Here is a 55,508-nt window from a genome sequence, read left to right as displayed (position 1 = left end):
GTTATCAGAACGAGCTGTACAGCGTTTACGGCAAAACCATCAGCAAGCGCTATCCGTTCAGCGCCAGCAGCACCAGCGACGTGGCGATCAGCGACTTCCGTGAGTTTTTCCGTGCTCAAGGTACCGTCGACCGCTTCTTCGACAGCTATATGCGTCCATTCGTCAGCGGCGATCCGGGCAGCTACCGCATGCGCAGCGTCGACGGTCACAGCCTGCCGGTATCGAAGGTCTACCTCGATCAGATGGCGGCGGCGCAGACGATTCGCCAGAGCTTCTTCTCGATCAACCCGGCCGAGCCGACCGTGCAGTTCAAACTGGAGCCGTACACCCTCGATCCGGCGGTCAGCCGTTCCGAATTCAAGTTCGGCGACAAGACCATGGAATACCGTCACGGCCCGATCCTGCCAATGACCTTCAAGTGGCCGACCGATGCTGAAGACGGTCGCACCAGTCTGGTCATGGACAAGATGGCCGGGCGTCCGATCGGGATCGAGAAGAACTCCGGCCCATGGTCGCTGTTCCGTCTGTTCGACCTGATGCAGACCGAGTACCTGAACGGTCGTGACGTGCTGGTACTGAAAGCGGACGTGGGCGGCCTGCGCGCCAACTATCTGCTGACCAGCCAGCGCACGCCGAACCCGTTCGACATGGGCGTGCTGCGCACCTTCCGTATGCCGGTGCAGCTCTGATGCTGGTGGCCAGTCCCTGGCGCAGCGCGGCGCGTACCGACCCGGGCAAGGTGCGGGCGCGCAACGAAGATGCCTTCCTCGACTCGCCGCAGCATGGGCTGTGGGTGGTCGCGGACGGCATGGGCGGTCATCAGGGTGGCGACATCGCCAGCCAGTTGATCGTCGCCAGCCTGGCTGAGTTGCCGCAACACGAGGACTTCGACGAACGCCTCAAAGCCATCCGCCAGTGCCTGCACTGGCTGAACCGGCGACTGGGGCAGGAGTTGACCGTCACTGCCGGGCGTCACGACAGCATCATGGGCAGCACCGTCGTCGCGCTGCTGGTGGAAGGCAATCGCGCGGCCTGCATCTGGGCCGGCGACAGCCGATGCTACATGTGGCGCGGGCAGCGGCTGTATCAGCTGTCCAAGGACCATTCGCTGCAACAGCAGCTGATCGACGAGCAGCAAATGAGCGTCGAACAGGCGGCAGCGCACCCGGCGGCTCAGGCACTCACCCGAGCCGTCGGCGCCGCCGACACACTGACCCTGGATGTGCTGGAACTCGAGGTCTATCCGGGCGATGTGTTCTTGCTCTGCAGCGATGGTTTGTATCAGGGCCTGAGCAGCGATGCCCTCGGCAACGCCCTCAGCCTCAGCGCGCCGCACGTGGCGCTGGAACGTTTGTTCGACGGCGCTCTGCGGGGCGCCGCGCGCGACAACCTGACTGCCGTGGTGATCCGCCAATGAGTGAACTCGAATCGCCCATCGATGACCTGCTGATCAGCGAAGAGCAGGCCAGCAACCTGACCTACTTCGCCTTCGCCAAGGGCAACAAGGCCGAACCGTTGCTGGCGCCGACCAAGGCCAGCATCGGTGCGCTGCCGGATGTACTCGCCGGTCGCTACCACCTCGAGCGTCTGCTCGGGGCCGGTGGCATGGGCGCCGTTTACCGGGCGCGGGATCTGCTGCACGAACAGTTCGGCGATCCCGACCCTTACATTGCGCTGAAAATCCTCAGCGAAGAATTTGCCGAATCGCCGGACGCCAGTGCCTTGCTCTACAGCGAGTTCGCCCTGACCCGGCGTCTGCGCCACGACAACGTCGTACGTGCGCACACCTTTGAAGTCGACACCGACTGCCAGCGGGCCTTCATCACCATGGAATACATGCGTGGCCTGACCCTGGACAAATTGCTCTGCGAGCGGCCCCTCGGCCTGCCGTGGCAAGAACTGCGCGACATCGTCCTGCCGCTGCTCGACACGCTGGCCTACGCCCACCGTCGCGGCGTGCTGCACGGTGATCTGAAACCGAGCAACGTCATGCTCAGCGAAGACGGCCTGCGCCTGTTCGACTTCGGTCTGGGTCAGGCAGAGGAGGGCACCTTGCCCGGCCTGCCGCACCTGAGCCGCGAACGCTTCAATGCCTGGACCCCGGGCTACGCCGCCCCCGAACTGCTTGAGGGCCAACCGTTGTCGGCCAGCGCGGACGTGTACGGCGTGGCCTGCGTGATCTATGAACTGGCGGGCGGCAAACACCCGTTCCGCCGCTTGCCCTCGACCCAGGCCCGCGACGAGCATCTGGAGCGCGAACTGCGCGCCCCAGCGAATCTACCCCAGCACGGCTGGCAAGCGCTGCGAACCGCGCTGAGCTTCAACCCGGCAGAACGCACCATCACTGCCCAACAATTGCGTGACGCCTTGGGCGCCACTTCGTCCTGGCTGCAACGTCTGCGACTTCGGGCGTAACGGATGACATTCGAACAGGGAGCACACGATGTTCAACTCAGCTAACGAAACCCACTTCAGCCTCAAGGTCGAAGACTACGTCGGCGACCTGCAAGTGCTGTCGTTCACCGGCACCGAAGGCATCAGCCAGGCGTATCGCTTCGACCTCGAGCTGGTCAGCGAAAACCCCGATCTGGACCTCGAACAACTGCTGCACAAGCAGGCGTTCCTGGCGTTCGATCCACAAGGCTCGGGCATCCACGGGCAGATCTACCGCGTCGCCCAGGGCGATGCCGGCAAGCGCCTGACCCGCTACAAAGTCTCGATCGTGCCGCAACTGCAATACCTGCATCACCGCACCAACCAGCGCATCTACCAGCAGATGTCGGCGCCGAAAATCATCGCGCTGATCCTCGAAGAGCACGGCATCAAGAGCAACGCCTACAGCTTCCAGCTCAGCCAGCCGTGCCCGGATCGCGACTACTGCGTGCAGTACGACGAAACCGACCTGCATTTCGTCCAGCGCCTGTGCGAAGAAGAGGGCATTCACTACCACTTCCAGCACAGCGAAAAAGCCCACTTGCTGGTGTTCGGCGACGACCAGACCGTGTTCCAGCATCTCGGTCAGCCGACTGCGTACGTGCAGGGCAGCGGTATGGTCGCCGACGAGCCGGTGATCAAAGCGTTCAAACTGCGCCTGGAAACCCGCACCACGCGCACCACGCGCCGCGACTACGACTTCGAAAAACCGCGCCTGCGAATGGAAGCCGCATACAAACCGGACGGCGACAGCACTGAGCCGGATCTCGAAGATTACGACTACCCCGGCCGCTTCATCGACCGCGCGCGCGGCAAGTTCCTCAGCCAGCGCGCCCTCGAACGCCACCGCGCCGACTACCGCCAGGCCGAAGGTCGCGGCGACCAGACCAAACTGGTCAGCGGCCACTTCATGGAAATGTCCGACCACCCGCGCAGCGAGTGGAACGACCTGTGGCTGCTCACCGAAATCTTCCATGAAGGCAAACAACCGCAAGTCCTCGAAGAAGGCGTGACCAGCGACACCACCGACAACAAAGACGACTTCCACCAGGGCTACCGCAACCGCTTCCTCGCCACCCCGTGGGACGTGTTCTACCGCCCGGCCCTCGAACACCCGAAACCGCGCGTACTCGGCAGCCAGACCGCCATGGTCACCGGCCCCAAAGGCGAAGAAATCCACTGCGACCAGTACGGCCGCATCAAAGTGCAATTCCACTGGGACCGCGAAGGCCTCGCCGATGACAAAACCAGCTGCTGGCTGCGCGTCTCCAGCTCCTGGGCCGGCGACCGCTACGGCGCCATCAGCATCCCGCGCATCGGCATGGAAGTCCTCGTCACCTTCCTCGAAGGCGACCCCGACCAACCGCTGGTGACCGGCTGCCTGTACCACAAGGAAAACCCGGTGCCGTACGCACTGCCGGCGAACAAGACTCGCAGCGTGTTCAAAACGCTTAGCTCGCCGGGTGGTGGTGGGTACAACGAACTGCGTATTGAAGACAAGAAAGGTGCAGAGCAGATCTACATTCATGCCCAGCGCGATTGGGATGAAAATGTTGAGCATGACCAGAAGATTCGCGTCGGAAATGAACGTCACGACACGGTGGTGAAGAACACTTACACCGAGTTGAAGGCTGAGGAACACCGCACCACGATCGCCGACCGCAAGGTTGAAGCGAAGCTGGATGATCACCTGACGGTGGGGCAGAACCAACACGTCAAACTCGGCACGGCGCAGCTGACCAGTGTGGGGAAAGAGATACACCTCAAGGCTGGGGACAAGATCGTTATTGAGGCGGGGACGGAGCTGACCATTCTTGGGGGTGGGAGCTTTATCAAGCTTGATGGCGGTGGGGTGACGGTGGTTGGGCCGGTGATCAAGATCAATGCCGGTGGCTCGGCGGGATCGGGGACTGGGATTGGGATTAAGCCGCCGGTGCTGCCGGGGGCGGCGGATAGGGATAAGGCGGGGAGTTTGATGGATCAGGCGTTGGGGAATGCGGTGCCTGAGAAGGTTAAGCCGACAGTTGATTACCCTTTTTCGCTTTGAGCGGACGTACGAGCGTCATTATGAACAAGGAATTTTTTGAATGATCATTAGCCCTCCTTTTCTGCCGAAACCGAATGCGGGAGAAACTGACGATGCTTTCCTCTCACGCGCTATGGTCGGAGGTATCCCTGGCGATGGTGGCTATCCGCTAAGCTTTGACCTCAACTGGCATGGCGGCATCCATTTGACTGCACCTCAAGAAAGCGGAAAAGCTTTGCCGGTATGTGCAATCTCAGATGGAATACTGGTTTATTTTCGACAGCCGACCCAGGAAAGTGAGGCGGCGCCTGATCATGCCCTTAGGTATCGCGAAAAGTGGACAGATGATGGTTGTCTTGTAATCAAGCACGAAACGGAGATAGGCGAAGGCGAAAAAGGAAAGATCGTCTTCTATTCAATCTATATGCATCTCGCAAAAATTAGTTTGAGCGCGCCAGCTAAAGGAAAAAAGATATATCGAAAAGATATCATAGGTGAGGCTGGCAAAATTTACGGTGAGGAAAATAGGATTCATTTTGAAATTGTTGCTGACGACAGCAAAATCGAGAATATCGTTGGGCGAAAAGAAAAAGACCTTGCATTCAAAACTAGCGATGGTCGAAAGGACTGCTGTTGGGGGGATATTTTTTTCTTTATTCCTCCAGAAGTTTTTGGTTACGAGAGTCAGCCATCCAGCCACTTATCCGCTCTGAATAACTCGCAGATTATTTATCGCTGCCCTGCTATGCCCGCAGGACCCGCGCCGATTGAGGAGGCGGGGGGCACTCCTGCAACTAATGTGTCAAATACAGTTGATGGTTATGAGTGGGCGCTGGCGACTGAGTTACAAGATGGGCTTTTTGTTAGAATGAGTTTCGTTAAAGGCTCATGTACGCTAACTACATATACCCGGTCTGGATTTGACTTGGGTGGGGTAGACGAGAAAAGTGAGTTTGAGTACTCGCTATTTAAAACTTCCAGCGAGCTATATCCCCAATCTCCCAGTGCGGGATTTGAACTGCTACGCTTTGGAAGAGTTATTGGTGAGGAGCGATTGCAGCCGACTGATGCTGCCCATTGGCGTAAAATAAAATTCCCCGCAAAAGTTGGCGAGGAAAGTAAAGTAGGTTGGGTTAACTTAAACTCTCCTACGGTCGGGAAGTTTAGCGATGCAGATTTTCCTCATTGGCAGGGTTGGCAGTTGGTTGATGACGATAAGGATAAAGATAGCCACTGCCAGTCACCTTTTATTCGAGAACTACTAGCTTTGGATGTTGGAAAAGTAGTTTCCGATAACACCGATGCCATAGGGATAGCTACTTCTCCTGCTTACTCCTCTCTATCGGAAGAGGCAAAGCAGCAGCTTTCTGAACGCTATGTGAAGGAAAGAGATTTAAGTAAGCAAAAGCTTGAAAGTACAGATGCTCAAAATCGAATTAAGCGCTTGGTATGCATGTTTCCCAGCGAGTGGTGTAAAAACGATTTTGATGCTCGCTACGACTGGCTATTAAAAGTGGCTGAAAATGGACCGATGCCGCAAGAGGCTTATGATAAGTTGAAGAGGCATCAGGTTGCATTAGGCTTTTGGGAAGATGCCGCTATTGAAGGAATTGAGAGTAGGCACTGGCATTTTCCACCAAAAGAATTTATTGCGACATTTAGGAAATGTAGTTGGTTAAGCAGAAATGAGCTTGTCCAGTTGCTTCCAACGAACTCGTTGAGGAAGGCATCTACTTGGCAGTGGGAGTCAATCAGCTTACCAAATGCGGGCACCCTGCTTTCTAGTTCAAGTCCAGATGCTTTAACTCGTCGGAATGATCTTAATAAGGCTTTGCGTAAATTTCTGGTAGTTACCCCGGTGCGATTGGCATGTTTCTTTGGTAATGCTACACAAGAAACCCAGTGGTACCAAAAATTTCATGAGGGTAGCCCATATTGGTATAAGCCGTGGGATGGCAGAGGCTTTCTTCAGTTAACACATGCCAGTAACTATATAAAGTACTGGGAGTTTAAGGGTGAAGTTATAAGCTCGCAAGTTAAACAGGTTTTAGCTAGTCATACAACGATGGCGAACAATAACAGACCTGTAGTTAATGGTCACAAAACTATGTACGATCCAACAAACTCATTGAGCGATGCGTCTACTGGCATTCCACAAGCGATCATCACAAAGCGTGACGCGGTAAAAGGTTCGTATGATGCAGCCAATAGTGCTGGCGCCTACTGGGCTTGGTCTGGGGCCTCCAAACAAGCTGATGGCTACTACACCAGTTCAGGCAGTACGTTAAAGACTCTAACAACTAATGCTCAAACAAAACATTATTATGAGAATTCTGCTTTCGGAAATGTTGCCGCTACTGTAAATCTAGGCTCCCCTTCATCTAGCTTCAGCTCTATTTGGGGAGTGCAAGCAAGATTTCTCGCTTTTGCAAACGCACAAATGGTTTTAATGGATACCTTGAGCTTTCCAACGCCATCTGGATCTTCGTCAGGGACGCCGCAGGACTTTGTTTATCGGAGAGTCGATTAATGGAAAAAACATTTGGTTTTTACCTTGCATTGGTGGTGTTTTTGGCTTCAAGCACGGCGGTGTCTGCTGACAAGGAGCAGGCTGACGGAGTTCTAAATATCGGGAACGAGCCTAACGACTCTATATCTGCGTCTGGAATAGCAGTCGTTAATGTGCGCCAAGGTAGTTGTAAATACTCACTTGATATTAGTAAAGATCAATATATTAAGTTCAATACACCTGATGTTGTATTTCTAGAGTCAAAATCTCCTCCTAAGGATCAGGACTGGCCGCATCTTGAACAGGCTGAAATGGCTGTCGGTTATGATTGGAGCTTTAAAAAAGACTCCAATTTAGGAGCCAAGTGGTTTGGCATGATGTGCGATGGTGTGGACAATTTTGACCTAAAACAAACTGGGGAAGACTCTGGGAGCGAGGATGTTAGTCCAGAGCTTCAGGATGTTAGGCAAGCAAATGCTCTTAAGTGTCCTGCAACGTTAAGTGATGAGAGATGGCTGCCAAATAAAAGCGCTGGCAACTCCGAAGACTACATTTTTCAAGAGTTGAGAGGTTCTGGTTGGTCGGGATTCATCTTCGGGTTTAAGGATAAAACGGGCAAAAAAATTGCGCGTGTTAGTTTTTGTATCCTAGAGGGAGAAAACATGCTGGTAGGTGCAGCGGAAAATTATCCTGATACTTTGACTCTGGATGCAGAGACTTTTCAGGGGATAAGAGACGTTTTATCTTCTTTGCGATTCTCTAAATAGTTTCCAGTGGATTCAGAGTGAACCAAAGGAGCGGACTTTTTTCGTCCTCCGTTGGGTAAAGGGAGCGGGTAAGGGGAACGGATTTATTTATCCAACTGATTTTATCGTTGAACTCAAATAAATCTGTTCCCTTCGTTGTCTTGAGGCGGCGGGCTGGTTTTGGACGAAAAACAAACTGCTGGGAATTGCCCACTCTAATGACATACCCAAAATGACTCGAGGTATTAGGGATGACGGTTCTTTAGTCGGAACCGATGCTGCTCATCCTTGGCCGGCTGCCGCGAACTTCTCGGCTCGTGAAATAATGATAAATAAGCTTCAAAGATTTTACTGAGGTCATTTGAATGATTCGCCTAATGGTGTTTTTGTTATCCATTTATGGTGGCGCTGCTTATTCGGCTTCAACTGAGCATAGCCTGATATGTAAAGAAGCTGATCAGAATGCCGATCAAGCTAGCTTGACTCTTTCTTTTGAAGGGGGAGTCTTCTCTCTTGATAATGCTGATCGCGGATGTCGGTCAGATTATGTTGCTAGAGAAGTGGCAGGGACCGAAAATATAGCAGTTATATTTTCTTATCCAACCAGTGATGATATGGGTCTAAACGCTCAGGTTATGATTTTTTCTGCTGTAGCTAAAGGTGGAAAGGCCACATATATCGGAGACATTCCTGCTAGTGCTTCGGAGTTGGAGGATGGTACCTATAAAGATATTCAACTGTCCGGTTATTCAATTTACGAAAACGTTTACCGTATTGAAAGGACAAAAGTTGTGACTTTGATTCCAGGTAAAGAGCTGATCATTTCTGGCGAGCAATGTGTTTATAAGGAAGCGGGTAGCACTGTCTGTCAAAGGATGAAAGGCACCTTCAAAAAACCTGTGTGCGTCCTCCATAATGGTGAGCGCAAGGTCCTCGCGGATGCGAAGGAGTGCATGGACATGAGAGAAAGTCTTTGAGGAAAAGGGGACTGAGGAAAAGGGGCGGATTTATTTATTGCGCTCGACCGCTTTGAATTTGGTTGAGAACTTAAATAGATCTGGCCCGCTTGTCGGTTCTGACTCTATCTTCTGTCGCAGGCCCGTTCAGAATTGAACGGATCACTGATTTTTTTACGGACGCCAAGGAATGCAGTTTTTCAGATTCAGCCTCATTTTTTTATTTTCAATACTGTCGCCTGTGGTCATGGCTGAGGGCACGATGATTGCCACCATCCTTCAGGCCGACTTTTCCAAGGACCCGGAAGTCCGGTTGCTTGTCAGAGTCGTTGATGTGGGTGGTGGGTCGGATACCCCTTCCATGGCGGTTCGTAATCAATGCCTGGAGAGGAAGGCGTCCGCAGAACGTCCTGGGCCGGATCCGTGCTTTTCGATAGAGATCACTGAGAGCAATAAGCAACGGGCCATTGTTCGGCAAACGCTATTGAATGATCCTCAGCGCACAACCGACCCTATCTATTTGGAAATTGTTTATCGCTCGGAGGTCAGCGAGAGCGATCCGACGAATCACCATCAGCGATCCGCCACACTGAAAATCGAAGAAAACGGCCTCTACAACTGGAACAATGAAAGCGAACAGGCATTGGCGGACGTTGAGTGGTTTCCCTCGGGAAATGGTGTTCTTGATCTGATGGTTCCTGACGCGGATGCATTGCTGAACTCTGTATATCGGGATCGTATGAGTCGGCTGGACGAAAGCGGTCAGAAAGCACTGAGGGAAACTCAAAGAGCCTGGATGAAATTTAGAGATGCGGAGTGCCAGGCCGACCCGAAATTGCATAAATCAGTTTTCGGTGAGTGGTCCGATGCCTGCCTAATTCGCGCGACGATAGAGCGTACTCGCCAATTGGCTTTGGCACCGGACAAGAGCAGACGTTGAAAAGGACAAGCCAGAGCATTCGCGCGAAAGCGTCAACTTGGATGAGCATGAACAAGCTTTTCGTTCTCTTTTTTGCGCTATTTCCTTTACGTGTGAAAGGTGACGGATTTATTTGTTGCTCCAAAATTATTTAATTTTTAGGCGAAGCGTAAACGTATCCGTTTCGATGGTGGGAAAATTTCTTTGATGGCTGATTCAATGAAAAATTTACATTCGCTCCCTTGCTTTTTATCGTTAACCTTTTTGCTATTCAGTTCGGTCGCATTTTCTGCGAGTTTCGACTGTGGTAAAGCTTCGACGGACGTAGAGATGAAGATTTGTAGTTCTCCTTCTTTGTCCGCAATGGACGAAAAGCTCAGTGAACTCTTCAAGCCGTTAAAAAATCGGCGAGCTTTACAAGTAATCGAAAGTGATTGGCTTGAGTCAGAGCGTAATTCTTGTGAGTCATTGGAGTGTTTAGAGGAAGCTTATGTTCAGCAGATAAGCTTTCTCACACCGGTTTCTATTGCGCCTAGGCCGACTCAGAAAGATATTAAGTTAATGTTGGGTGATAAGCCCTACACACAGTTTGAACGCTCATGGAAGGTCATTGATTTAGCATGGCTTCCCAATGAAAAAGGGGCTGTCGAACGATTTGTGATCTCAGCTGAAACAATTTCAGGTATGTTGCATGTCATCGTGTTTGAAGGGCATTTTGATGCGGCGATGATTGCGTACCGGGGTAATCTATATGAGTACGTTGATCGCAACGACAGGCCGGTATTGCACACGATTGCGAAAGATATCGGTTTTGATGGTGCTTTGAATTTAGGTTCAAACGACGAAGGGAAAAGATTCGCGGGAATCTTCGATGGGGCGTTTTACTATCGGCAGCAGCTCTCTAAGAATCAGCTGCGGGGGATGGTTTATAAGCTCGGTTCAAAATCTCCGCCATTGGAAAGTAGTTTGCTGTTTCAACAGTGGCCAAATACTGATGAAAATGCTGTTAGTGGTTTGACATTCGGTTGGGGTGGTGAGTATGGAAAATTGCAAGCGTACTACTCGCACACCTCAGGGTATGAAACGATAGCTCAGGCTGGTCGACCCGAGGCCGGTTGGAATATATATGCTCCGATTTGGAGCAAGTCACGGCCGACGTTTTATTTCAAGAATGGTGATGAAACTATTTGGCGTGCCAATGTTGCGGATAAGACGTTAACAAAAATTGCGAAGGCTAGTGATGAAGGAATGATCCAGAATCCTACTCCTGTCGATATTAATGGGCGCGAAGCAGTCGTTTATCTGAATGGATCTACTCTGAAAATGGCTATCTCCCTTGAAGAATAAGCACGACTTAAAAATACACTTTCGCAAAATATTGTTGGAATTTGCCTTGAGTAAATATCTTATTCCGGTGCTGCCCGCCGTGCTGATTGGTGGTTTATCTCTGTTGGGGGGACATGCATTTGCTGACGATGCATGTGCCGATATCACTACGAACTCTCAGAGGGAAAGATGTTCTGTGAGCGCCAAGGTTGCTGCAGATAAGCAGTTGAATACCAGTTATCAAGAACTGATGGTTCGGCTCGAAGGTGGGTATCAAACTGATCCAGTTCTTGCGGCGAGCCAAAAGGCAACGGTTCAGGAGGCTCAGCGCGCCTGGATCAAACTGCGCGATACCGATTGCCAGGTCGATGCGTTGGAGACGGAACCGGGCTCTTCGGCGCATGTGGCAGCGGTGAACAATTGCATCGCCAGTATGAGTCGTGACCGTTCAGTGTTTTTGGACAATATCGCGTCCAATACCGGGAGTGGCCCGACAATTGGACGTGGCTCGTGCCCTACGCAAGACTTTACACAGTTTCTTCCAGCATTCTCCGCTAATGTCGAATCGCAGAAGCGACTCACTGCGCAGGCCGTGAAGCTACTGGTATTAAAGGGGACGTCGGATATAGGGCGGATTGTGACTCACGTTACTGCGGAGGTGGGACGCGATATGGCGTTTCCTTTAATGGTGGCTGTGCCCGATGGGAAAGTGGAAGGAATAGAGATCGAGAAGGTGGATGACCGCCACGTTAACGTTGTGGATAAACGCGCCGGCAACAGCAATATCAAGATTTTCAACTTTTCGCGGAAGTCCTGCTGGACGCTTGATGGGGTTGAGGACTGGTCGATTCCTGATAAAGAGCTTTCTGTAGCCAGTACGCGGAAAATGAGTCGTGCGGAGAATTTCTGTTGGCAGCGCGGACAAGGATTTGCTGGCTTGGGCGGCCTTGAGCAATACCGACTGACAGGAGAACTTTTTGAGGCGACTTTGGAAAATTACCTGTGCGCGGCCGCTTCAGGCGATCCTATATCTAGTTCGGCTGCGGCCGGGCTGAGTCTGTCGGGTATGGCCCCGCAATTGGAATACGACAAAGTTGAGGCTCTTTTCAAAGCAGCAGCCGTTGATTCACCAAGCGGTGCTGAGTCGTTGGCTGGCTTCTATTGTTTTGGGAATGAATTGGCCGGCTCAGGCCCCTGCCAGCGCCCGCTGGACGTTGAAAAAGAGTTGATTCGTGCTACCACCATGGGATCAACCCATGCATTCGTTTCGTTAGGCGACTATTGGAAAAGCGGCGATCTAGGAAAGAAAGATACTCCTCGCGCCTTGGCCTGTTATCAGCTTGCTGCCGACAAAGGTAACGACTCGGGCATCAATGCGATTAAGCGACTTCAGTCCGAAGTGGCCGAACCGATAGTGGCCAGCAGCTGCTTTTAGTACGGTTAAGTGAGGAAGGGCGTTTACAGAGCCCGACGCCTTTTCACCTCGATGTGATCAAACGCGTTCCGCCATCACGGCTAACGCGTTTTCATATGCGCTGAGCCAGAATCCGCGGCGCTTAAACGTTTAATATTTGAGCATATAACGACCTCGATCTTCCTTTAAACTCCCCCCAAGGAACGCGCTCAGGACACGGAATGCCAGCCCCTTCTTCCTCGCTTCGCCCAGCGTTGGTGCTTTGGCTATATGCCGCTGCGATCACGCACATCCTCGCCGGTCTTACCCTGACCTGGGCCGGTGACTCCGGCTTGCTCGATGGCTACCTGCAAGTCCTCGAACTGTCGTTCTGGGGCGCCGATGCGGTACCTGCTGCCGGACACGATCAACAGGGCTGGTGGCTCGCGCTGTTCGGCGCGACGTTGCAAAGTTATTCGCTGTACATGCTCGCGCTGGTGCATCTGGGCAATCGCTTGAAAGCTCCGGCCATCTGGGGCTGGTTGATCGCCGGCATCCTGTTATGGGCGCCGCAGGACATGTGGCTCTCGGCGCAACAGCAGGTCTGGTCGCACGTGTGGCTTGATGGTTTTGCGTTGTTGGTGTTGTTGCCGCCGCTGTTTTGGCTGTACAGACATGACCGTCAAGGGAAGGAGTAACAGCGTGAAAGTATTTTCGATTCTTCTCGGTTGCTTGCTCTCTGCTGCTTCATCCGCATTGTTTGCTGGAGAAGCGTGCAACCCAGACAGTTTGTCCAACCCGGACTTGATCACCTGCGGCCAGCAATCTTTCGAGAAGGTCGATGGTGTCCTGAACGAGCAATACAAAAAAGCGCTGTCGACTCTGGCTCCTGCGGAGCAAAGCCATCTGAGAGATGTGCAAAAGAACTGGGTGCGCTTCAAAGAATCGTTTTGCGAAGAGCTTTATGAAGCCGCGTTGCCGGGCGCTGAAGCGCCAATCGAAAAGCTTGGGTGTCTGGTGCAGACGACCAATGCTCGGCTGGGAGAGTTGGTCGCTCTACAGACGGGTTTACCGCTGGATGGTTTTTACAAAGCGGCATCCGCGATTGAAGGGAAGGATCGTGAGAGAAATTTAGCGGCCTCAATTGAGCTGCTGGGAGGGGAAGAACTCGATGATCCGCTTTGGAAGCAATACGCGGATGGGCACTGCAAAATGAGCGAGCGTTTGTTCCGTGAGGATTTTGCGAATTGCAGGGTGCGGATGCGCTTTCAGTTGCCTATGAATCGTTGAATGAATTTCCGATTTGAAGTTTTCGCGTGCGTTTATCTCTGCTCTGCTGCTAGTACCACTGACTGCCCATAGTGAAGTTTCTACACAGCTAAGGCGGATGCCACTTTCGGTACTTCAACGTGGTCAAGCGTTCCTTCACTAGCCTCTTACGTCCTGCCGATGAGCGACTGCGTCGCCGGTTGAGGCTCGAAAGCTGCGGAATGCTCGAACAAGGTAATCAGTGTCAGGTTATTTCTGTTTATGTTCAGAAGCTTGGAAACGTCGCTACCCTCATGGCCTTTGAAGATTGCCAGTGGTTGTCCATGTCCAGGATTCGAGGTAACGGGTATCGCTATCAGATCTGGCGATCTGAGGCGCGCAAGGCTGCGGAAGATATGGCGCGTGAAAGCCAAAACCTCAAGATCCGAGGTATCGAAACCACTCAAATCCGTTACGAGCCTATTACTCCCGTTGCCATCGAAGCTGCGGATCTTTGGGGTGACGAGGCGACGCTCTACCCGTGGCACGATGTGCATCAATGGAAACAGGCTGACACCCGTGGTTTTGATGTCTCGCTTTGGTTCAACCAAGAATTGTGTGGGTTGTGTTATGCGTCACCGCGCAAGAGCAAGCTATGTATCAAGATCGTGATTCTGGAGGGCAAGCCGGAAAGATCCCATCCGTTGCGGGGCACAGTGGCTGCTTTGGCATTAACCGCGATTGAAAACTACGCTCTCTTGATTGGCTGTACAGAAATTGAAGTTCAAGAGCCGGCAGTCGGCGCTATACCCATATACGAGAGTTTAGGGTTTGGCTTTGATCCGACGGGCCGGCTTGTTATTGCGGTTGAGCGGTAATACTATCCAGTCAAATTTCGAGACCCGAGAGGTTTCCATGAAAAAGTCCAAACATGAACCAAAGCCTATGATGGCTGCCCGGTTCCAGGCTGAAGCTCGTGAAGTTTTGGCTAAACGTTCCGGTAAGCGCAGCCGTTTTCTGGATGTTGCGTTGGCCAAAGGTTCTGATTTCGAGCCAGTCGGTCGACTGGCTGGCTGAAGGTTTTCGGATTCTCAAAAAAGCTGCCGTGATTGGCAGTTTTTTTGTGCCTGGATGTTTACAGGCGGTGCAGAAAGGGGACTTAACGTCCCCTTTTTTTCATCCGCAATTCCCGCTACGGCTTCGCCGCCGCGCTCTTCACCTCAATATGATCAAGCGTCCCTTCCACCATCAATCGCACCCCGTCCGCCATTCTGCTCAGGGCCAGTGCCACCGAGCGGCGGGAGCCGTGGAGGTCGTCAGCCAGGTCGCAGGCGATGACGCTGATTGACAGGAGGTCTTCGGAGGCGTTGGCCATGAGGGCTTCGGCGTCGGTGCCGGAGGAGAGTTTGAAGAGGCCGGTTTCGCGTCTGGCGTGGGGTTCGGTGGGTGGTTTGAAGTGATGGTCGAGGGCGCGTTCGGCGGCTTCGTGGAATTTCTTTGATTCCAGAGATTCGTAGGGCGAAATATCCGGGTTTTCTGGGGGATTTGGTGTTGGTTTGATCATAGGTATTTCCGAGTTATGGAGCCAACACCGTTTCGCTTGCTTCGAAAGGGTGGCAGCTGTGTATAGGTGTGCAAGACCGGACTCGGAACCGGCAGACCCGAAGGCCTCCCATACACAGCCGCCATAACAGTTCGCGAGCATAGGAAAACACTCGGCGAATAGCCATAACTGAATGCATGACGAGTCTGGACTTGCACGTCCGTATCACCGATTTTGCGGCGACCCACAGATCCTATCCCCACCGCACCAACTCGCCTAGTTCATGGACCGCACCGCACTTTGCAGGAAACTTCCCATAGATTCGCGGGCCGGAAGATCAAAAGATCGCAGGCTTCGCCAGCTCCTACAGGGATGTGTTTCAAAAGGTGTAGGAAAGGTGAGTGGTGAGACGCGGAGCGTCTCGGGATGCATTCCCACGCGGAGCGGGGGAACGATCAGTGGGCGAGCGCTGAATCGTGACTTGGTGGTCATCGTGCGGGAAATGGTCTGCATCCTCTTCCAACAGTGTCAGATACTGGCGTTATCGTCCGAATCCCTTACACTGCCCCGGCCGTTCATTTTCCTTTTGAGGCTGTGCGCATGAAATTTCGTTTTCTCCTGTGGATGATGGGTTTGTTGATGGGTAAGGCCAGCCGGACCAATCCTGCGTTCCAGCAGCAGCTGGGTGACAAGGATCTGGTGTTTCAGTTGCAGACGCTGGATGGGAAAGTGGCGCGGCATTTCGTGGTCAAGGATCAGCGCATCACCAGCAAGTCTGGGGTGGTGGCAGAACCGGCGTTTGCGATTGCTTTTAAAGATGCCGGTTATGGCTTTGCGACGATGCAGGCGAAGAACAAGCAGTTGGCGTTTATGCAGGGGATTCAGGACAAGTCGATTCAACTGAAGGGGAATCCGGCGCTGGTGATGTGGTTTCAGGGGTTGATGAAGTATTTGGTGCCGAGGAAGGCTAAGCCTAAGGCTTGAGCCTTTGGTGACGCGGAGCGTCACGGGATGCATTCCCACGCGGAGCGTGGGAACGATCAGGGGCGGTCTGGTAGACCGAGTTGGATTCTTCGCGAGCAGGCTCGCTCCCACAGGGATTTGGTGATCCTTGGGGAGCGGGCCTGTTTCGTTTTAGGCCTGGCTGAACTGCGATGCCAGTTCGCGCAGCAGCACTTCAGCCTCAAGCACTTTGCTGACGACATCGTTGGCCTTGTCGCGGCTCAGGCCGACGCGTTCAAGCAGGGCATCCGGAATATCTTCATCCGGCCCGGAGCCAATCCCGCGGCTACGCAGCAGGCGCACGGCCAGGCAGACGAGGTTAGGGTATTCGGCGTAGGCGCCGTCGTAGCTTGGGTCGTGCTGGAAGCGCAGTGCCGTGGCGAGTTCATCGGGCATGTCCCAGTAGCGCATCAGCCATGAGCCGATCTGCTCGCGGCTGATACCCAGCAGGTGTTGCTCGATATAGCTGTGGCACAGATGCGGATTGACCTCCAGGTGGCGGCAGATCAGCGAGAAGTGCGGCGGGAACACGTGGGCCAACAGCAGATAGCCGAAGTTGTGCAGCAGGCCGGCCAGATAGGTCAGGCCGGCTTCCGGGCGCTGGGCGCGAGGCATGGCGCGGGTCAGGCCTTCGATGACGGCGGCGGTGTAGATCGACTGCTGCCAGTACGGCGTGGTGTGTTGCGGGTGGTCTTTCGGCAGGCTCAGGGTCTTGCCGAGGGCCAGGCCCAGCGCCAAGTTGATTACCAGATCGAAACCCAGCACGCGGACGATCGCGTCTTCCACCGAGCGGATCTTGCCCGGCGAGGCGTAATACGGCGACGCCGCCCAGCTCACCACTTGCGCGGCCAGCGCCGGGTCGGTTTCAACGACGCCGGTGATGTCGTCGATGGTGGCGTTGGGGTCGACGCGCAGCTTGATGATTTTTTGCGCAGTTTCAGCAAGCGGCGGAATCTCGATGGTCGCTTCCAGACGCTGCTGGATGCGCCGCGCGGTGAACGCCTGCACGGCCTGGGTGATTTCCTCGCGGTCATCGTCCGGGCGGTCGAGGTTCGGGCGGATGCTGCTCAGGGCTTCACCGAAGTTGGCGGCGCTGGCTTTGGTCAGCATCGATTTGAAGTCTTCGCTGCTGATTTCCAGCAGCAGGCCCGGCTCGCCGGAGTTGATCAGCAGCTTCGGCTCGCGCAGCAGGCTTTCTTCGTAGAGGCACGGCGAACTGGTCAGCGCCGGCAGGCCCGGGAGCAGGCTCAGATTGTGTTTGCCGAGCATCTTTTCCAGGCGCTCGGTGGACACGGCAGTCAGGCGGCGACCAGTGAGTTCGGCGAGGCGATTGAGATCCAGCAACTGGCTCTGTGGAAACAGCACCATCAACGCGCCGACGGCGTCGTCCAGCAACACGGCTTGCACTTTGCGCGAGGCATTGAGGCCGTGGTGGTCGAGCACTTCTTCGTAGGCAACGCCCAGCTTGTTGAGCAGCAGCCGAATAACAGACGGAGCTTGCGGAGATTCGGGGACGAGAGCAGCTTCGGTCATGGTCTGTATCCGTTTTTGAAACAATGGCAGGAGTATAACCACCTCTGCCGGAACGAGCTGTCGGAAACTGCGACAGTGCTCACACTTGGCCGTATTGCTGCCCATGCCGCAGCCAGCGATCCAGCAACGGGCTGACGTGGGTCGGCCAGCGCTCCAGCAGGGCTTGCGCGGCGTCGCGCACGGCGGGCAGCAGGTCGGCGTCGCGCATCAGATCGGCGACCTTGAATTGCAGCAGGCCGGTCTGACGAGTGCCGAGCATTTCTCCGGGGCCGCGCAGTTCGAGGTCTTTTTCGGCAATGACGAAACCGTCGTTGGTCTCGCGCATGATGCCCAAACGCTGACGACCGATCTGCGACAGCGGCGGATGGTAAAGCAGCACGCAATGACTGGCCGCGCTGCCTCGACCGACGCGACCGCGCAACTGGTGCAGTTGCGCAAGACCCAGGCGTTCGGGGTTTTCGATGATCATCAGGCTGGCGTTGGGCACGTCGACGCCGACTTCGATGACCGTGGTGGCAACCAGCAGTTGCAGGTTGCCGGCCTTGAACTCGGCCATCACTGCGGCTTTCTCGGCCGGCTTCATGCGCCCGTGAATCAGCCCGACTTTCAATTCGCCGAGGGCGGCGGTGAGGTCTTCGAACGTGGTTTCGGCGGCCTGGCAGGTCAGCTCTTCGGATTCTTCAATCAAGGTGCAGACCCAATAGGCCTGACGTCCTTCGGCGCAGGCGCTGCGCACCCGTTCGATGACTTCGACGCGGCGGGTGTCGGTGACCAGCACGGTGTTGACCGGGGTTCGGCCGGGCGGCAATTCATCGAGGATCGAGGTGTCGAGGTCGGCGTAGGCACTCATCGCCAATGTGCGTGGAATCGGCGTGGCGGTCATGATCAGTTGGTGCGGGCACATGCGCCCGCCGACGCCTTTCTGGCGCAGCGCCAAACGCTGCTGCACGCCGAAGCGGTGCTGTTCGTCGATGATCACCAGAGCGAGGTTCTTGAACTGCACTTCGTCCTGAAACAGCGCGTGGGTGCCGACCACCATTGGCGTGCCGCTGGCAATCTGTTCCAGCGCGGCGACGCGATTCTTGCCCTTGAGCTTGCCGGCCAGCCACGCGACTTCAATGCCCAGCGGTTCGAGCCAGCGCTTGAAGGTGATGAAGTGCTGTTCGGCAAGGATCTCGGTCGGTGCCATCAGCGCGACCTGATAACCGGCCTCCAGCGCCTGCAACGCGGCGAGGGCGGCAACCACGGTTTTACCCGCGCCGACGTCACCCTGAATCAGGCGCAACATCGGTTCGTGCTGGCTGAGGTCGTAGGCAATTTCATTGCCGACGCGCTGCTGAGCACCGGTTGGGCTGAAGCCGAGGTTCTTCAGGTATTTCGGCGGCAGCCTGGTGGCTTTCGGCATCGCTGGCGCGCGCAGCGAGCGCATGCTTTCGCGCAGACGCTGCTGCGACAGTTGATGGGTGAGCAGTTCTTCGAAAGCCAGGCGATGCTGCGCCCAGTGATGGCCGAGGGCGAGCTCATCGACATCGGCGTCGGCGGGCGGATTGTGCAAGTAGCGGATCGCATCGGCCAGCGGCGCCAGTTGATAGTCGCGGGCGAGTTCGGTCGGCAGCCAGTCCGGCAGGGTGCTCGGCTTGAGCAGCGTCAGGGTCTGCATGCACAGCTGGCGCAGGCGCTGTTGGGTCAGGCCTTCGGTGAGCGGATAGACCGGGGTCAGGGTTTCGTCCACTGGCGGTGGTTCATCACCGGTGATCGCGCGGTATTCCGGATGATAGATTTCCAGGCCTGAGGCGCCGGGCCGGGCTTCACCGTAGCAGCGAACTCGCGTGCCACGCTTGAGGCCTTCTTTCTGCGCATTGCTGAAATGGTAGAAGCGCAGACTCAGCCCGCCGGTGCCGTCCTGCAAGCGCACGACCAGGCTGCGGCGGCGACCCATGACTACATCGGCGCCGCTGACGGTGCCTTCGACCACGGCGTCCTGTCCCGGCCGCAACGCACCGATCGGCACCACGCGGGTGCGATCCTGATAACGCAGCGGCAGGTGGAACAGCACGTCCTGCAGATTCTCCAGGCCGACCTTGGCCAGTTTCTCGGCCATGGCCTCGCCGACACCCTTGAGTGCCGTCACCGACACTTGCGACAGCTCCGTCATGACGCTCGCTTAACCGGCCGTAACCGGCGCGGCAGGCTTGGCCACCGAGCACAGGCGAATGGAGTCGGCGAGGATCTCGATGGCTTTCGGCCGTGGGAAGCTCGCACGCCATGCGATCGCCACGGTGCGGAACGGCACCGGAGCGGTCAGTGGACGCACTTCGATCACGCCCGGGGCGTAGTGATGGCTGTCCACCGCGGACAGCGGCAGGATCGAGATGCCCAGGCCGGACGCGACCATGTGGCGAATGGTTTCCAGCGAGCTGGATTCCACCGTGGTGTGCTTGGCGCCGTCGTTGCCCTTGGTCAGGGTCGGGCAGGCTTCGAGCACCTGATCGCGGAAGCAGTGGCCTTCACCGAGCAGCAGCAGGCTCTTGTCGTTGAGCAGGCCGGCGTCGATGGACTCTTTCTTGGTCCACGGATGCTGGGCCGGCATCAGGACGTAGAACGGCTCGTCGTAAAGCGGCAGGGTCAGCACGTCGGCTTCATTGAACGGCAGGGCGATGATGATCGCGTCGAGCTCGCCGTTGCGCAGTTTGTCGCGCAGCACGTGGGTGAAGTTTTCTTCGATGTACAACGGCATCTGCGGGGCAACCCGGTGCAGTTGTGGAATCAGATGCGGGAACAGGTACGGGCCGACGGTGTAGATGGCGCCGACTTTCAGCGGCGCGGTCAGCTGATTCTTGCCGGCCTGGGCCAGTTCGCGAATGCCTTGGGCCTGTTCCAGGACTTTTTGCGCCTGGGCGACGATGCCTTCGCCGACCGGGGTCAGGCGCACGGCGCTTTTGCTGCGCTCGAAAATCAGCACACCGAGTTCGTCTTCAAGTTTCTTCACGCCCACCGACAGCGTCGGCTGACTGACGTGGCAACGCTCGGCGGCATGGCCGAAGTGCTGCTCTTGGGCGAGGGTAACGATGTAGCGTAATTCTGTGAGGGTCATAGCAAGCGTCCATGAAGATGCGCGCCAAGCATACCGGCTGCAATCGATAGACGCACGTTATCAGACTGCGGGCTGAGTGCGACACCGGTCGAGGTAGGTTTGCCGCTGGCAGATACGCAAAAGGCACCTTTCGGTGCCTCTTGGCTGGATCGACTGGTTAGCACATCACTTTGTGGGAGCGAGCTTGCTCGCGAATGCGGTATGTCAGACGAAACTGCTCTGACTGACCTGGCGCCTTCGCGAGCAAGCTCGCTCCCACAGGTATTGCGGTGTTGCTTAACGGCGACGTTCCAGCGAATAAACAAACGGCGCAACAATTTCGATCGAGCCGTTGTTGAGCATGTCGGCCGGAGGCTTGGGCAGCGGTTGCGCGCGGCGGATCATGTCCAGGGTGGCCCGGTCCAGATCAGCGTTGCCAGAGCGGCCCACCAGCTCGAACGACAGTACATTACCTTCGCCATCGACCACGAAGCGCAGACGATTCAAGCCCTCCTTGCCCCGCGACTGCGCACTCTGCGGGTACTTCTTGTACTTCTGCAGATGCGCGAGCAGGGCGCCTTGCCAACTGGCCTTGGCCGCCACTTGAGCTGGCGATGGGCCCGGTGCCGGCTGGGCGGATTTCTCCGTCGGTGCCTGTGTCGGTTGCGTATCGGCCGGTTTTTCCTCGGAAGGTTTTTCCTTCGGCGGCTCGGGCAGCTTTTTCTCGACCGGCTTCGGCGGTTTCGGCTTGGGCTTCGGCTTGGGTTTGGGTACCGCGATTTCCGCTTTCGGTGCTTCAGCCAGTTTCGGAATCGGCAATTCTTCCACCGGAGCCGGTGGCTGCGGCGGTGTGACGACTTTCGGCGGAGCCGGCGGTGGCGGGGCAGGCAACGGGGCCAGCTCGACCATCATTGCCTGCGGCGGCAATTCGATGGGCGGGCGGGCAGTCCAGTTCAGCGCCAGCGCGATGGCCAGCGCATGCACGCCCAGCACCACGGCCAGGCTACCGCTGTAACGCGTCAGCTTATGGCGCGTCGTGATCATTTCTTGGCTGCCGTCTCGAGACCTACCAGACCGACCTTCAGGTAACCGGCGGCGCGCAGGCTGTCCATCACGCTCATCAGGTCACCGTAATCCACGCCTTTGTCAGCCTGGAAGAAGATGGTGGTGTCTTTCTTGCCCTGGGTCTTGGCGTCGAGGGTAGCGCCGAGGGTTTCGGCTTTCACTTCGTCGTCACCGAGGAACAGGCGCTGGTCAGCTTTCACACTGAGGAACACCGGTTTCTCCGGCCGCGGCGCCGGTTTGGCGGTCGAGGCGGGCAGGTCGACTTTGATGTCCACAGTGGCCAACGGCGCGGCCACCATGAAGATGATCAACAGCACCAGCATCACGTCGATGAACGGCGTGACGTTGATTTCGTGGTTCTCGGCCAGATCGTCGTCTGCGCCTTCTTTCAAATGCAGGCCCATGGCCGATTACCCCACTTTAACCATGTGCGGCTGCGAGCTGCGCTCAGGCTGGTGGTCGAGATCGCGGCTGACCAGCAGCAGGACCTCTGCCGAGGCATCGGAGACCTGCGCCTTGTAACCGGCGATGGAGCGGGCGAAGACGTTGTAGATCACTACCGCAGGGATCGCCGCAACCAGACCCAGTGCAGTGGCCAGCAGGGCTTCAGCGATACCCGGTGCGACAACGGCGAGGTTGGTGGTCTGGGTTTTGGCGATGCCGATGAACGAGTTCATGATGCCCCACACGGTACCGAACAGACCGACGAACGGTGCGGTCGAACCGATGGTGGCGAGAACGCCGGTGCCGCTGCTCATGTTGCGACCGCAGGCCGCTACGAGGCGCTCAAGGCGGAAGCTGACGCGTTCCTTGATACCCTCTTTCTCGCGGCTGTTGACCGACAGGCGCATCTCTTCGAGCGCGTCGTGCACCAGCAGGTTGGCGAGGGTGCCTTCTTTACCAGCGGTGGCGCTGGCTTCCTTGAGGGTGGTGGCTTTTTTCAGTGCGGCGATTTCGCCACGCAGACGACGCTTGGCGCCCATCAGCTCGAAGCCTTTGGCGATCCAGATAGTCCAGGTGATGATCGATGCGATGGCCAGACCGATCATCACGATTTTCACGATGATGTCGGCGTTCTGATACATGCCCCACGGCGACAGGTCGTGGGCCATGCCCAAGGTGTTGTCGGCTTCGAGGACTTCAGGTGCGTCGGCCGCGTCGACAGCCTGCACCGGATCGGTGGCGGCCGGTGCAGCCGGAGCGGCAGCGGGTGCGCTCTGCTCGGTGGCGGCTGGGGTGGCGGGCGCTTGAGCGTCGGCGAAGGCGGCGGTCGGTGCCAGCATCAGGCTGAGCAACAGAGCCGCGACGGCGCTCCAGGCGCGAGGTCGAGTGGTTGGCGAAGCGGGAGTTTGATTACGTGTCATGCTGGCCGGACCTGAGATAGAAAAACGTTGTTGCTCTTCCAGGCCTCGTGAGGCCGAGAACAAAAGTGGCGTGCATTATTGCAAGTAATTCTTGTTAACAAAAGTAATAGAGTAACTTTTTTTCCTTCATTGCTAGCCGTTCGTCCTGTGCCAGAGCTAGTCTGTGCCTTTCTGATGGGAGTTTTCTGATGTCCGCGCCTTCTGTTTTGATTGCCGGTTGTGGTGATGTCGGCAGTCGTCTGGCCACGCAATTGCTGGCGGCTGGCTGGCAAGTCCATGGCCTGCGCCGCGACGTTTCCAAGCTGCCGGAGGGTGTCATCGGCGTCGCCGGTGATCTGTTCAACGAAGAATGCCCGGCGACCTGGCCGGTGGGTGCCGTGGATTATCTGGTGTATTGCGCTGCGGCCACCGATCACGACGAAGAGGGCTATCGCAAAGCTTATGTGCAGGGTTTGCAGAATGTGCTGAGCTGGCTGGGTGACTATGGGCAAGTGCCCGAGCGGCTGATCTTCGTGTCGAGCAGCAGCGTGTACGGCCAGCAGGATGGAGCATGGGTGGATGAGACCTCCGAGACGGTCGCGGCCGGTTATTCAGGTCGCTTGATGCTCGAGGCCGAGCAGGTCGCGCTCAATAGCGGCATTCCGGCAAGTGTGCTGCGGCTGACCGGCATTTACGGCCCGGGCCGCGAGTGGCTATTAACCCAGGTGCGTCGTGGTTATCGCGTGGCGATTGATCCGCCGCTGTATGGCAATCGGATTCATGCCGATGATGCGGCGGGGCTGCTGGCGTTCTTGCTGGAAAAAGACCGCGAGGGCGTCAAGCTGGACCAGCTCTATATCGGTGTGGATGACGCGCCGGCACCGTTGGCTGAGGTGGTGGGCTGGTTGCGCGAGTATCTGGGCGTGACTGAATGGGCGGACGACGCCAGTGTGCGGCGCACTGGCAGCAAGCGTTGCAGCAATGCGCGGGCGAAAGCGTTGGGCTGGGTGCCGAAGTATTCGAGTTATCGCGAAGGCTATGCAGCGATTCTTGAAGGTAAGTGCTGAATTTTCAGCAACACAAAAACCACTGTGGGAGCGAGCCTGCTCGCGAATGCGGTATGTCAGTCATTATCAGTTGACTGACCCACCGCGTTCGCGAGCAGGCTCGCTCCCACATTTGATCTTCTGAGATTTCGGAGGCAGGTTACTGCTTCTCCAGCAACCACTTGCGCTCACCTGCGGCGAACTGCGGTTGCTCATCCGCCAGCGCAGCGTTCACTGCCTGCAGAATCTCCAGCTCCTTGCCCTTGCGCACAAAGATCCAGTTGTTGCCCTGGCCATTGAGTTGCAGCCACATGCTGTCGTTGCCATTGCTCATGGACGCGCAATCGCCGGCCAGACACAAGGCATAACGATCAACGCCCGGCAGGCCGGTCACCTGGCCGTCGGCCTGGAACTGCACGGTGCCGCCTTCACCCTGGCCGCTGGCGATGGTCCAGTTGCCGCCCAGATACGCTGAATACAGAGCGCGTTCGAAGCTCGCACCGATTGGTGCGCCTTCCGGCACCGGGATCTGTGCGCGATCGAAAAGCTGCTCGGGCTCGTTGTCGCTGGCAGCTTGCTGCAAACGTCCACCGTCGCGTTTCAGTTCGCTGGCGGAGCTGCCATAGAAGTCGACTTTCCAGGCGCCGGACTCTTCGCCCAGCAGCCGTCCTTCGACGTTCTCAAAACCGTTGGTGTAGCGGGCCTGACCGGCCTTGGTGTTGACATCCCATTCCAGATTCGGGCCGTAAGCCTGCAGCGCTTCACGCAGGGGACCGCCCTTGGCGGCGGCATCGATCGCCACCTGGTTGATCCAGGTGCCGCTGATGTCACGGTCGGCAGGGTCGCTGGCGCAGCCGCCGAGAAACAGGGCGAGCAGCGAGAGAGCTAGCGCTTTGCGCATGGTGGAATCCTTTCAAAACCTTTTCTTGCAGCAGTCGGCGCGGCGTGAAGGCCGCGCCGTGCGCATCACTCGATGACCAGAATGGCATCCATTTCAACCTGCGCACCCTTCGGCAGGGCGGCCACGCCAATGGCGGCGCGGGCAGGGTATGGCTGGTCGAAGTACTTGCCCATGATCTCGTTGACCTTGGCGAAGTGGCTCAGGTCGGTGAGGAAGATGTTCAGTTTGACGATGTCCTTGAACGAACCGCCGGCGGCTTCGGCCACGGCTTTGAGGTTCTCGAAGACCTGGACGGTCTGGGCTTCGAAGCCTTCGACCAGTTCCATGGTTTTCGGGTCCAGAGGAATCTGGCCCGACATGTAAACGGTGTTGCCTGCCTTGATCGCCTGGGAGTAAGTGCCGATGGCGGCCGGGGCCTTGTCGCTGGTGATGACGGTTTTGGTCATGTAGGACTCCTTGTAATAGGCAGGTTATGCACGCATGCGGGTGATGCGGATCACCCCGGTCAAAGCGCGCAGTTTCTTGATCACGCGGGCCAGGTGCACACGGTCGTGAACGCTGACCACCAACTGCACGACGCTGATGCGACCATCGCGTTCGTCCATGCTGATTTTCTCGATGTTGCCGTCGGCCGCGTTGACGCTGCTGGCCAGCAGGGCGATCAGGCCACGCTGATGTTCCAGCTCGACCCGCAGCTCGACGTTGAATTCGCCGGTGACATCCTTGGCCCACGAGAGCTGGATGCATTTTTCCGGGTTGTGCCTGATTTCGCTGATGTTGCGGCAGTTGTCCAGGTGCACGACCATGCCTTTGCCCGCCGACAGGTGCCCGACAATCGGGTCGCCCGGGATCGGCGTGCAGCACTTGGCGTAGCTGAGCACCAGGCCTTCGGTACCGCGAATTGCCAGCGGACCTTCCGGGCTCGGCAGCTGCTCGCCTTCGCCAAGCAGGCGGCGGGCGACCACGTAGGCCATGCGGTTGCCCAGGCCAATGTCTTCGAGCAGGTCTTCGATCAGTTCGAGGCGGTACTCGGTAAGCATTGCCTTGACGCGCTCTGCCGGGATCTTCTCCAGCGAGCTGTCGAAACCGTTGAGCACCTTGTTCAGCAGGCGTTCGCCGAGGCTGATGGACTCGGAGCGGCGCTGCAGTTTCAGCGCGTGACGGATATGTGTGCGCGCCTTGCCGGTAACGACGAAGTTGAGCCACGCCGGGTTCGGCCGTGCGCCGGGGGCGCTGACGATTTCGACCGTGGAGCCGCTTTGCAGCGGTTCGGACAGCGGCGCGAGACGACGGTTGATGCGGCAGGCGATGCAGCTGTTGCCGACATCTGTGTGCACTGCGTAGGCAAAGTCGACCGCCGTGGAGCCTTTTGGCAGCTCCATGATCCGGCCTTTGGGCGTGAACACGTAGACCTCGTCCGGGAACAGGTCGATCTTCACGCTTTCGATGAATTCCAGCGAGTTGCCGGCGCGTTGCTGCATTTCCAGCACGCCTTTGACCCACTGGCGGGCGCGTGCGTGCGTGCCTTTCGGCTGCTCGTCGCCGCTGGATTTGTACAGCCAATGGGCGGCGATGCCGTTGTTGGCCATTTCTTCCATTTCGCGGGTGCGGATCTGGATCTCGATCGGTACACCGTGCATGCCGAACAGCGTGGTGTGCAGCGACTGATAGCCGTTGGCCTTGGGGATCGCGATGTAATCCTTGAAACGCCCTGGCAACGGTTTGTACAAATTATGCACAGCACCCAGCACGCGGTAGCAGGTATCGACCTTGTCGACGATGATCCGGAACGCGTAGACGTCCATGATCTCGTTGAAGGCCCGACGCTTGCCGCGCATTTTCTTGTAGATGCCGTAGAGGTGTTTCTGCCGACCGCTGACTTCGCCCTGGATGCCGTCGATGGCGAGGCAATGGCCAAGGGACTCTTCGATCTTGTTGACGATTTCCTTGCGGTTGCCCCGGGCGCGTTTGACCGCCTGGTAGATCCGCGCGGAACGCATCGGGTGCATGGCCTTGAAGCCGAGGTCTTCGAACTCGATGCGGATCGCGTGCATACCCAGGCGGTTGGCAATGGGCGCGTAGATCTCGAGGGTTTCCTTGGCGATGCGCCGGCGTTTTTCGCCGGACAGCACTTCCAGCGTGCGCATGTTGTGCAGGCGGTCGGCGAGCTTGACCAGGATCACGCGAATGTCGCGCGCCATGGCCATGGCCATTTTCTGGAAGTTTTCCGCCTGGGCTTCGGCCTTGGTCTCGAAATTCATCTGGGTCAGTTTGCTGACCCCGTCGACCAGTTCGGCCACGGTTTCACCAAACTGCGCTTGCAGCGCTTCCTTGGCGATACCGGTGTCTTCGATCACGTCATGCAGCATCGCGGCCATCAGGCTCTGATGGTCCATGTGCATGTCGGCAAGAATATTGGCCACGGCAAGAGGATGCGTGACATACGCCTCGCCGCTGCGACGGCGTTGACCGTCATGGGCTTGTTCGGCGTAGAAATACGCTCGGCGGACCAGGTTGACCTGGTCGTTGCCGAGGTAGGTCGATAAGCGATCGGCGAGGGCGTCTATGCTCGGCATGATGATTCCTGCCGAAAGCTGTGACCCCGCGCCGTGCTACGTCGACCAGGCATAGGCTTAGACGGCCTCGTTCGACTCGTCCTCGAACGCTGCGAACAGCGGTTCATCCTGGACGATTTCCTGCTCGGCGATGAACTCGTAGCTCATCAGGCCTTCAGCAATTTCACGCAGCGCGACAACAGTCGGCTTGTCGTTTTCCCACTGCACCAATGGCTCTTTGCCGCCGGTGGCCAGTTGACGGGCACGCTTGGTAGAGAGCATGACCAGCTCAAAGCGGTTTTCCACGTGTTCTAGGCAGTCTTCAACGGTTACGCGGGCCATGGTATTCCTCGGAGCGAATGCAATATGCGCGCTGCCCGGTTGGGCGAGCGGACTGAGCAGTTTAAAAAATCACCAGCGATTAGGGAAGCGCTGATTTTTTGACCAGACCCTTCAACGCGCTGCAAGCACCAATGTAAAGCGCTTGCAGGCATTTTGGGAAGTGCTGTTTCAGCCGAGCAATTCAGCCAGCAATTTGCCGAAACGCACTTGCTGGCGTTTCTGTTGCAGCTGATTGGCGCGGAAAATCGCTTTCAGATCGTCCAGCGCGTGGGCGAAATCGTCGTTGATGATCAGGTAATCGTAATCGACGTAATGGCTCATCTCGCTGACCGCTTCGCGCATGCGGCCGTCGATGATCTCGTCGCTGTCCTGGCCGCGGTTGGTCAGGCGCTGGTGCAGGGCTTGCAGCGATGGCGGCAGGATGAAGATCGAGCGCGCTTGCGGCATCAGCTTGCGCACTTGCTCGGCGCCTTGCCAGTCGATTTCCAGAATCAGGTCGTGACCTTCGTCCAGGGTTTGCTGCAGGCGGCTTTGCGAGGTGCCGTAGAAGTTGCCGAAGACTTCGGCGCGTTCAAGGAAGTCGCCGTGCTCGCCCATCTTCACGAACTCTTCGCGGGTCACGAAATGGTAGTTCACGCCATCCACTTCGCCCGGGCGCATGGCGCGGGTGGTGTGCGAAACGGAAACGCGAATCTCCGGATCGGCGTCGGTCAACGCCTTGACCAGACTGCTCTTGCCCGCGCCCGATGGCGCGGAAATGATGTACAGGGTGCCGGTGTGTTGGGTCATGTCAGGGTAGCCTTACTCAATATTCTGCACTTGTTCGCGCATCTGCTCGATCAACACCTTGAGGTTGACGGCGGCCTGGGTGCTGCGCGGGTCGAAGGCTTTGGAGCCCAGTGTGTTGGCTTCGCGGTTGAGCTCCTGCATCAGGAAGTCCAGACGCCGCCCGGCGGCACCACCGGACTTGAGCACCCGGCGAACTTCGATGATGTGAGTGCTCAGGCGATCCAGTTCTTCGGCCACGTCGCTTTTTTGCGCGAGGATGACCATTTCCTGTTCCAGGCGCTGCGGGTCGAGCTCAGCCTTCATGTCGGCGAAGCGGTCGAGAACCTTCTGGCGCTGGGTGGCGAGCATCTGCGGCACCAGTTCACGCAGGGTCACCACGTCTTCTTCGATGGAAGTCAGGCGGTCGTTGATCAGGCGAGCCAGCTCCGCGCCTTCGCGCTCGCGGCCAGCCTTAAGATCCTTCAAACCCTGATTGAACAGCGCCAGCGCTTCGGCGTTCAGCGCCTGCGGGTCGGTCGCATCGGCGACCAGCACGCCGGGCCAGGCCAGCACTTCCAGCGGATTCAGCGCGGCGGGATTCTTGATCAGCCCGGCAACGGTTTCCGCAGCGGCCACCAGTTGCGCGGCGCGCTCGCGGTCCACTTGCAGCGGTTTGCCGGTGCTTTCTTCGGTGAAGCGCAGCGTGCATTCCAGTTTGCCCCGCGACAGGCCCTGACGCAGTGCTTCACGCACGGCGCCTTCGAGGTCGCGAAACGATTCGGGCAAGCGCAGGTGCGGTTCCAGATAGCGGCTGTTGACCGAGCGCAGTTCCCAGCTCAGGGTGCCCTGAACGCCGGCTTTCTCGACGCGGGCGAAGGCGGTCATGCTGTGCACCATGGCGGTGACCTCGCAATGCAGATCGGCGCGAAACGCTGTTTCGCAGGCGCGATTTCAATGAATTTAAGCCGACTGGCAGCAAAGGCGCAGGATTGTAGCGCAGTGCGGCGAATGCGCCCAAACACACGGTGTGACAAAGCGCTGCAGCCCGTCGGTTATGCGCGCTTGAGGGGCTTCGGTCGTCGGCCGGCGGTTTTAACCAGTGCCCACTCGCGGTGCAGCGCTCTATAATGCTCGGCAGTTTTCCGTCCTCAGTACAGGTATCCCTATGAAACGTCCAAGTGGTCGCGCTGCCGATCAGCTCCGCTCGATCCGCATCACCCGCAACTACACCAAACATGCCGAGGGATCCGTACTGGTCGAATTCGGTGATACCAAAGTCATCTGCACCGTCAGCGTCGAAAATGGCGTGCCGCGTTTCCTCAAAGGTCAGGGCCAGGGCTGGTTGACTGCCGAGTACGGCATGCTGCCGCGCGCCACCGGCGAGCGTAACCAGCGTGAAGCCAGTCGTGGCAAGCAGGGCGGTCGTACTCTGGAAATCCAGCGCCTGATCGGCCGTTCCCTGCGCGCAGCGCTGGACATGTCCAAGCTCGGCGACGTGACCCTGTACGTCGATTGCGACGTGATCCAGGCCGATGGCGGTACTCGCACCGCGTCCATCACCGGCGCCATGGTTGCGCTGGTCGATGCCCTGAAAGTGATCAAGAAGCGCGGCGGCCTGAAAGGCGGCGATCCGCTCAAGCAAATGATCGGCGCGGTCTCGGTGGGCATGTACCAGGGCGAGCCGGTGCTGGATCTGGACTATCTTGAAGATTCTGCAGCTGAAACCGACCTGAACGTGGTGATGACCAGCACCGGCGGCTTCATCGAAGTGCAGGGCACCGCTGAAGGCGCGCCGTTCCAGCCTGATGAGCTCAATGCCATGCTGGAACTGGCCAAGCAGGGCATGAACGAAATCTTCGAATTGCAGAAGGCTGCGCTGGCCGACTGAGATTTTGACCACAAGGAGGACGTGATGAGTGACGAGCAAGAGTTGCTGCCCAAACCGAGCCAGGAGGTTCGCCAGTGGGCGATGTTCTGTCACTTGTCCGCCTTGCTGGGGATCTGGATTCCGTTCGGCAATCTGATCGGGCCGCTGATCCTTTGGCAGATGAAGCGCGAGAAGGACCCGTTCATCGATGCACAGGGCAAAGAAGCACTGAATTTTCAGATCACGGTGGCGATAGCCTCAATGATCTGCTTCCTGCTCATGCTGCTGATCATCGGTTTCTTCCTGTTTGGCTTGCTGGCAATCGCGGCACTGGTCCTGACGATCATTGCAGGGGTCAAAGCCAACGAAGGTTTCCCATACAGATATCCGTTCACTTGGCGACTGATCAAGTAACAGTCTGTTGTATCGCTATATGGAAATGCCCCGGCTTATCGGGGCATTTTTATTTGTGCAACTCAATAATTGTTTTTTGTTGTAGGACTAGTCTGTTGTCGATGTGCGGTTTGGCATTTATTTGCTGATATTTCTCTATTACATCGTTGGTCACAACTGATCGACCGCGTGCTTATTCTCGTTCTTGTTATTGGCGCGAGCTGGTTGTTAAAGTTGCCCGATGTAATGTTTCGGTTGAAACATTCCGATATGTTCAAGCCATCGATGGCGCTTGAATTCCCCAGTAATCAGTGTTGATAAAATCAGCCGGTTCACCCGTCGAGCCCAGGTAAACGCTCGCCTCGTGAATACTTAGCCAAGAATAATCCACATGATTGAGCTCGATTTCTACGGCACGCTCGTGGCCGCTTCTTTAGTACTACTGCTCGGACGCGGGCTTGTTACGCGTGTCGGCTTTCTGCGAAGTTACAATATTCCTGAACCGGTAGCGGGCGGCCTGGTGGTTGCCTTGCTCTTGTTGATATTGCGCACTTTCGATATTGAAGTCCGCTTCGATACATCATTGCAAACACCGTTGATGTTGGCGTTCTTTGCCACGATTGGCTTGAGTGCCGACCTTGCCAGCCTGAAAAAGGGCGGGCGCATCGTCGGCATCTTCCTGTTGGCGGTCATTGGCTTGCTGGTGGTGCAGAACGCCATGGGCATCGGATTGGCAACCTTGCTCGGACTCGATCCTTTGATGGGCTTGCTGACGGGTTCGATCACATTGGCCGGCGGCCACGGTACTGGCGCCGCATGGGGCGCGGTATTCAGCGAGAAATATGGCCTGGCCTCGGCTTCGGAGCTGGCGCTGGCCTCAGCGACGTTCGGTCTGGTGCTTGGTGGTCTGATCGGTGGGCCCGTCGCGCGGTTGCTGATCAAGCGCGTGCAAGTGCCAGGTTGCAATCCGCAACAAGCGCCGCGACTGCCAAGAGGTTTTGAACAGCCGAACAAGGAACGCTCGATCACGCCGTTTTCTTTCGTCGAAACGCTGGCGCTGATTGCCGTCAGCCTGCTCGCTGGCAATCTTTTGAATGGTTTGCTGCAAGGCACTGCTTTCGAGCTGCCGACGTTTGTTTGCGTGCTGTTTGTGGGTGTGGTTTTGCGCAACAGTCTGTCAGCGCTTGGCTTGTATCAGGTATTCGAGCGCGAAGTTTCCGTGCTCGGCAATGTCAGCCTCTCGCTGTTTCTGGCAATCGCGCTGATGTCGCTGAAGTTGTGGGATCTGGCGGCCCTGGCATTGCCGATCTTCATCATTCTGGCCGTGCAGGCTCTGGTCATGGCGCTGTTCGCGATTTTCGTAACGTTCCGGGTGATGGGCGCCAACTACGATGCCGCAGTGCTGGCTGCGGGACATTGCGGCTTCGGTCTGGGCGCCACGCCGACGGCGATTGCCAACATGCAAGCGGTGACGCAGCGCTATGGGCCATCGCAGATCGCGTTTCTGGTGGTGCCGATGGTAGGAGCGTTCTTCATCGATATCGTCAACGTCATTGTGATCAAGCTGTACCTGACCTTGCCATTCTTCGCTGCCGTCTAGAAAGCACGGCGCATAAAAAATGCCCGCATCTCACGATGCGGGCATTTTTTTGGCTGCGAGGACGCTTAGATGGTCAGCGTCCAGTCGTAGTCGACGATCAACGGCGCGTGCTGCGAAAACCGTGGCTGACGCGGCAGGCGTGCACTGCGCACCGAGCGACGCAGGCCCGGGGTCAGGATCTGATAATCGAAACGCCAGCCCAGATTGAGCATCTCGGCCTGTTCGTTATCCGGCCACCAGCTGTACTGATCGCCTTCACGACTGACTTCGCGCAGCGCATCGACATAGCCCATGTTGCCGACAATCTCGTCCATCCAGGCGCGTTCCGGCGCCAGGAAGCCTGGAGATTGCTGGCTGTCGCGCCAGTTCTTGATGTCGAGTTTCTGCTGCGCAACGTACAGCGAGCCACAATAAATGTACTCGCGACGTTTGCGTCGCTGTTTGTCCAGGTACTTGCCGAAATCGTCCATGAGCTTGAACTTCTGGTTCAAGTCCTCATCGCCGTTCATCCCCGAAGGAAACAGCAAGGTGGCAATACTGACTTTGTCGAAATCTGCTTGCAGGTAGCGCCCGTAGCGGTCGGCCGTCTCGAAACCGAGACCGCTGATGACAGCCTTCGGTTGCAACCGCGAATACAAAGCCACGCCGCCTTGGGCAGGGACTTCAGCATCGCAGGCATAAAGGAAGTAGCCATCCAGTTGGAAGGCTGGGTCATCCAGTTCAAAGGCGGAGGCACGGGTGTCCTGCAGGCAGATGACGTCGGCATTCTGGGCTTGCAGCCAACTGAGCAAACCGCGCTCGACTGCCGCCTGAATACCATTGACGTTCACACTGATGATCCGCATAAATGGCCCCAAAAATCGCGTGCGTGTATGATACACGGCGTCAAGCTAATTAGCTAAATCCGTGGTATTTGGGGTTTTTTTCATGCAAGCGTATCAGCGCGATTTCATTCGTTTTGCCATCGATCGCGGCGTTTTGCGCTTCGGTGAGTTCACCCTGAAGTCCGGGCGCACCAGTCCCTACTTCTTCAATGCCGGCCTGTTCAACTCCGGTTCGGCCTTGGCGCAGCTGGGACGTTTTTACGCCGCAGCCATCGCCGAAAGCGGCATCTCCTTCGATGTCCTGTTTGGCCCGGCCTACAAAGGCATCCCGCTGGCAGCAACCACTGCCGTTGCGCTGGCCGAGCATCACGACCGTGACCTGCCGTGGTGCTTCAACCGCAAGGAAGCCAAGGCCCACGGCGAAGGCGGCAGCCTGGTCGGCGCACCGTTGACTGGCGACGTCTTGATCATCGACGACGTGATCACCGCCGGCACCGCCATTCGTGAAGTGATGCAGATTATTGCTTCCCAGGACGGCGCCAAGGCTGCCGGTGTGCTGATCGCACTGAACCGCCAGGAGCGTGGCAACGGCGAGTTGTCGGCCATCCAGGAAGTCGAGCGTGACTTCGGCATTCCGGTGATCAGCATCGTCTCGCTGAATCAGGTGCTGGAGTTCCTTGCCGACGATCCGCAGCTCAAGCAGCATCTGCCAGCCGTGGAGGCGTACCGCGCGCAATTTGGCGTGTGACCAATGTGGGAGCCAGCCTGCTCGCGAATGGCCGCCACACTGAACGATGTGAGGCGAATACCGCTTTCGCGAGCAGGCTCGCTCCCACAATAAGAAGACCCGGTTCAGGCAGGCTGAACCGGGTCTTTTTTTGTTGGCGATCAACGCAGATTTCGCCATTTCATCAGCAGTCTCAGCGCCAATGCAGCGTTCACTAGCGCAAACACCAGCAGCGCTACAACCACCATCACGTACAACGTGCGATCCACATCGAAATCCCAAAGGTCCAGCGTGCTGCTGCGCATGATCCCGACTGCTGCCGGCAAGTTAACGTAAAACAGCGCCACGAAAGCGCACGTCAATGGCAATGCTCGCCAGTAGAAAGCAGCCATCACCTTGTCTCGACTGCGCTTGCGGGCCTGCGAACCTTTTTGAAATTCATCCTCAGCCAGCGCTTCATTGAGCGCCGGCCACGCCAGATTGAACATGAACGTGGTCAGGGTCAGCAGCAGGCCACTGACCGCGACGATGTCACTGAACGGCATTCAGACCCAGCGTTGCACAGAGCAATGCGTGGGAATCTTCGCTGATCTCGAATTGCCCGGCGCTGCCCTTGCGTTTGGTGATGGGTTTGAAGGTCGGCTCGTTCTGGGTGATGAGCATGTTCAATTCATCGCGGATCACGTCCGAGCTGATCACCACCAGAAACACGTTTTGCGCATGCTCGGCGGACTGGATTACGGCGCGCATGCTGTGCTGCAGGATGTCGTCGAGCTGGTTGCGAAAACGCGAAACGGTGTTTTTCAGCAGGGTTTTGCTTTGGCTCTGGGTCAGCTGAAAGATTGTCGAGATCTGCGATTCGGTCGGCAGGGTTTGCCCGAAGTAACTCTGAATCAGATACAGCAGGCGATCCTGCTTGGCTTCGTCGGCCCGGCTGGGCATGCCGCCCTCGACCAGCATTTTCAGGTATTCGGTCAGGCTGGCTTTGGCGATGCGCTCCAGCGCATGGGCGATTTCGTCGTCGCCGATGCGCAAGGTCTTTTTCACCGGTTCCTTCTGTTCCTGCTCGAAAGCGTCAGCGTCGATCGTGAACGAGATCTGCATGAGTCGCCGCTCCGGTTATTTGTCGCTGGCGGCTGGGTAGGGATCCTGGGGTGCATCTCCCTGGCCGGTGAGCACTTTCCAGCCCTTGAGTGGGTGAGAGGCTTCGGTGAAGTCAGGGCAGGGCGGCATCGAAGTCTGCGAAGGGGCTGAATACTCTCGGCCGCAGTCCACACAGGCGTAGGTGCCAGCTGAAATGTCACTGCCGTAAGGAACGCTGTTTTTTTGCATGGGAAGATCTCCGTTGGATGAGGGGAAGATCCTATGGAGATTTATTCTGAAGGGATGTCGGACGTTTCGCTGTGTGGAGTCAGGCTTTTCCTGCGCACAAAAAAAGATCGCAGCCTTCGTCAGTTCCTGCAAAAGCGGATTCTCGCGTGTGCGAAATCCCTGTAGGAGCTGTTGAAGGCCGCGATCTTTTCCTTTCAGCTATTAGCGATCAAGGACGCTTGCGATTGCTGATCAGCGTGCCCACGCCGGTATCAGTGAAGATTTCCAGCAGAATCGCGTTCGGCACACGACCGTCGATGATCAACGAGCTGCCAACCCCACCCTGAACCGCTTCCAGTGCGCAGCGGATCTTCGGCAGCATGCCGCCGTATATCGTGCCGTCGGCAATCAGATCGTCGACCTGCTGCGTGCTCAGGCCGGTCAACACGGTGCCCGACTTGTCCATCAGGCCGGCAATGTTGGTCAGCAGCATCAGCTTTTCAGCTTTCAGTGCTTCGGCAACCTTGCCCGCCACCAGATCGGCGTTGATGTTGTACGACTCACCGTTCTCACCGACGCCAATCGGTGCGATGACCGGGATGAAGTTGCCTTTGACCAGCAGGTTCAGCAGTTCGGTGTTGATGCCGACGACTTCGCCAACGTGGCCGATGTCGATGATTTCCGGCTGGGTCATCGCCGGGTTCTGGCGGGAGACGGTGAGCTTCTTCGCCCGGATCAGCCCGGCATCTTTACCGGTCAGGCCGATGGCGCTGCCGCCATGGCGGTTGATCAGGTTGACGATGCTTTTGTTGACCTGACCGCCAAGGACCATTTCCACCACGTCCATGGTCGCCGCGTCGGTGACGCGCATGCCGTCGACGAAATGGCTTTCGATCGACAGGCGCTTGAGCAGATCACCGATCTGCGGGCCGCCACCGTGCACGACCACCGGGTTGATGCCCACGGCTTTCATCAGCACGATGTCGCGGGCGAAGCCGGTTTTCAGCTCCTCGCTTTCCATCGCGTTGCCGCCGTATTTGATCACCAGGGTCTTGCCGACATAGCGTCGGATGTAAGGCAGCGCTTCGGACAGGACCTTGGCAGTGTTGGCGGCGGCTTCGCGTTCGAGGGTCATTCAGGGCTCCGGGTGGATCAGAACGGTAGTTGGAGATCAGGTGCAACGCGTTTCAGTTGGGCGTGGAACACATCCTTGATGCGCTGCAATTCAGCCTCGTCATCGGCCTCGAAGCGCAGCACCAGCACCGGTGTGGTGTTGGACGCGCGCACCAGGCCCCAGCCTTTGGCGTAATCGACCCGCACGCCGTCGATGGTGGTCAGGCCGGCGCCTTCGCCCCACTGAGCATCGTGCAGTGCATCAATGATGCTGAATTTGCTCTCTTCGGTCACATGGATATTGATTTCCGGCGTGGAAATATCGTTCGGGAAGGTCGCAAACAGCTCTTCCGCAGTGGATTTTTCCTTGCTGAGGATCTCCAGCAGACGTGCGGCGCTGTAGATGCCGTCGTCGAAACCGAACCAGCGCTCCTTGAAGAAAATGTGCCCGCTCATTTCGCCGGCCAACAGCGCGCCGGATTGCTTCATTTTCTTTTTGATCAACGAGTGACCGGTCTTCCACATTAGCGGCCGACCGCCGTATTCCTTGATCAGCGGCACCAAACGGCGAGTGCATTTAACGTCGAAGATGATTTCCGCGTCCGGGTTACGCGCCACTACGTCGCGAGCGAACAGCATCAGCAGACGATCCGGGTAGACGATACTGCCGGTGTTGGTCACCACGCCGACGCGGTCGCCGTCACCGTCGAAGGCCAGGCCGATATCGGCGTTGGTTTCCTTGACCTTGGCGATCAGGTCGACAAGGTTTTCCGGTTTGCCCGGGTCCGGGTGATGGTTAGGGAAGTTGCCGTCGACTTCGCAGAACAGCGGGATGACTTCGCAGTTCAGCGCTTCGATCAGTTGCGGGGCGATCACGCCGGCCGCGCCGTTGCCGCAGTCGACCACGACTTTCAGGCGACGAGCGAGTTTGATGTCCTGGACGATTTCGGTGTTGTAGCGGTCGAGGATTTCGACTTGGGTGACGCTGCCCTGGCCAGTGCTCAGGTCGTTGTTCTTGATGCGCTCGTGGAGCACCTGAATCTGCTCGTTGGCGAGGGTGTCGCCGGCGATGACGATTTTGAAACCGTTGTAGTTCGACGGATTGTGGCTACCGGTGAGCATTACCCCGGACTTGCCGGCCAGCACGTTGGCGGCGTAATACAGCGCTGGCGTTGGCACCAGACCGACATCGCTGACGTGGCAACCGCTCTCGGCGATGCCGCGAATGAGTTCCGCGACCAGCTCCGGGCCGGACAGGCGGCCGTCGCGACCGACCGACACATTCGGTTCGCCCTGGGCCAGGCTCTGCGAGCCGATGGCACGGCCGATCCAGTAGGCGGTTTCGCCGTTGAGGAATTCCGGCACGGTGCCACGAATGTCGTAGGCGCGGAAAATGCTGTCAGGTAGCGTCGGGGCGATCTTGGCGGGGGTGCTCATCTGTGGACATGCTCCATCTCGAAAAGGGCGGGACAGGCCGGCGAAAGATTCGACGGCAGGCTCAAACTGAAGGGTATGACGGCGTTTTCCACAGAGAGTTCGTGCTATGAAAGGGCCATGACGCCCCGGCTGGCGTGGCTTTCGGCCGGCAAAACCTTGATTTATGGTGTTAAAACCTGCTGCCGATGTAGCGCATTTTTTGTGGTGAGGGGATAAACCCCCTCACCACAATATTTTCTATCCGGTTATTTGGTGCCGGTATGGCCAAAACCACCGGTACCGCGCTCGGTCTCGACAAACTCTTCAACCATTTCGAAATGCGCCTGCACCACCGGTACCAGCACCAATTGCGCCAGGCGTTCGCCCACGGTCATGGTGAAGTCGCTCTGGCCGCGGTTCCAGCAGGAAACCATCAGCGGGCCCTGGTAATCGGAGTCGATCAGGCCCACCAGATTGCCCAGCACGATGCCGTGTTTGTGGCCCATGCCCGAGCGCGGCAGGATCAGCGCGGCGAGATTCGGGTCGCCGATATAGACCGACAGGCCGGTGGGAATCAGCACGGTTTCACCCGGTTTGATCACGATGTCCTGTTCCAGCATGGCGCGCAGGTCGAGGCCGGCGGAGCCCGGAGTGGCATATTGCGGCAGCGGGAATTCGGTGCCGATGCGTGGATCGAGGATCTTGGCTTGCAAAGCGTGCATGTAAATTAAACCTGGTTCAGACGTTCGGCGATAAAAGTGACCAGTTGACGAGCGATCTTGCTCTTGCTGGTCTGGGCGAAAACCGTGGCGTGCAGCTCACGGTCGATGACGCTGCAGGCGTTTTCTTCGCTGTTGAAACCGATGCTCGGGTTGGCGACGTCGTTAGCGACGATCAGATCGAGATTCTTGTCCTTCAGCTTGCGTGCAGCGTAGTCGAGCAGGTGTTCGGTTTCGGCAGCGAAGCCGACACTGAACGGACGGTCGGGACGGGTCGCGATGGTGGCAAGGATGTCCGGGTTGCGCACCATTTGCAGGACGAAGCCGTCACCGCTCGTAGGATCTTTCTTGAGTTTATGCGGGGCGACGACTTCCGGGCGGTAGTCCGCCACCGCTGCCGACGAGATGAAAACGTCACAAGGCATGGCCGATTCGCAGGCGGCGAGCATGTCGCGGGCGCTGACCACATCGATCCGCGTCACGCGATCAGGCGTCGGCAAGTGCACCGGGCCGCTGATCAAAGTGACACGGGCGCCGGCTTCCACGGCTGCTTCGGCGAGGGCAAAGCCCATTTTTCCCGAGCTGTGGTTGGTGATGTAGCGCACCGGGTCGATGTTTTCCTGGGTCGGGCCGGCGGTGATCACCACATGCTTGCCGGTCAATGCCTGGCGCTGGAAGCAATCGGCGGCGAGCAGTGCCAGATCGGTGGCTTCCATCATGCGGCCCATGCCGACGTCGCCGCAGGCCTGGCTGCCCGAGGCAGGGCCGAAAGTCTTCAGGCCACGGCTCTCCAACAGTTGCAGGTTGGCCTGGGTCGCCGGGTCGCGCCACATCGCCTGGTTCATCGCTGGCGCGACAGCAACCACGGCGTCGGTGGCCAGCACCAAGGTTGTCAGCAGATCGTTGGCGATGCCTTGGGCCAGACGGGCGATCAGGTCGGCGGTGGCCGGGGCGATCAGTACCAGATCGGCCCATTTCGCCAGCTCGATATGGCCCATGGCGGCTTCGGCGGCAGGGTCGAGCAAGTCGAGGTGAACCGGGTGGCCCGACAGGGCCTGCATGGTCAGCGGGGTAATGAATTCGGCGCCGCCATGGGTCATGACCACGCGCACTTCGGCACCCTGGTCGATCAGGCGGCGAACCAGATCGGCGCTCTTGTAGGCCGCAATGCCGCCGCCGACGCCCAGAACGATGCGTTTCCGATACAGCCGCTGCATAGGTCTGCCTTTCATTTCGTTGATGACGGCGGCGCGATACCCCTCCCCAGGGTTGAATCGACCGCCAAAAAGATGGGCTACGATATCACAGCGACCGCTACGGAACAGCGGCGCCCACAGACAAGGAGGTGCTATGAGTATTCGCGATTGGCCGGCGGCGGAACGGCCGCGGGAAAGGCTGTTGGAACACGGCGCAGGGAGTCTTTCGGACGCTGAGTTGTTGGCGATTTTTCTGCGCACCGGATTGCCCGGAAAAAGCGCTGTCGACCTTGCCAGACATCTGCTGACGCAATTCGGTGGCCTGCGTTTGCTGCTTGAGGCCGATCAGGACGCATTCAGCAAACAAATGGGCCTCGGCCCGGCCAAGTTCGCCCAGCTGCAAGCCGCGCAGGAAATGAGCAAGCGCCATCTGGCCGAGCGCTCACGACAAAAGCCGGCACTGGAGAACCCTCAGGTCGTCCGCGATTACCTCAAGGCGATGCTGCGGCACGAGCCGCACGAGGTGTTCGGCTGCCTGTTTCTCGATTCAAAGCATCAGGTGCTGAATTTCGAGGCGCTGTTTCGCGGCTCGATCGACAATACCAGCGTGCACCCTAGGGAGGTGGTGAAGCGCGCGCTGGCCAATAACGCCGCAGCGGTGATCCTGTGTCACAACCATCCGTCCGGCAACACCGATCCGAGTCAGGCCGATCGGCTGCTGACCAAGCGCCTGCAGAAAGCGCTGGAGCTGATTGACGTGCGAGTGCTCGATCACTTCATCGTCGGAGACGGCGAACCGCTGTCGATGGCGGAGTGTGGCTGGATGTAAAAGAGCAGCGGCAAGCCTCTAGCTGCAAGCGGCAAGCTGGAGCCGCGCGTGGAGTGCTCTAGCTTGCCGCTTGCCGCTTGCCGCTTGCCGCTTAGGGCTTGAGGCTGATCTTGGAATAATCCTGCCGGCCGAACGGGCTGACGGAATAACCCTGAACATCCTTGCGCGTCAAAGCGTAGGCCGTCGGGTGCGCCAGTGGCAGCCACAACGCCTGCTGCTGGATCTGTGCCTGTGCCTGTTCATACAGCTTGGTGCGCACGCCTTGCTCGCTGGTGGTCTTGCCGGCGCTGATCAGCTTGTCCAGATCGGCGTTGCAGTACCGCGCGAAGTTGGTCCCGGACTTCACTGCTGCGCAGGAAAACTGCGGAGTGAGGAAGTTGTCCGGGTCGCCGTTGTCGCCGGCCCAGCCCATGAACAGCAGATCATGTTCGCCGGCCTTGGCGCGGCGAATCAGTTCGCCCCATTCGATCACGCGGATCTCCGCCTGAATGCCGATCTCGGCCAGATCCGACTGCAGCATCTGCGCGCCGAGACTCGGGTTCGGGTTGAGCAGGCTGCCCGATGGCCGCGTCCAGATCGTGGTCTGGAAGCCGTCCTTCAAGCCGGCCTTGGCCAGCAGCGCCTTGGCTTTGGCCACGTCGTGTGGATAGCCCGGCAGGTTCTTCGCGTAGCTCCAGGTGTTCGGCGGGTACGGGCCGTTGGCCGCTTCGGCCGTGTCTTCGAACACGGCTTTGATGTAGTTGGCCTTGTCGAAGGCGAGGTTGATCGCCTGGCGCACTTCCGGCTTGTCCAGTGGCGGATGCTGGCTGTTGATGCCCACGAAAGCGGTCATGAACGCGTCAGTCTTTTCGACTTTCAGCGTCGGCTCCTTCAGCGCAGCCTGTACGTCCAGTGGTTTTGGCGACAGGGCGATCTGGCATTCATTGCGTCGCAGCTTTTGCAGGCGCACGTTGGCGTCCGGCGTGATGGCGAAGATCAACGGGTCGACCGCAGGCTTGCCACGGAAATAGTCCGGATTGGCCTTGTAGCGAATCGCCGCGTCTTTCTGAAAGCGATTGAACACGAACGGGCCGGTGCCGATCGGCTGGCTGTTGAGTTTGTCGGTGGCGCCGGCCTTCATCAGTTTGTCGGCATATTCGGCGGAATAGATCGAGGCGAAACCCATGCTCAGCGTCGCGAGGAAGGTCGAATCCGGATGGTCGAGGGTAAAACGCACGGTCAGCGGGTCGAGGGCGTCGATCTTCTTGATCAGGGTCGGCAGTTGCATCGACTGCGCATGGGGGAAGCCGCTCTGGGCGACCTTGTGCCACGGGTTGGCCGGGTCGAGCATGCGGTCGAAGCTGAATTTGACGTCTTCGGCACTCAGCTCGCGGCTCGGTTTGAAGTAGTCGGTTGTATGAAATTTCACCTGCGGGTGCAGTTTGAACACATAGGTGAGGCCGTCGGTGCTGACTTCCCAGCTGTCGGCCAGGCTCGGGATGACCTTGCCACTGGCGGTGTCGAAATCCACCAAGCGGTTCATCAGTACGTCAGCCGAAGCATTGGTGGTGGTCAGCGAGTTGTACTGCACCACGTCGAACCCTTCGGGACTGGCCTCGGTACACACGCTCAACGCGGCGGCCTGGGCGAGGGGGCTCAGCAACAGCGGAGCGAGTAATAGGGGTAGGGCAGCGAGGCGCATGGTCGGTTTCCTTTACAGATCGAAGGCCCATCTGCAAGTGCAGTCTGGAAAAGTCCTACCCTAGAGCTCTGAATTGCAAATGACTATCCCCTTTTTGCATTTTCAGGCGCACTCTTGCGCGGTTTCGAGCGTGGGCAGCCAGATGAAAAGTCTGAATCGGCTGTAGGGCGGGATTTCTGCGACGAGTGGTCAAAACTGGCCGCAGCCTTTGTCCAAGGCGTCTGCGGCGGAAAAAATCGCCCTTTTGCCGATTGATTGCACACCGATTGTTGTTGCACCCCGGTCTTTCTGGTATAAAGCAGCGCTCTTTTCTAGGGGCCCGGTTCCTTCACTGTAGGTGTAGCCGGTAAGACCTCTAAAGAAACGCGGCGCCTGGCGCCAAATGACTGAGAGATTAAGCGGCCAACCCATGCCGGGTTGGGCATGTGGTTTTAGAGGGCTGAGGCATGTCGAGAGTATGTCAAGTTACCGGTAAGGGTCCGGTGACTGGGAATAACATTTCCCACGCAAACAACAAAACCCGTCGTCGTTTCCTGCCGAACCTGCAGCATCACCGCTTCTGGGTTGAAGAAGAGAAACGTTTTGTGCGTCTGCGCGTATCTGCCAAAGGCATGCGTATCATCGACAAGCGTGGCATCACTGTCGTGCTCGCCGAACTTCGCCGCGATGGCAAGATTTAAGGGAGCTAATCATGCGTGAATTGATTCGTTTGATCTCGAGCGCCGGTACTGGTCACTTCTACACTACCGACAAGAACAAGCGTACTACCCCGGACAAAATCGAGATCAAGAAATATGATCCGGTTGTTCGCAAGCACGTGATGTACAAGGAAGGCAAAATCAAGTAATTGATTTTTCCTGACTGCGAAAAAGGCCCGTATCGTGAGATACGGGCCTTTTTTGTTTGCCGTGGATTTGGTGTTGCCTGTCCTGCGCTCCCACAATGGAATGCGTTCGAATGTGGGAGCGAGCCTGCTCGCGAAGAGGCCGGTGAAATCAGCGCAAAGACTCAAGCCTTCTGTTCAAAGATCACATAAACCTTGCGGCAAGCCTCCAGCACTTCCCAGGTTCCGCGAAACCCCGCCGGAATCACGAAGCGATCACCAACGCGCAAGGTCTTGGCATTGCCATCGCTGTCACGCAATACCGAAACCCCCTGCAGAATCTCGCAGTACTCATGCTCGGTGTAATTCACCGTCCACTGACCCACCGCGCCTTCCCACACACCCACGCCCATTTGCCCACAAGGGCTGTCGTATTGATGAAACACCGCCTGCTCAGGATCGCCCTTTAGCAATTTCGCCGGGTCCGGCCGATAGCGCTCGGCTTCGCTGCTGGCGAGGCTGATGTCGACGACGTTCTGGATGTTCATTGTTGTTTTCTCCGCTAGTGACGGCGCATTGGCTGGAATGGGCCAAAGTCTATGTTTATTAAAATGAACACCGCAAGGCCGTATGGCCAGCTTATGTCAAATATATTGAAACAAACCCGGTCGCTGGTTTAGGGTGGCGGGTGCCTCGGGCCGAAAGTGCAGGCTGGCCGGGCAGAATTCTTGAACAGCGCCGCAGCGCTTGCGGTGCTCGTATTCAATAAGAGGAGGACACCCGAATGACCACCCTGACTCGTGCCGACTGGGAACAACGCGCCCGCGATCTGAAAATCGAAGGCCGCGCCTTCCTGAATGGCGAATACACTGACGCCGTCTCCGGCGAAACCTTCGAATGCATCAGCCCGGTCGATGGCCGCCTGCTCGGCAAGATCGCCAGCTGTGACGCCGCCGACGCCGACCGTGCTGTAGAAAACGCCCGCGCTACTTTCAATTCCGGCGTCTGGTCGCGCCTGGCGCCGACCAAGCGCAAAGCCACCATGATCCGCTTCGCCAGCCTGCTGAAACAGCACGCTGAAGAACTGGCGCTGCTGGAAACCCTCGACATGGGCAAGCCGATCAGCGATTCGCTGTACATCGACGTACCGGGCGCGGCGCAGGCGTTGAGCTGGAGCGGCGAAGCGATCGACAAGATCTACGACGAAGTTGCCGCCACCCCGCATGACCAACTAGGTCTGGTGACCCGTGAGCCGGTGGGCGTGGTCGGCGCTATCGTGCCGTGGAACTTCCCGCTGATGATGGCCTGCTGGAAACTCGGCCCGGCGCTGTCGACCGGTAACTCGGTGATCCTCAAGCCGTCGGAGAAGTCGCCGCTGACCGCCATCCGCATCGCTGCGCTGGCCATTGAAGCCGGGATTCCCAAAGGCGTGCTCAACGTGCTGCCGGGCTACGGCCACACCGTCGGCAAGGCGCTGGGTCTGCACAATGACGTCGACACGCTGGTGTTCACTGGTTCGACCAAGATTGCCAAGCAACTCATGGTCTATGCCGGCGAATCGAACATGAAGCGCGTCTGGCTGGAAGCCGGCGGCAAGAGCCCGAACATCGTCTTCGCCGATGCGCCGGATCTGCAGGCCGCCGCTGAATCCGCCGCCAGCGCCATCGCCTTCAACCAGGGCGAAGTGTGCACCGCCGGTTCGCGCCTGCTGGTCGAGCGTTCGATCAAGGACAAATTCCTGCCAATGGTGATCGAGGCGCTGAAAGCCTGGAAGCCGGGCAATCCGCTGGACCCGGCGACCAACGTCGGTGCGCTGGTCGATACCCAGCAGATGAACACCGTGCTGTCGTACATCGAATCCGGCCATAGCGATGGCGCTAAACTGGTCGCCGGCGGCAAGCGCATCCTCCAGGAGACCGGTGGCACTTACGTCGAGCCAACCATTTTCGATGGTGTGAGCAACGCGATGAAGATTGCCCAGGAAGAGATTTTCGGCCCGGTGTTGTCGGTGATCGCTTTCGACAGCGCCGAAGAAGCCATCCAGATCGCCAACGACACGCCATACGGTCTGGCCGCAGCGGTGTGGACCCAGGACATCTCCAAGGCGCACCTGACCGCCAAAGCCTTGCGCGCCGGTAGCGTGTGGGTCAACCAGTACGATGGCGGCGACATGACCGCGCCGTTCGGTGGCTTCAAACAGTCAGGCAACGGTCGCGACAAATCGCTGCATGCCTTCGACAAGTACACCGAGCTGAAGGCCACGTGGATCAAGCTGTAATTCATTAAGAGAGCCTGAGTTAATCAGGCTCTCGAACCTACAGAGATCCCCTGTGGGAGCGAGCCTCTGTGGTGAGGGGATTTATCCCCGTTCGGCTGCGAAGCAGTCGCTAAACCATTGCACGCGGTGTACCTAGTACATCGTGGTTGCAGGTTTTGGGGCCGCTGCGCGACCCAACGGGGATAAATCCCCTCGCCACAGGGGCTCGCTCCCACAGTGATTTTGTGGTGCATATAAAAATATCCACAGGAGCGTGGAACATGCGGTGGGCGACGTATTTCGCCGTGTTGGCGTCTGTCTTGAGTGTCGGCCTGGCCCTGGGGGTCAGCATGCCGCTGGTGTCGTTGCGTCTGGAGGGCTGGGGCTACGGCTCGTTCGCCATCGGTGTGATGGCGGCGATGCCGGCAATCGGCGTGCTGCTGGGGGCGAAGATTTCCAGCCACCTCGCCGCGTATTTCGGCACGGCGAACCTGATGCGTCTGTGCCTGTGGGCCGGGGCATTGTCGATCGGCCTGCTGGCGCTGTTGCCGAGTTACCCGATCTGGTTGCTGCTGCGGTTGCTGATCGGGGTGATCCTGACCATCGTGTTCATTCTCGGCGAGAGCTGGATCAATCAATTGGTGGTCGAGCAGTGGCGCGGGCGTCTGGTAGCGCTGTATGGCAGCAGCTATGCGCTGAGCCAACTGTCCGGTCCGTTGCTGCTGGGGGCGCTCGGTACCGAGCATGATTACGGTTTCTGGGTCGGGGTCGGCCTGCTCACGCTCTCGCCCCTTCTGCTGCTGGGGCGCAGCGGGGCGCCGAGCAGTGAAGCCAACAGCGTGACCTTTGGTGATCTGTGGGGCTTCGCCCGCGAGTTGCCGGCGATTGCCTGGGCGGTGTCGTTGTTCGCCGCGTTCGAAGCGATGATTCTGACGCTGCTGCCGGTGTACTGCCTGCAACAAGGGTTCACCGCCGAAATCGCGCTGGCCATGGTCAGCACCGTGGTGGTCGGCGATGCGCTGCTGCAATTACCGATCGGCGCGTTGGCCGATTACCTGTCGCGGCGCACGCTGTTCGCCGGATGCGCGGTGGTGTTGATGCTGTCGAGTCTGGCCATTCCGATGTTGCTCGACACGCTGCTGATCTGGCCGTTGTGGGTGCTGTTCGGCGCCAGTGCCGGCGGCTTGTTCACCCTGTCGCTGATTCTGATTGGTGAGCGTTATCGAGACGATGCGCTGGTTCGCGCCAATGCGCATATCGCGCAGTTGTGGGGTGTCGGCTGTCTGGTCGGGCCGTTGGCGGCAGGGGCGGGCAGTCAGTGGATCAATGGTCATGCGTTGCCGCTGTTGATGGCGGCTGGGGCGTTTGGTCTGGTGCTTTTGTTGTTGCGCCAAGGCGCCTTTGGCACAACGGCGGAAGCAGCCTGAGCGCATTCTTGTGGGAGCGAGCCTGCTCGCGAAAGCGGTGCACCAGTCAGCTCATTTGCTGGATGTGAAACCGTTTTCGCGAGCAGGCTCGCTCCCACAAAGGATTACAACATCCGCTCCAGGCCAACGCTGGTGCTGAACCATGAGTTGAAGCGCCGCCACCAGCTCCCCGGTTCCTTGGTCAGGGTATGCATCTGGCCGTTGTCTTCGGTGACCCAGACGACCTTGCCGTCCTCGAGTTTCGCCTGATAACTCAAGGTCGGCGCCATGCCTTGCAGTGCCAGTGCGCGGACGTGTTCGGCCAGTTCCGGGCTGTCCACGAGCACGCCGACTTCGGTGTTCCACAGCACCGAGCGCGGGTCGAAGTTGAACGAGCCGATAAACGATTTGCGCCGGTCGAAGATCATCGCCTTGCTGTGCAAACTCGAATCCGAACCGCGAAACGACTTGCTGTAGAACACCCGCGGCCCGCTGCCATAGTTATCCCCAGGCTGGCGGCGCAGTTCATAGAGTTTCACCCCGTGTTCAAGCAACGCCTTGCGATAAGGCGCGTAACCGCCATGCACCGCCGGCACGTCAGTGGCCTCCAGTGAATTGGTCAGCAGGCTCACGGAGACCCCGGCATCGGCGCGCCCGGTCAGGTAGACCAGCCCCGGCTGGCCGGGCACGAAGTAGGCGGAAATCATGATCAGCTCTTTGCTGACGCCGGTCAGTTCCGGCGCCAGCTGCGTGGTCAGCAGCAGATGCGGATCCGGTTCGCCCTTGGACAGGACCTTGCTCGGCGCGTCCCACAAGGCCTGGTTCCAGGCCCAGATCAGCTCCTTTCGCCAGATGTCCATGCGCGGATCGGTGGTGAACTTCATCAACTGTTGATAGAGCGCGTGGTTCTGCTTGCGGGTTTCTTCCAGCGATTCTTCCAGGCGCGTGCGCGTGTTTTGCAGATCGGCGGCGGTCGGCTGGCTGGAGAGGAATTCGTCGATCGGCTTGCTCAGCGTGCTGTTCCAGTACTGGTCGAAACTGTGTCCGAGCTGTTCGGCCACCGGGCCGATGCTGAGCATGTCGATGTCGGTGAAATTCAGGTTGGGTTCGGCGTCGAAATATTCATCGCCCAGATTGCGCCCGCCGACGATGGCCGCGCTGTTGTCCGCCAGCCACAACTTGTTGTGCATGCGCCGATGCTGCACGGACAGATTGAACAGTCGCCCGGCCGCGCGCGTTACGCCGGTGCTGCGGCCCAGGTGCAACGGATTGAACAAACGAATCTGGATCTGCGGATGTGCCGCCAGCGTCGCGATGATCTGGTCGAGGCCGTCGCTGGTGGTGTCGTCGAGCAGGATGCGCACGCGCACACCACGGTCGGCCGCCTTGAGCACTTCCTCCACCAGCATTCGCGTGCTGATGCCGTCGTGGACGATGTAGTACTGCAAATCGAGGCTGACCTGGGCATGGCGAATCAGCTCGGCGCGGGCGGTAAAGGCCTCACCGCTGTCCGAGAGCAGACGAAACCCCGATTGCCCTTTGTAGGGTGCGGCCTGAGCCTGGATCGAGCGGCCGAAGCTGGAGTCCGACGCCGGCAGGGCCTGGCTTGGTTCGCGCGGCACATCGAGGCTGGCGCAGCCGCTGAGGAACGAGGCGAGTATCAGTAGAGCGAGTAAGGGCTGTCTGAAGCTCACGTAGGGTCGTTCCGGTTGGCGGCTGAGGTCGGCAATTTGGACGCCGGGCGCGCAAAAAAGGTCAGTCGGTCTCAGCGAGTAATTTGATTGCCGCAGCGCCGACTTTACGCACCGCTTCTTCGATCTGCGCTGTTGGTTTGGCAGCGTAGTTCATCCGCAGACAATTGCGGTACTTGCCCGAGGCGGAAAAGATGCTGCCAACGGCAATCTGTACGCCCTGATCGTGCAGCGCGCGATTCAGTTTCAGCGTGTCGAAACCTTCCGGCAGCTCCACCCAGAGCATGAAGCTGCCCTGCGGGCGACTGGCGCGGGTGCCAGCGGGAAAGTAGCGCGTCACCCAGTCGATCATCGCGTCACGATTGCGTTGGTACTGCATGCGCATACGCCGCAAGTGCGGCTCGAAATGGCCGGCCTTGATGAATTCGGCGATGGCGATCTGCGGTTGTGGTGCGGTGGAGCCGGTGCTGATGTATTTCATGTGCAGCACTCGCTCCAGATATCGGCCCGGCGCCACCCAGCCGATGCGCAGCCCCGGCGCCAAGGTTTTGGAGAACGAGCTGCAGAGCAACACGCGGCCGTCTTCATCGAAGGATTTGATCGTGCGCGGGCGCGGATAGGTGTAGGCCAGTTCGCCATACACATCGTCTTCAATGATCGCCACGTCGAAACGCTGGGCGAGCGTCAACAGCGCGCGTTTGCGCGACTCGGGCATCACGTAGCCGAGCGGGTTGTTGCAGTTGGGGGTGAGCTGAATGGCCTTGATCGGCCACTGTTCCAGCGCCAGTTCAAGGGCGTCGAGGCTGATCCCGGTGAGCGGGTCGGTGGGAATCTCCAGGGCTTTCATGCCCAGGCCTTTGAGGGTCTGCATGGCGCCGTGGAAACTCGGCGAATCCACCGCGACGATGTCGCCCGGCTCGCAGATCGCGTGGATGCTGGTGGACAGCGCTTCGTGGCAGCCAGTGGTGATCACCAGTTCACTGGCGCTCAACTGGCAGCCGGAATCGAGCATCAGCCGTGCGATCTGTTCGCGCAGTTCGAGGTTGCCGTGGATGTTGTCGTAATACAGACCGGGCATGTCCTGCCGCCGGCTGATTCGCGCCAGTCCGCGCAGCAGCGGCTTCATGGTCGGCGAGCCGACATCGGGCATGCCACGGCCCAATTGCACGACGTCCTTGCGCGGTACCTCGCGGATCAATTCCAGCACCTGATCCCATTGCGAAATCTCGACTGGCCGCTGCGCCGGGCGGCCGACCGCGGGCAATTCCGGCAGCTCTCGACCGACCGGCACAAAATAGCCGGACTTGGGTTTCGGCGTGGCGAGGCCGCTGTCTTCAAGCACGCGATACGCCTGCTGCACTGTGCTCAAACTGACTCCGTGCTCGACGCTCAAGGCGCGCACCGACGGCAAGCGATCGCCAGGACGATAGAAGCCTTGTTCGATGCGGGTGCCGAGCAATTCGGCGAGGTTTACATACAGAGTCATGGCAGCCTCGGTGCGTCTTGGTGGAAACCAGTACAGATGCGGAAAAAATCAATCATTCAGTCAGCAAATTGGCAAATCTGTATGGAGTTAATACAGGTTCGTTGAGTCTGTAATGGTTTTGCTCGCCCGCGCATCATGGAATCTCTGGCTACCCAAGTAAACAGGAGCAACGAAAATGAACGGCTTGAGCGATGTGCGGCTGACGTTACACAGTCAGGAACTGGCGGCAGGGCAGAAGGACAGCGCGCGCAATCTGCTGCGTAACGCACCGTCCGGCCTCAGTCGCTGGGGTCTGTTCTGGCATCGTCTGCACACGCGCAAGGCGTTGCTAGGCCTGACACCGGAGCAACTCAGGGATGTCGGGTTGACGCTGGAGCAGGCAAGGGAGGAGGGGTTGAAGCCGTTTTGGCGGATATGAATACCACAGAGCGTTCCCACGCTCTGCGTGGGAACGCCGCCCCGCACGCTCTGCGTCCGCTGTGACGCAGAGCGTCACTGGATGCATTCCCACGCGGAGCGTGGGAACGATCCTGATTCGTCAGACCAACTCTTTCAGCCGATGCCACAACATCCCCAACGCCAACAACGGCGAGCGCAAATGCTTGCCGCCGGGGAAGGTGATGTGCGGCACCTTGGCGAACAGATCAAAGCCGCCGCTGTGCTGCCCGCTGATTGCTTCGGCAAGCAGCTTGCCGGCCAGGTGTGTGGCATTCACTCCGTGGCCCGAATACGCCTGGGCGTAATACACGTTCGGCTGCTCGGCGAGCCGGCCAATCTGCGGCAGGCGGTTGGCACCGATGCCGATCATTCCGCCCCACTGATAATCGATTTTCACCCCGGCCAGTTGCGGGAACACTTCAAGCATCTTCGGCTGCATATAGGCGCCGATGTCTTTCGGATCGCGTCCCGAGTAATGACACGCGCCGCCGAACAGCAAACGTCGATCCGCCGAGAGCCGGTAGTAATCCAGCGCCACCCGCTGGTCGCAGACCGCCATGTTCTGCGGCAGCAGGTTGTGCGCCTGCTCTTCGCTCAGCGGTTCGGTGGCGATGATGTAGCTGCCGGCGGGCAGGACCTTGCCGCTCAGTTGCGGGTTGAGGTCATTGAGATAGGCATTGCAGCCCAGCACCAGAGTTTTGGCCCGCACCGAGCCTTGGGCGGTGTGCACCTTCATTTCGGGGCCGTAATCGATGCGCGTCACGGCCGAACGCTCGAACAACTGCACGCCCAGTTGCTGCGCCGCTGCCGCTTCGCCCAGCGCCAGATTCAGCGGATGCAGATGTCCGGAGCCCATGTCGATCAAGCCGCCGACATAGCGCTTGGAACCGACCACGGTGTGCATTTCACTGGCCTGCAACAGACGGTTTTCGTAGCGGTAACCGAGGCCGCGCAACTCTTCGGCATCTTCGGCAAAACCGTCGAGATCGGAAGGCTTGTTGGCGAGGTCGCAGTAGCCCCAGGTCAGGTCGCAGGCAATGCCGAAACGCTCGACGCGCCGGCGGACAATCTCCACCGCTTCCAGGCCCATGAGTTTCATCTCGCGCACGCCTTCGGCACCGATGACATTGGCGAACTGATCAAGGCCGTGACCGACACCGCGAATCAACTGCCCGCCGTTGCGACCGCTGGCGCCCCAGCCGATCCTGTGCGCTTCCAGCAACACCACGCTGAAACCGCGTTCGGCGAGTTCCAGCGCGGTATTCAGCCCGGAAAAGCCACCGCCGACCACGCAGACATCCGCCACCACCTCGCCTTGCAGCACGGGATGGTCAGGCTGCGGCAGGCTGCTGGCGGCGTAATAGGAGGCAACGTGGGGTTGGCTCGCGGTGGTCTGGGCGCGGGCGGTCATGGGCATCATCCAACGGCTGAGTGTCGAGAAAATTTGACGGAGCATAAGCCGCACGCCCGAACGTGGGCAACATCGGTCGGCCTGCGGTGTCTGGATCCGGGCTTTTGCGGCACAATCATCAGCCCGCCACTTTGGTCACCGTTTCGATGAGCTGCAACAGCCAGAAAATCCGCACCCTGCGTCAGCAGATCCCCACGTTCGACTGCGTGCCGGGCTGCCACGACTGCTGCGGGCCGGTGACCACTTCGCCCGAGGAAATGGCCCGGCTGCCGCGCAAGACCCGCGCCGAGCAGGATGCGGCTCTGGAAGAACTCAACTGTGTGCATCTGGGGCCGAATGGCTGCACGGTGTATGAAGAGCGACCGCTGATCTGCCGCTTGTTTGGTACGACCAAGACGCTGCCATGCCCGAACGAGCGGCGGCCGGTGGAGCTGATTCATCCGCGGGTGGAAAAGCAGATATTCGAGTACATGGCGGCGAATCGGCAGGTGTTGGTGTAAGCGATCGTTCCCACGCAGAGCGTGGGAACGATCATTGCGGTGATCAATCCGGAATCGGCAGGCACAGGCTCTCTTTCACCTCTTCCATGACGATATAGCTCTTCGATTCACGCACATGCGGCAGCTTCAACAGAATGTCGCCCAGCAGTTTGCGATACGACGCCATCTCGGAAATCCGCGCCTTCACCAGATAGTCGAAATCCCCTGACACCAAATGGCACTCCAGCACATGCGGCAGCTTCAGCACCGCGCGTCGGAACTCTTCGAATGTGTCACCGGATTTGTAGTCGAGGCTGATCTCGACGAATACCAGCAGGCTACCCTTCAAATGCTGGGGGTTGAGCCGGGCGTTGTAGCCCATGATGATTCCTTCGCGCTCCAGACGCCGCACGCGCTCGGTGCAGGGCGTGGTCGAGAGGCCGACCTTTTCCCCCAGTTCGGTGAAGGAAATCCGCCCGTCCGCCTGGAGGATGCGCAAGATGTTGCGGTCGATCTTGTCCAGCTCACGTTTGGTCTGAGTGTTGGTACGCATAGGGGATGCGCCTCCGTGAAAAGGGTTTTTGCCGAGAATTGTCGCCAAATATAGGCGCTTATATAGTGAAAAGCACTGGCATTTCTTTTTTACACTGCGCCCATCATTGCTCTAACAAACAGTTCGGCGAAAAGCCGCGATGAGGGATTGAAAATGCGCGTCATGGTCTTGGGTAGCGGCGTCATCGGTACCGCCAGTGCTTACTATCTGGCCCGTGCCGGGTTTGAAGTGGTGGTGGTCGACCGGCAGCCTGCTGCGGCCATGGAGACCAGTTTCGCCAACGCCGGCCAGGTCTCGCCGGGTTACGCCTCGCCGTGGGCCGCGCCGGGCGTACCGCTCAAAGCGATCAAGTGGCTGCTTCAACGCCATGCGCCATTGGCGATCAAGGCCACCGCCGATATCGACCAATACCTGTGGATGGCGCAAATGCTGCGCAACTGCACCGCCAGCCGTTACGCGGTGAACAAGGAGCGCATGGTGCGTCTGTCCGAGTACAGCCGTGACTGCCTCGATGAATTACGCGCCGAAACCGGTATCGCCTACGAAGGCCGCAGCCTCGGCACCACGCAGTTGTTCCGCACTCAGGCGCAACTGGATAACGCCGCCAAGGACATCGCCGTGCTGAAGGAATCCGGCGTGCCGTTTGAAGTTCTCGACCGCGCCGGTATTGCCCGCGTCGAGCCGGCGCTGGCAGGCGTGACCGACATTCTCGCTGGCGCGCTGCGTCTGCCCAACGACCAGACCGGCGACTGCCAGATCTTCACCACCCGTCTCGCCGAAATGGCGCGCAAGCTCGGTGTGGAATTCCGTTTCGGCCAGGACATCCAGAAGCTCGATTACGCCGGTGACCGCATCAACGGCGTGTTGATTGACGGCAAGCTGGAAACCGCTGATCGCTACGTGCTGGCGCTCGGCAGCTACTCGCCGCAACTGCTCAAGCCGTTGGGCATCAAGGCCCCGGTGTATCCGCTCAAGGGCTACTCGCTGACCGTGCCGATCACCAATCCGGACATGGCGCCGACGTCGACCATTCTCGACGAGACCTACAAGGTCGCGATCACCCGTTTCGACAACCGCATCCGCGTCGGCGGCATGGCCGAGATCGCCGGTTTTGACCTGTCTCTGAACCCGCGTCGGCGCGAAACCCTGGAGATGATCGTCAACGACCTTTATCCTCAGGGCGGCAATCTGGCCGAAGCGAGTTTCTGGACCGGCCTGCGCCCGACCACGCCGGACGGTACGCCGATCGTTGGCGCCACGCCGTTCAAGAATCTGTTCCTCAACACCGGTCACGGTACGCTCGGCTGGACCATGGCCTGTGGTTCCGGCCGTTTGCTCGCCGACCTGATGGCGAAGAAAAAGCCGCAGATCAGCGCTGAAGGCCTCGATATTTCCCGTTACGGCAACCAGACCCAGGAGTCCGCAAAACATGTCAATCCAGCGCCAGCTCACCAATGAGCGCATGAGTCAGATCGTCAGCCACAACGGCACTGTGTATCTGGCCGGGCAGGTCGGCGACGACTTCGACGCCGGAATTGAACAGCAGACCCGCGACGTGCTCGCCAATATCGAACGTCTGCTCGATCTGGCCGGGACGGACAAACAGCATCTGTTGTCGGCAACGATCTATTTGAACGACATCGAAGCGCACTTCGCCGGGATGAACGCGGTGTGGGACCAGTGGCTGCCAAAAGGCGCCGCGCCGGCCCGCGCCACCGTCGAAGCGAAGATGGCCAAGCCGAGCATTCTGGTGGAGATCTCCATCGTCGCCGCGCTGCCATAACGTTCCCAGGATCCCTCTCCCGGTGCTGTTGGCGGTTCACGTCGTCAATCAGCGCCGGTTTTTCTTCCCATGACCGCCCAGAAGTCTGCCGCCATGCGTCCTGCCCGTGCCCTGATCGACCTTCAAGCCCTGCGCCACAACTACCGAATTGCCCGCGAAGTCACCGGCGCCAAGGCGCTCGCCGTGATCAAGGCGGACGCCTACGGCCATGGCGCGGTACGTTGCGCCCAGGCGCTGGAAGCCGAGGCTGACGGGTTTGCCGTGGCCTGCATTGAGGAAGCACTGGAGCTGCGTTCCGCCGGGATTCGCGCACCGGTATTGCTGCTGGAAGGCTTCTTCGAAGCTAACGAGCTGGCGCTGATCGTCGAGCATGATTTCTGGTGCGTGGTGCATTCGCTGTGGCAGCTCGAAGCGATCGAGCAGGCGGCGCTGAGCAACCCGATCACGGTGTGGCTCAAGCTCGATTCCGGCATGCACCGCGTCGGCCTGCATCCCAAGGATTACCAAGCCGCTTATCAGCGCCTGCTGGCCAGCGGCAAAGTGGCAAAAATCGTGTTGATGAGCCACTTCGCCCGCGCCGATGAACTGCACGCGCAGAGCAGCGCCGAACAGGTCGCGGTGTTCGAAGCGGCGCGTCAGGGCCTTGCCGCAGAAGTCAGCCTGCGCAACTCGCCAGCCGTGCTCGGTTGGCCAGAAATCAAAAGCGATTGGGTCCGCCCTGGCATCATGCTCTACGGCGCGACCCCGTTTGAGGAAGCCAACGCCGTGGCCGAACGCC

Annotated in this window: 55 protein-coding genes and 1 pseudogene (2 of these 56 running past the window's edge); 30 read left to right on the top strand and 26 right to left on the bottom strand. The window is 58.4% G+C overall.

Annotation, left to right across the window (positions count from 1 at the left end; genetic code table 11):
- The 14 genes from tssM to AC0IXA_RS09130 form a co-directional block, all read left to right on the top strand.
- Positions 1-689, top strand: the 3' portion of a protein-coding gene (gene tssM / locus AC0IXA_RS09195; protein ID WP_471812717.1) for a type VI secretion system membrane subunit TssM. It extends 2,851 nt beyond the left edge of the window; 689 of the gene's 3,540 nt are visible here — the last part of the coding sequence; its start codon lies off the left edge, out of view; the stop codon is at positions 687-689.
- Positions 689-1,417 (top strand): PP2C family protein-serine/threonine phosphatase, encoded by a 729-nt coding sequence (locus AC0IXA_RS09190; RefSeq protein WP_041476618.1) that lies wholly within the window; start codon positions 689-691, stop codon positions 1,415-1,417. Before tssM ends, AC0IXA_RS09190 begins: the two co-directional genes overlap by 1 nt.
- Positions 1,414-2,415 carry a serine/threonine-protein kinase gene (locus AC0IXA_RS09185; protein ID WP_071172095.1) on the top strand — a complete coding sequence of 334 codons (1,002 nt, stop codon included), beginning with the start codon at positions 1,414-1,416 and terminating at the stop codon, positions 2,413-2,415. The genes AC0IXA_RS09190 and AC0IXA_RS09185 overlap by 4 nt, the downstream gene beginning before the upstream one ends.
- 28 nt (positions 2,416-2,443) lie before the next feature.
- On the top strand, positions 2,444-4,480 hold the full coding sequence (locus AC0IXA_RS09180) for a type VI secretion system Vgr family protein (protein ID WP_471812715.1): 2,037 nt from the start codon (positions 2,444-2,446) through the stop codon (positions 4,478-4,480).
- A 40-nt stretch (positions 4,481-4,520) separates the two neighbouring features.
- Entirely contained in the window at positions 4,521-6,989 is a 2,469-nt protein-coding gene (locus AC0IXA_RS09175; RefSeq protein WP_471812713.1) for a M23 family metallopeptidase, read from the top strand.
- Positions 6,989-7,735 carry a hypothetical protein gene (locus AC0IXA_RS09170; protein ID WP_471812711.1) on the top strand — a complete coding sequence of 249 codons (747 nt, stop codon included), beginning with the start codon at positions 6,989-6,991 and terminating at the stop codon, positions 7,733-7,735. Before AC0IXA_RS09175 ends, AC0IXA_RS09170 begins: the two co-directional genes overlap by 1 nt.
- 344 nt (positions 7,736-8,079) lie before the next feature.
- Positions 8,080-8,691, top strand: a complete 612-nt coding sequence (locus tag AC0IXA_RS09165; protein ID WP_471812709.1) for a hypothetical protein — start codon at positions 8,080-8,082, stop codon at positions 8,689-8,691.
- A gap of 169 nt (positions 8,692-8,860) precedes the next feature.
- Positions 8,861-9,610 (top strand): lysozyme inhibitor LprI family protein, encoded by a 750-nt coding sequence (locus tag AC0IXA_RS09160; RefSeq protein ID WP_471812707.1) that lies wholly within the window; start codon positions 8,861-8,863, stop codon positions 9,608-9,610.
- Positions 9,611-9,796: 186 nt separating this feature from the next.
- Positions 9,797-10,936, top strand: coding sequence for a lysozyme inhibitor LprI family protein (locus AC0IXA_RS09155; RefSeq protein ID WP_471812705.1), 1,140 nt, complete (start codon positions 9,797-9,799; stop codon positions 10,934-10,936).
- Between the two features lie 46 nt (positions 10,937-10,982).
- On the top strand, positions 10,983-12,350 hold the full coding sequence (locus AC0IXA_RS09150) for a lysozyme inhibitor LprI family protein (RefSeq protein WP_471812922.1): 1,368 nt from the start codon (positions 10,983-10,985) through the stop codon (positions 12,348-12,350).
- A 200-nt stretch (positions 12,351-12,550) separates the two neighbouring features.
- Complete coding sequence (locus AC0IXA_RS09145) at positions 12,551-13,006, top strand: cell division protein (protein ID WP_471812703.1); 456 nt, start codon at positions 12,551-12,553, stop codon at positions 13,004-13,006.
- 4 nt (positions 13,007-13,010) lie between these two features.
- A complete protein-coding gene (locus AC0IXA_RS09140; RefSeq protein ID WP_471812701.1) occupies positions 13,011-13,598 on the top strand; it encodes a lysozyme inhibitor LprI family protein in 588 nt (195 codons plus the stop codon).
- A gap of 200 nt (positions 13,599-13,798) precedes the next feature.
- Entirely contained in the window at positions 13,799-14,434 is a 636-nt protein-coding gene (locus tag AC0IXA_RS09135; RefSeq protein WP_471812699.1) for an N-acetyltransferase, read from the top strand.
- Between the two features lie 37 nt (positions 14,435-14,471).
- The gene (locus AC0IXA_RS09130) at positions 14,472-14,633 is read left to right on the top strand and encodes a hypothetical protein (protein WP_163012154.1); all 162 of its coding nucleotides are present in this window, start codon (positions 14,472-14,474) and stop codon (positions 14,631-14,633) included.
- 115 nt (positions 14,634-14,748) lie between these two features.
- Here the strand turns inward: AC0IXA_RS09130 and AC0IXA_RS09125 are convergent, their stop codons facing one another.
- A complete protein-coding gene (locus AC0IXA_RS09125; RefSeq protein ID WP_471812697.1) occupies positions 14,749-15,120 on the bottom strand; it encodes a DUF6124 family protein in 372 nt (123 codons plus the stop codon).
- Positions 15,121-15,699: 579 nt separating this feature from the next.
- Between AC0IXA_RS09125 and AC0IXA_RS09120 the strand changes: the two genes are divergently transcribed.
- On the top strand, positions 15,700-16,083 hold the full coding sequence (locus AC0IXA_RS09120; RefSeq protein ID WP_016985803.1) for a helicase: 384 nt from the start codon (positions 15,700-15,702) through the stop codon (positions 16,081-16,083).
- Between the two features lie 150 nt (positions 16,084-16,233).
- Here the strand turns inward: AC0IXA_RS09120 and AC0IXA_RS09115 are convergent, their stop codons facing one another.
- The 6 genes from AC0IXA_RS09115 to exbB form a co-directional block, all read right to left on the bottom strand.
- The gene (locus tag AC0IXA_RS09115) at positions 16,234-17,634 is read right to left on the bottom strand and encodes an aminoacyl-tRNA deacylase and HDOD domain-containing protein (RefSeq protein ID WP_041476626.1); all 1,401 of its coding nucleotides are present in this window, start codon (positions 17,632-17,634) and stop codon (positions 16,234-16,236) included.
- A 79-nt stretch (positions 17,635-17,713) separates the two neighbouring features.
- Positions 17,714-19,789 carry an ATP-dependent DNA helicase RecG gene (gene recG, locus AC0IXA_RS09110; protein ID WP_016772532.1) on the bottom strand — a complete coding sequence of 692 codons (2,076 nt, stop codon included), beginning with the start codon at positions 19,787-19,789 and terminating at the stop codon, positions 17,714-17,716.
- A 9-nt stretch (positions 19,790-19,798) separates the two neighbouring features.
- Complete coding sequence (locus AC0IXA_RS09105; RefSeq protein WP_024014805.1) at positions 19,799-20,728, bottom strand: hydrogen peroxide-inducible genes activator; 930 nt, start codon at positions 20,726-20,728, stop codon at positions 19,799-19,801.
- Positions 20,729-21,004: 276 nt separating this feature from the next.
- Positions 21,005-21,751 (bottom strand): TonB family protein, encoded by a 747-nt coding sequence (locus tag AC0IXA_RS09100; RefSeq protein ID WP_024014804.1) that lies wholly within the window; start codon positions 21,749-21,751, stop codon positions 21,005-21,007.
- Positions 21,748-22,176, bottom strand: coding sequence for a TonB system transport protein ExbD (gene exbD / locus AC0IXA_RS09095; protein WP_016772535.1), 429 nt, complete (start codon positions 22,174-22,176; stop codon positions 21,748-21,750). The genes AC0IXA_RS09100 and exbD overlap by 4 nt, the downstream gene beginning before the upstream one ends.
- A 6-nt stretch (positions 22,177-22,182) precedes the next feature.
- Positions 22,183-23,136, bottom strand: a complete 954-nt coding sequence (gene exbB / locus AC0IXA_RS09090) for a tonB-system energizer ExbB (RefSeq protein ID WP_024014803.1) — start codon at positions 23,134-23,136, stop codon at positions 22,183-22,185.
- Between the two features lie 188 nt (positions 23,137-23,324).
- Here exbB and AC0IXA_RS09085 point away from each other — a divergent pair, with 188 nt between their 5' ends.
- Positions 23,325-24,182 (top strand): SDR family oxidoreductase, encoded by an 858-nt coding sequence (locus AC0IXA_RS09085; protein WP_341638175.1) that lies wholly within the window; start codon positions 23,325-23,327, stop codon positions 24,180-24,182.
- Positions 24,183-24,321: 139 nt separating this feature from the next.
- Here AC0IXA_RS09085 and AC0IXA_RS09080 read toward each other — a convergent pair whose 3' ends face one another.
- The 6 genes from AC0IXA_RS09080 to AC0IXA_RS09055 all read right to left on the bottom strand — a co-directional run bounded on the left by AC0IXA_RS09080 (position 24,322) and on the right by AC0IXA_RS09055 (position 29,624).
- A complete protein-coding gene (locus AC0IXA_RS09080) occupies positions 24,322-25,062 on the bottom strand; it encodes a hypothetical protein (RefSeq protein ID WP_125927416.1) in 741 nt (246 codons plus the stop codon).
- Between the two features lie 65 nt (positions 25,063-25,127).
- Positions 25,128-25,508, bottom strand: coding sequence for a RidA family protein (locus AC0IXA_RS09075; protein WP_014340863.1), 381 nt, complete (start codon positions 25,506-25,508; stop codon positions 25,128-25,130).
- Between the two features lie 24 nt (positions 25,509-25,532).
- Positions 25,533-27,638: a bifunctional GTP diphosphokinase/guanosine-3',5'-bis pyrophosphate 3'-pyrophosphohydrolase gene (gene spoT, locus AC0IXA_RS09070; protein WP_007920338.1), complete on the bottom strand. Its 2,106-nt coding sequence runs from the start codon at positions 27,636-27,638 to the stop codon at positions 25,533-25,535.
- A gap of 57 nt (positions 27,639-27,695) precedes the next feature.
- Positions 27,696-27,959 carry a DNA-directed RNA polymerase subunit omega gene (gene rpoZ / locus AC0IXA_RS09065; RefSeq protein WP_008030604.1) on the bottom strand — a complete coding sequence of 88 codons (264 nt, stop codon included), beginning with the start codon at positions 27,957-27,959 and terminating at the stop codon, positions 27,696-27,698.
- Between the two features lie 168 nt (positions 27,960-28,127).
- A complete protein-coding gene (gene gmk / locus AC0IXA_RS09060) occupies positions 28,128-28,748 on the bottom strand; it encodes a guanylate kinase (RefSeq protein ID WP_039757364.1) in 621 nt (206 codons plus the stop codon).
- 12 nt (positions 28,749-28,760) lie between these two features.
- Positions 28,761-29,624 carry a YicC/YloC family endoribonuclease gene (locus AC0IXA_RS09055; protein WP_016770639.1) on the bottom strand — a complete coding sequence of 288 codons (864 nt, stop codon included), beginning with the start codon at positions 29,622-29,624 and terminating at the stop codon, positions 28,761-28,763.
- A 268-nt stretch (positions 29,625-29,892) separates the two neighbouring features.
- On the opposite strand from AC0IXA_RS09055, the gene rph reads away from it, so the two are divergent.
- From rph to gltS, 3 genes are all read left to right on the top strand, one after another.
- Positions 29,893-30,615: a ribonuclease PH gene (rph, locus tag AC0IXA_RS09050; protein WP_024014799.1), complete on the top strand. Its 723-nt coding sequence runs from the start codon at positions 29,893-29,895 to the stop codon at positions 30,613-30,615.
- A 24-nt stretch (positions 30,616-30,639) separates the two neighbouring features.
- On the top strand, positions 30,640-31,008 hold the full coding sequence (locus AC0IXA_RS09045) for a DUF4870 domain-containing protein (protein ID WP_016772541.1): 369 nt from the start codon (positions 30,640-30,642) through the stop codon (positions 31,006-31,008).
- Between the two features lie 370 nt (positions 31,009-31,378).
- Positions 31,379-32,587, top strand: a complete 1,209-nt coding sequence (gene gltS / locus AC0IXA_RS09040; protein ID WP_123441841.1) for a sodium/glutamate symporter — start codon at positions 31,379-31,381, stop codon at positions 32,585-32,587.
- Positions 32,588-32,652: 65 nt separating this feature from the next.
- Here gltS and AC0IXA_RS09035 read toward each other — a convergent pair whose 3' ends face one another.
- Positions 32,653-33,432: an exodeoxyribonuclease III gene (locus AC0IXA_RS09035; protein ID WP_016772543.1), complete on the bottom strand. Its 780-nt coding sequence runs from the start codon at positions 33,430-33,432 to the stop codon at positions 32,653-32,655.
- An 82-nt stretch (positions 33,433-33,514) separates the two neighbouring features.
- Between AC0IXA_RS09035 and pyrE the strand changes: the two genes are divergently transcribed.
- Positions 33,515-34,159, top strand: coding sequence for an orotate phosphoribosyltransferase (gene pyrE, locus AC0IXA_RS09030; RefSeq protein ID WP_076564544.1), 645 nt, complete (start codon positions 33,515-33,517; stop codon positions 34,157-34,159).
- 140 nt (positions 34,160-34,299) lie between these two features.
- On the opposite strand, the gene AC0IXA_RS09025 is transcribed toward pyrE, so the two are convergent.
- From AC0IXA_RS09025 to coaBC, 6 genes and pseudogenes are all read right to left on the bottom strand, one after another.
- Entirely contained in the window at positions 34,300-34,683 is a 384-nt protein-coding gene (locus AC0IXA_RS09025; protein ID WP_110599844.1) for a hypothetical protein, read from the bottom strand.
- Positions 34,670-35,242 carry a hypothetical protein gene (locus AC0IXA_RS09020; protein ID WP_341638173.1) on the bottom strand — a complete coding sequence of 191 codons (573 nt, stop codon included), beginning with the start codon at positions 35,240-35,242 and terminating at the stop codon, positions 34,670-34,672. Before AC0IXA_RS09020 ends, AC0IXA_RS09025 begins: the two co-directional genes overlap by 14 nt.
- Before the next feature lie 436 nt (positions 35,243-35,678).
- Entirely contained in the window at positions 35,679-36,584 is a 906-nt protein-coding gene (argB, locus tag AC0IXA_RS09015) for an acetylglutamate kinase (protein ID WP_341638172.1), read from the bottom strand.
- A gap of 17 nt (positions 36,585-36,601) precedes the next feature.
- Positions 36,602-38,005 (bottom strand): annotated as a pseudogene (locus AC0IXA_RS09010) (phosphomannomutase/phosphoglucomutase); the annotation flags it as partial.
- A gap of 239 nt (positions 38,006-38,244) precedes the next feature.
- Positions 38,245-38,700: a dUTP diphosphatase gene (gene dut / locus AC0IXA_RS09005; RefSeq protein ID WP_016772550.1), complete on the bottom strand. Its 456-nt coding sequence runs from the start codon at positions 38,698-38,700 to the stop codon at positions 38,245-38,247.
- Positions 38,701-38,705: 5 nt separating this feature from the next.
- Positions 38,706-39,914, bottom strand: coding sequence for a bifunctional phosphopantothenoylcysteine decarboxylase/phosphopantothenate--cysteine ligase CoaBC (coaBC, locus tag AC0IXA_RS09000; protein ID WP_016772551.1), 1,209 nt, complete (start codon positions 39,912-39,914; stop codon positions 38,706-38,708).
- 133 nt (positions 39,915-40,047) lie between these two features.
- Between coaBC and radC the strand changes: the two genes are divergently transcribed.
- Positions 40,048-40,722, top strand: a complete 675-nt coding sequence (gene radC, locus AC0IXA_RS08995; RefSeq protein ID WP_016772552.1) for a RadC family protein — start codon at positions 40,048-40,050, stop codon at positions 40,720-40,722.
- Between the two features lie 91 nt (positions 40,723-40,813).
- Here radC and AC0IXA_RS08990 read toward each other — a convergent pair whose 3' ends face one another.
- Positions 40,814-42,403 (bottom strand): ABC transporter substrate-binding protein, encoded by a 1,590-nt coding sequence (locus AC0IXA_RS08990; RefSeq protein ID WP_122751214.1) that lies wholly within the window; start codon positions 42,401-42,403, stop codon positions 40,814-40,816.
- Between the two features lie 446 nt (positions 42,404-42,849).
- Between AC0IXA_RS08990 and rpmB the strand changes: the two genes are divergently transcribed.
- On the top strand, positions 42,850-43,083 hold the full coding sequence (rpmB, locus tag AC0IXA_RS08985; RefSeq protein ID WP_007920377.1) for a 50S ribosomal protein L28: 234 nt from the start codon (positions 42,850-42,852) through the stop codon (positions 43,081-43,083).
- A gap of 11 nt (positions 43,084-43,094) precedes the next feature.
- Positions 43,095-43,250, top strand: coding sequence for a 50S ribosomal protein L33 (rpmG, locus tag AC0IXA_RS08980; protein WP_016772554.1), 156 nt, complete (start codon positions 43,095-43,097; stop codon positions 43,248-43,250).
- 161 nt (positions 43,251-43,411) lie between these two features.
- Here rpmG and AC0IXA_RS08975 read toward each other — a convergent pair whose 3' ends face one another.
- Complete coding sequence (locus AC0IXA_RS08975; RefSeq protein WP_471812686.1) at positions 43,412-43,774, bottom strand: cupin domain-containing protein; 363 nt, start codon at positions 43,772-43,774, stop codon at positions 43,412-43,414.
- Positions 43,775-44,010: 236 nt separating this feature from the next.
- On the opposite strand from AC0IXA_RS08975, the gene AC0IXA_RS08970 reads away from it, so the two are divergent.
- Positions 44,011-45,504 (top strand): aldehyde dehydrogenase, encoded by a 1,494-nt coding sequence (locus AC0IXA_RS08970; protein WP_016772556.1) that lies wholly within the window; start codon positions 44,011-44,013, stop codon positions 45,502-45,504.
- A 260-nt stretch (positions 45,505-45,764) separates the two neighbouring features.
- Positions 45,765-46,910, top strand: a complete 1,146-nt coding sequence (locus tag AC0IXA_RS08965) for an MFS transporter (RefSeq protein WP_071172116.1) — start codon at positions 45,765-45,767, stop codon at positions 46,908-46,910.
- A gap of 104 nt (positions 46,911-47,014) precedes the next feature.
- Here AC0IXA_RS08965 and AC0IXA_RS08960 read toward each other — a convergent pair whose 3' ends face one another.
- Positions 47,015-48,583: a phospholipase D-like domain-containing protein gene (locus AC0IXA_RS08960; protein ID WP_471812683.1), complete on the bottom strand. Its 1,569-nt coding sequence runs from the start codon at positions 48,581-48,583 to the stop codon at positions 47,015-47,017.
- Positions 48,584-48,644: 61 nt separating this feature from the next.
- A complete protein-coding gene (locus AC0IXA_RS08955; protein ID WP_471812681.1) occupies positions 48,645-50,066 on the bottom strand; it encodes an aminotransferase-like domain-containing protein in 1,422 nt (473 codons plus the stop codon).
- Positions 50,067-50,241: 175 nt separating this feature from the next.
- On the opposite strand from AC0IXA_RS08955, the gene AC0IXA_RS08950 reads away from it, so the two are divergent.
- Entirely contained in the window at positions 50,242-50,484 is a 243-nt protein-coding gene (locus tag AC0IXA_RS08950) for a DUF1127 domain-containing protein (RefSeq protein ID WP_073470922.1), read from the top strand.
- Positions 50,485-50,604: 120 nt separating this feature from the next.
- On the opposite strand, the gene AC0IXA_RS08945 is transcribed toward AC0IXA_RS08950, so the two are convergent.
- The gene (locus AC0IXA_RS08945; RefSeq protein ID WP_471812679.1) at positions 50,605-51,915 is read right to left on the bottom strand and encodes an NAD(P)/FAD-dependent oxidoreductase; all 1,311 of its coding nucleotides are present in this window, start codon (positions 51,913-51,915) and stop codon (positions 50,605-50,607) included.
- A gap of 146 nt (positions 51,916-52,061) precedes the next feature.
- Here AC0IXA_RS08945 and AC0IXA_RS08940 point away from each other — a divergent pair, with 146 nt between their 5' ends.
- The gene (locus tag AC0IXA_RS08940) at positions 52,062-52,415 is read left to right on the top strand and encodes a YkgJ family cysteine cluster protein (RefSeq protein WP_253497169.1); all 354 of its coding nucleotides are present in this window, start codon (positions 52,062-52,064) and stop codon (positions 52,413-52,415) included.
- A gap of 43 nt (positions 52,416-52,458) precedes the next feature.
- On the opposite strand, the gene AC0IXA_RS08935 is transcribed toward AC0IXA_RS08940, so the two are convergent.
- Positions 52,459-52,947 carry an Lrp/AsnC ligand binding domain-containing protein gene (locus AC0IXA_RS08935; RefSeq protein WP_010465173.1) on the bottom strand — a complete coding sequence of 163 codons (489 nt, stop codon included), beginning with the start codon at positions 52,945-52,947 and terminating at the stop codon, positions 52,459-52,461.
- 153 nt (positions 52,948-53,100) lie between these two features.
- Here AC0IXA_RS08935 and dadA point away from each other — a divergent pair, with 153 nt between their 5' ends.
- The 3 genes from dadA to alr form a co-directional block, all read left to right on the top strand.
- Positions 53,101-54,405 (top strand): D-amino acid dehydrogenase, encoded by a 1,305-nt coding sequence (gene dadA, locus AC0IXA_RS08930; RefSeq protein WP_206421386.1) that lies wholly within the window; start codon positions 53,101-53,103, stop codon positions 54,403-54,405.
- Entirely contained in the window at positions 54,377-54,730 is a 354-nt protein-coding gene (locus tag AC0IXA_RS08925) for a RidA family protein (protein ID WP_016772564.1), read from the top strand. Before dadA ends, AC0IXA_RS08925 begins: the two co-directional genes overlap by 29 nt.
- A 93-nt stretch (positions 54,731-54,823) precedes the next feature.
- Positions 54,824-55,508: the 5' portion of an alanine racemase gene (alr, locus tag AC0IXA_RS08920; RefSeq protein WP_471812920.1), read on the top strand. It continues 389 nt past the right edge of the window; the window shows 685 of its 1,074 coding nt (coding positions 1-685); the start codon lies at positions 54,824-54,826; its stop codon lies off the right edge, out of view.

Source organism: Pseudomonas sp. AC083 (genome assembly GCF_979253165.1).
Note: the sequence above shows the minus strand (reverse complement) of the source record. Positions and strands in the feature narration are given on the sequence as shown.

What these genes read in the sequence shown, in the direction of transcription:
- AC0IXA_RS09075 (WP_014340863.1), bottom strand. Translation starts at nt 25,508, where the DNA reads ATGACCAAAACCGTCATCACCAGCGACAAGGCCCCGGCCGCCATCGGC.
- exbD (WP_016772535.1), bottom strand. Translation starts at nt 22,176, where the DNA reads ATGGGCCTGCATTTGAAAGAAGGCGCAGACGACGATCTGGCCGAGAAC.
- AC0IXA_RS08970 (WP_016772556.1), top strand. Translation starts at nt 44,011, where the DNA reads ATGACCACCCTGACTCGTGCCGACTGGGAACAACGCGCCCGCGATCTG.
- AC0IXA_RS09165 (WP_471812709.1), top strand. Translation starts at nt 8,080, where the DNA reads ATGATTCGCCTAATGGTGTTTTTGTTATCCATTTATGGTGGCGCTGCT.
- AC0IXA_RS08955 (WP_471812681.1), bottom strand. Translation starts at nt 50,066, where the DNA reads ATGACTCTGTATGTAAACCTCGCCGAATTGCTCGGCACCCGCATCGAA.
- dadA (WP_206421386.1), top strand. Translation starts at nt 53,101, where the DNA reads ATGCGCGTCATGGTCTTGGGTAGCGGCGTCATCGGTACCGCCAGTGCT.
- AC0IXA_RS09155 (WP_471812705.1), top strand. Translation starts at nt 9,797, where the DNA reads ATGGCTGATTCAATGAAAAATTTACATTCGCTCCCTTGCTTTTTATCG.
- gltS (WP_123441841.1), top strand. Translation starts at nt 31,379, where the DNA reads ATGATTGAGCTCGATTTCTACGGCACGCTCGTGGCCGCTTCTTTAGTA.
- AC0IXA_RS08975 (WP_471812686.1), bottom strand. Translation starts at nt 43,774, where the DNA reads ATGAACATCCAGAACGTCGTCGACATCAGCCTCGCCAGCAGCGAAGCC.
- AC0IXA_RS09020 (WP_341638173.1), bottom strand. Translation starts at nt 35,242, where the DNA reads ATGCAGATCTCGTTCACGATCGACGCTGACGCTTTCGAGCAGGAACAG.
- AC0IXA_RS09085 (WP_341638175.1), top strand. Translation starts at nt 23,325, where the DNA reads ATGTCCGCGCCTTCTGTTTTGATTGCCGGTTGTGGTGATGTCGGCAGT.
- AC0IXA_RS09190 (WP_041476618.1), top strand. Translation starts at nt 689, where the DNA reads ATGCTGGTGGCCAGTCCCTGGCGCAGCGCGGCGCGTACCGACCCGGGC.
- AC0IXA_RS09130 (WP_163012154.1), top strand. Translation starts at nt 14,472, where the DNA reads ATGAAAAAGTCCAAACATGAACCAAAGCCTATGATGGCTGCCCGGTTC.
- rph (WP_024014799.1), top strand. Translation starts at nt 29,893, where the DNA reads ATGAAACGTCCAAGTGGTCGCGCTGCCGATCAGCTCCGCTCGATCCGC.
- recG (WP_016772532.1), bottom strand. Translation starts at nt 19,789, where the DNA reads ATGACGGAGCTGTCGCAAGTGTCGGTGACGGCACTCAAGGGTGTCGGC.
- exbB (WP_024014803.1), bottom strand. Translation starts at nt 23,136, where the DNA reads ATGACACGTAATCAAACTCCCGCTTCGCCAACCACTCGACCTCGCGCC.
- AC0IXA_RS09160 (WP_471812707.1), top strand. Translation starts at nt 8,861, where the DNA reads ATGCAGTTTTTCAGATTCAGCCTCATTTTTTTATTTTCAATACTGTCG.
- AC0IXA_RS09055 (WP_016770639.1), bottom strand. Translation starts at nt 29,624, where the DNA reads ATGGTGCACAGCATGACCGCCTTCGCCCGCGTCGAGAAAGCCGGCGTT.
- rpoZ (WP_008030604.1), bottom strand. Translation starts at nt 27,959, where the DNA reads ATGGCCCGCGTAACCGTTGAAGACTGCCTAGAACACGTGGAAAACCGC.
- spoT (WP_007920338.1), bottom strand. Translation starts at nt 27,638, where the DNA reads ATGCCGAGCATAGACGCCCTCGCCGATCGCTTATCGACCTACCTCGGC.
- dut (WP_016772550.1), bottom strand. Translation starts at nt 38,700, where the DNA reads ATGCACGCTTTGCAAGCCAAGATCCTCGATCCACGCATCGGCACCGAA.
- AC0IXA_RS09100 (WP_024014804.1), bottom strand. Translation starts at nt 21,751, where the DNA reads ATGATCACGACGCGCCATAAGCTGACGCGTTACAGCGGTAGCCTGGCC.
- argB (WP_341638172.1), bottom strand. Translation starts at nt 36,584, where the DNA reads ATGACCCTCGAACGCGAAGCCGCCGCCAACACTGCCAAGGTCCTGTCC.
- AC0IXA_RS09175 (WP_471812713.1), top strand. Translation starts at nt 4,521, where the DNA reads ATGATCATTAGCCCTCCTTTTCTGCCGAAACCGAATGCGGGAGAAACT.
- rpmB (WP_007920377.1), top strand. Translation starts at nt 42,850, where the DNA reads ATGTCGAGAGTATGTCAAGTTACCGGTAAGGGTCCGGTGACTGGGAAT.
- AC0IXA_RS08990 (WP_122751214.1), bottom strand. Translation starts at nt 42,403, where the DNA reads ATGCGCCTCGCTGCCCTACCCCTATTACTCGCTCCGCTGTTGCTGAGC.
- AC0IXA_RS09145 (WP_471812703.1), top strand. Translation starts at nt 12,551, where the DNA reads ATGCCAGCCCCTTCTTCCTCGCTTCGCCCAGCGTTGGTGCTTTGGCTA.
- rpmG (WP_016772554.1), top strand. Translation starts at nt 43,095, where the DNA reads ATGCGTGAATTGATTCGTTTGATCTCGAGCGCCGGTACTGGTCACTTC.
- AC0IXA_RS09035 (WP_016772543.1), bottom strand. Translation starts at nt 33,432, where the DNA reads ATGCGGATCATCAGTGTGAACGTCAATGGTATTCAGGCGGCAGTCGAG.
- AC0IXA_RS09135 (WP_471812699.1), top strand. Translation starts at nt 13,799, where the DNA reads ATGCTCGAACAAGGTAATCAGTGTCAGGTTATTTCTGTTTATGTTCAG.
- AC0IXA_RS08945 (WP_471812679.1), bottom strand. Translation starts at nt 51,915, where the DNA reads ATGACCGCCCGCGCCCAGACCACCGCGAGCCAACCCCACGTTGCCTCC.
- AC0IXA_RS08950 (WP_073470922.1), top strand. Translation starts at nt 50,242, where the DNA reads ATGAACGGCTTGAGCGATGTGCGGCTGACGTTACACAGTCAGGAACTG.
- AC0IXA_RS09125 (WP_471812697.1), bottom strand. Translation starts at nt 15,120, where the DNA reads ATGATCAAACCAACACCAAATCCCCCAGAAAACCCGGATATTTCGCCC.
- AC0IXA_RS09115 (WP_041476626.1), bottom strand. Translation starts at nt 17,634, where the DNA reads ATGACCGAAGCTGCTCTCGTCCCCGAATCTCCGCAAGCTCCGTCTGTT.
- AC0IXA_RS08935 (WP_010465173.1), bottom strand. Translation starts at nt 52,947, where the DNA reads ATGCGTACCAACACTCAGACCAAACGTGAGCTGGACAAGATCGACCGC.
- AC0IXA_RS09180 (WP_471812715.1), top strand. Translation starts at nt 2,444, where the DNA reads ATGTTCAACTCAGCTAACGAAACCCACTTCAGCCTCAAGGTCGAAGAC.
- AC0IXA_RS09105 (WP_024014805.1), bottom strand. Translation starts at nt 20,728, where the DNA reads ATGACCCTCACAGAATTACGCTACATCGTTACCCTCGCCCAAGAGCAG.
- AC0IXA_RS09080 (WP_125927416.1), bottom strand. Translation starts at nt 25,062, where the DNA reads ATGCGCAAAGCGCTAGCTCTCTCGCTGCTCGCCCTGTTTCTCGGCGGC.
- radC (WP_016772552.1), top strand. Translation starts at nt 40,048, where the DNA reads ATGAGTATTCGCGATTGGCCGGCGGCGGAACGGCCGCGGGAAAGGCTG.
- coaBC (WP_016772551.1), bottom strand. Translation starts at nt 39,914, where the DNA reads ATGCAGCGGCTGTATCGGAAACGCATCGTTCTGGGCGTCGGCGGCGGC.
- AC0IXA_RS08925 (WP_016772564.1), top strand. Translation starts at nt 54,377, where the DNA reads ATGTCAATCCAGCGCCAGCTCACCAATGAGCGCATGAGTCAGATCGTC.
- AC0IXA_RS09045 (WP_016772541.1), top strand. Translation starts at nt 30,640, where the DNA reads ATGAGTGACGAGCAAGAGTTGCTGCCCAAACCGAGCCAGGAGGTTCGC.
- gmk (WP_039757364.1), bottom strand. Translation starts at nt 28,748, where the DNA reads ATGACCCAACACACCGGCACCCTGTACATCATTTCCGCGCCATCGGGC.
- AC0IXA_RS09120 (WP_016985803.1), top strand. Translation starts at nt 15,700, where the DNA reads ATGAAATTTCGTTTTCTCCTGTGGATGATGGGTTTGTTGATGGGTAAG.
- AC0IXA_RS09025 (WP_110599844.1), bottom strand. Translation starts at nt 34,683, where the DNA reads ATGCCGTTCAGTGACATCGTCGCGGTCAGTGGCCTGCTGCTGACCCTG.
- AC0IXA_RS08940 (WP_253497169.1), top strand. Translation starts at nt 52,062, where the DNA reads ATGAGCTGCAACAGCCAGAAAATCCGCACCCTGCGTCAGCAGATCCCC.
- AC0IXA_RS08965 (WP_071172116.1), top strand. Translation starts at nt 45,765, where the DNA reads ATGCGGTGGGCGACGTATTTCGCCGTGTTGGCGTCTGTCTTGAGTGTC.
- AC0IXA_RS09170 (WP_471812711.1), top strand. Translation starts at nt 6,989, where the DNA reads ATGGAAAAAACATTTGGTTTTTACCTTGCATTGGTGGTGTTTTTGGCT.
- AC0IXA_RS09185 (WP_071172095.1), top strand. Translation starts at nt 1,414, where the DNA reads ATGAGTGAACTCGAATCGCCCATCGATGACCTGCTGATCAGCGAAGAG.
- pyrE (WP_076564544.1), top strand. Translation starts at nt 33,515, where the DNA reads ATGCAAGCGTATCAGCGCGATTTCATTCGTTTTGCCATCGATCGCGGC.